The 56,804-nt window shown below is 68.2% G+C and carries 54 protein-coding genes (1 of these 54 cut by a window edge); 16 read left to right on the top strand and 38 right to left on the bottom strand.

From position 1 onward, the window contains the following. The 10 genes from TX88_RS14415 to TX88_RS14370 all read right to left on the bottom strand — a co-directional run. Positions 1-1,570, bottom strand: partial view of a proline--tRNA ligase gene (locus TX88_RS14415; protein ID WP_044517680.1) — the 5' portion only. It extends 194 nt beyond the left edge of the window; only the first 1,570 of its 1,764 coding nucleotides appear in the window; it begins with the start codon at positions 1,568-1,570; the stop codon falls past the left edge of the window. Between the two features lie 24 nt (positions 1,571-1,594). Next, entirely contained in the window at positions 1,595-2,269 is a 675-nt protein-coding gene (locus tag TX88_RS14410) for a 4a-hydroxytetrahydrobiopterin dehydratase family protein (RefSeq protein WP_044517678.1), read from the bottom strand. A gap of 32 nt (positions 2,270-2,301) precedes the next feature. Next, complete coding sequence (locus TX88_RS14405) at positions 2,302-3,822, bottom strand: MFS transporter (protein ID WP_044517674.1); 1,521 nt, start codon at positions 3,820-3,822, stop codon at positions 2,302-2,304. Positions 3,823-3,855: 33 nt separating this feature from the next. Beyond that, complete coding sequence (cobA, locus tag TX88_RS14400; RefSeq protein ID WP_044517671.1) at positions 3,856-5,076, bottom strand: uroporphyrinogen-III C-methyltransferase; 1,221 nt, start codon at positions 5,074-5,076, stop codon at positions 3,856-3,858. Continuing rightward, a complete protein-coding gene (locus TX88_RS14395) occupies positions 5,073-6,434 on the bottom strand; it encodes a cobyrinic acid a,c-diamide synthase CobB (RefSeq protein WP_044517669.1) in 1,362 nt (453 codons plus the stop codon). The genes cobA and TX88_RS14395 overlap by 4 nt, the downstream gene beginning before the upstream one ends. 99 nt (positions 6,435-6,533) lie before the next feature. After that, a complete protein-coding gene (gene cobO / locus TX88_RS14390) occupies positions 6,534-7,148 on the bottom strand; it encodes a cob(I)yrinic acid a,c-diamide adenosyltransferase (RefSeq protein WP_044517666.1) in 615 nt (204 codons plus the stop codon). A 34-nt stretch (positions 7,149-7,182) separates the two neighbouring features. Further along, complete coding sequence (locus TX88_RS14385) at positions 7,183-9,057, bottom strand: magnesium chelatase subunit D family protein (protein ID WP_044517664.1); 1,875 nt, start codon at positions 9,055-9,057, stop codon at positions 7,183-7,185. A gap of 13 nt (positions 9,058-9,070) precedes the next feature. Beyond that, positions 9,071-9,538 carry a GNAT family N-acetyltransferase gene (locus TX88_RS14380; protein ID WP_044517662.1) on the bottom strand — a complete coding sequence of 156 codons (468 nt, stop codon included), beginning with the start codon at positions 9,536-9,538 and terminating at the stop codon, positions 9,071-9,073. Positions 9,539-9,551: 13 nt separating this feature from the next. After that, positions 9,552-10,991, bottom strand: a complete 1,440-nt coding sequence (gene mqo / locus TX88_RS14375) for a malate dehydrogenase (quinone) (RefSeq protein WP_247613937.1) — start codon at positions 10,989-10,991, stop codon at positions 9,552-9,554. Between the two features lie 127 nt (positions 10,992-11,118). Continuing rightward, on the bottom strand, positions 11,119-11,733 hold the full coding sequence (locus TX88_RS14370) for a TetR/AcrR family transcriptional regulator (RefSeq protein ID WP_044519398.1): 615 nt from the start codon (positions 11,731-11,733) through the stop codon (positions 11,119-11,121). 94 nt (positions 11,734-11,827) lie between these two features. Between TX88_RS14370 and TX88_RS14365 the strand changes: the two genes are divergently transcribed. The 3 genes from TX88_RS14365 to mtr are packed head-to-tail and all read left to right on the top strand — an operon-like array spanning position 11,828 to position 15,244. Beyond that, positions 11,828-12,781: a TIGR03564 family F420-dependent LLM class oxidoreductase gene (locus TX88_RS14365; protein ID WP_162563141.1), complete on the top strand. Its 954-nt coding sequence runs from the start codon at positions 11,828-11,830 to the stop codon at positions 12,779-12,781. A 27-nt stretch (positions 12,782-12,808) separates the two neighbouring features. Then, positions 12,809-13,849 carry an alpha/beta hydrolase gene (locus TX88_RS14360; RefSeq protein ID WP_044517654.1) on the top strand — a complete coding sequence of 347 codons (1,041 nt, stop codon included), beginning with the start codon at positions 12,809-12,811 and terminating at the stop codon, positions 13,847-13,849. Positions 13,850-13,858: 9 nt separating this feature from the next. Then, the gene (gene mtr, locus TX88_RS14355; protein WP_044517652.1) at positions 13,859-15,244 is read left to right on the top strand and encodes a mycothione reductase; all 1,386 of its coding nucleotides are present in this window, start codon (positions 13,859-13,861) and stop codon (positions 15,242-15,244) included. On the opposite strand, the gene nicT is transcribed toward mtr, so the two are convergent. Genes nicT through TX88_RS14320 form a run of 7 tightly spaced genes read right to left on the bottom strand, consistent with a single transcriptional unit; the run spans position 15,241 to position 21,771 of the window. Further along, positions 15,241-16,341 (bottom strand): Nickel transporter NicT, encoded by a 1,101-nt coding sequence (gene nicT, locus TX88_RS14350; RefSeq protein WP_044517649.1) that lies wholly within the window; start codon positions 16,339-16,341, stop codon positions 15,241-15,243. The genes mtr and nicT overlap by 4 nt on opposite strands. A 56-nt stretch (positions 16,342-16,397) precedes the next feature. Further along, entirely contained in the window at positions 16,398-16,727 is a 330-nt protein-coding gene (locus TX88_RS14345) for an ArsR/SmtB family transcription factor (protein ID WP_044517646.1), read from the bottom strand. Positions 16,728-16,736: 9 nt separating this feature from the next. Continuing rightward, a complete protein-coding gene (locus TX88_RS14340) occupies positions 16,737-17,492 on the bottom strand; it encodes a FadR/GntR family transcriptional regulator (RefSeq protein ID WP_044517644.1) in 756 nt (251 codons plus the stop codon). 17 nt (positions 17,493-17,509) lie between these two features. Beyond that, positions 17,510-18,286, bottom strand: a complete 777-nt coding sequence (locus tag TX88_RS14335; RefSeq protein ID WP_209446983.1) for a 3-oxoacyl-ACP reductase — start codon at positions 18,284-18,286, stop codon at positions 17,510-17,512. After that, positions 18,283-19,662: an aldehyde dehydrogenase family protein gene (locus tag TX88_RS14330; RefSeq protein WP_044517640.1), complete on the bottom strand. Its 1,380-nt coding sequence runs from the start codon at positions 19,660-19,662 to the stop codon at positions 18,283-18,285. The genes TX88_RS14335 and TX88_RS14330 overlap by 4 nt, the downstream gene beginning before the upstream one ends. After that, positions 19,659-20,417 (bottom strand): gamma-glutamyl-gamma-aminobutyrate hydrolase family protein, encoded by a 759-nt coding sequence (locus TX88_RS14325; RefSeq protein WP_044517637.1) that lies wholly within the window; start codon positions 20,415-20,417, stop codon positions 19,659-19,661. Before TX88_RS14325 ends, TX88_RS14330 begins: the two co-directional genes overlap by 4 nt. Beyond that, positions 20,404-21,771, bottom strand: coding sequence for a glutamine synthetase family protein (locus TX88_RS14320; protein ID WP_044517635.1), 1,368 nt, complete (start codon positions 21,769-21,771; stop codon positions 20,404-20,406). The genes TX88_RS14325 and TX88_RS14320 overlap by 14 nt, the downstream gene beginning before the upstream one ends. A 188-nt stretch (positions 21,772-21,959) precedes the next feature. On the opposite strand from TX88_RS14320, the gene TX88_RS14315 reads away from it, so the two are divergent. Then, positions 21,960-23,552 carry an amino acid permease gene (locus TX88_RS14315; protein WP_044517634.1) on the top strand — a complete coding sequence of 531 codons (1,593 nt, stop codon included), beginning with the start codon at positions 21,960-21,962 and terminating at the stop codon, positions 23,550-23,552. A 9-nt stretch (positions 23,553-23,561) separates the two neighbouring features. Here the strand turns inward: TX88_RS14315 and TX88_RS14310 are convergent, their stop codons facing one another. Further along, on the bottom strand, positions 23,562-26,885 hold the full coding sequence (locus TX88_RS14310; RefSeq protein WP_049924914.1) for a DEAD/DEAH box helicase: 3,324 nt from the start codon (positions 26,883-26,885) through the stop codon (positions 23,562-23,564). A gap of 97 nt (positions 26,886-26,982) precedes the next feature. Between TX88_RS14310 and TX88_RS14305 the strand changes: the two genes are divergently transcribed. Together TX88_RS14305 and ngg are read left to right on the top strand one after the other, a co-directional pair. Next, the gene (locus TX88_RS14305) at positions 26,983-28,788 is read left to right on the top strand and encodes an N-acetylglutaminylglutamine amidotransferase (RefSeq protein WP_044517632.1); all 1,806 of its coding nucleotides are present in this window, start codon (positions 26,983-26,985) and stop codon (positions 28,786-28,788) included. Further along, positions 28,785-30,572, top strand: coding sequence for an N-acetylglutaminylglutamine synthetase (ngg, locus tag TX88_RS14300; protein WP_044519395.1), 1,788 nt, complete (start codon positions 28,785-28,787; stop codon positions 30,570-30,572). The genes TX88_RS14305 and ngg overlap by 4 nt, the downstream gene beginning before the upstream one ends. Before the next feature lie 75 nt (positions 30,573-30,647). Here the strand turns inward: ngg and TX88_RS14295 are convergent, their stop codons facing one another. From TX88_RS14295 to TX88_RS14275, 5 genes are all read right to left on the bottom strand, one after another. After that, positions 30,648-31,211: an alpha/beta fold hydrolase gene (locus TX88_RS14295; protein WP_044517629.1), complete on the bottom strand. Its 564-nt coding sequence runs from the start codon at positions 31,209-31,211 to the stop codon at positions 30,648-30,650. 63 nt (positions 31,212-31,274) lie between these two features. Beyond that, positions 31,275-31,949, bottom strand: coding sequence for a hypothetical protein (locus tag TX88_RS14290; RefSeq protein ID WP_044517627.1), 675 nt, complete (start codon positions 31,947-31,949; stop codon positions 31,275-31,277). A 9-nt stretch (positions 31,950-31,958) separates the two neighbouring features. Beyond that, positions 31,959-33,464, bottom strand: coding sequence for a cobyric acid synthase (locus TX88_RS14285; RefSeq protein ID WP_084621904.1), 1,506 nt, complete (start codon positions 33,462-33,464; stop codon positions 31,959-31,961). Positions 33,465-33,474: 10 nt separating this feature from the next. After that, positions 33,475-34,332 (bottom strand): type I methionyl aminopeptidase, encoded by an 858-nt coding sequence (map, locus tag TX88_RS14280; RefSeq protein ID WP_044517623.1) that lies wholly within the window; start codon positions 34,330-34,332, stop codon positions 33,475-33,477. 16 nt (positions 34,333-34,348) lie between these two features. Beyond that, positions 34,349-34,933 (bottom strand): TetR family transcriptional regulator, encoded by a 585-nt coding sequence (locus TX88_RS14275; protein ID WP_044517621.1) that lies wholly within the window; start codon positions 34,931-34,933, stop codon positions 34,349-34,351. A gap of 41 nt (positions 34,934-34,974) precedes the next feature. Between TX88_RS14275 and TX88_RS14270 the strand changes: the two genes are divergently transcribed. The 3 genes from TX88_RS14270 to TX88_RS14260 all read left to right on the top strand — a co-directional run bounded on the left by TX88_RS14270 (position 34,975) and on the right by TX88_RS14260 (position 37,668). Then, positions 34,975-36,036: a DUF1214 domain-containing protein gene (locus TX88_RS14270; protein ID WP_044517620.1), complete on the top strand. Its 1,062-nt coding sequence runs from the start codon at positions 34,975-34,977 to the stop codon at positions 36,034-36,036. Then, the gene (locus TX88_RS14265) at positions 36,033-37,217 is read left to right on the top strand and encodes a sulfotransferase family protein (protein ID WP_044517619.1); all 1,185 of its coding nucleotides are present in this window, start codon (positions 36,033-36,035) and stop codon (positions 37,215-37,217) included. The genes TX88_RS14270 and TX88_RS14265 overlap by 4 nt, the downstream gene beginning before the upstream one ends. Before the next feature lie 70 nt (positions 37,218-37,287). Next, on the top strand, positions 37,288-37,668 hold the full coding sequence (locus TX88_RS14260; RefSeq protein WP_044517617.1) for a PaaI family thioesterase: 381 nt from the start codon (positions 37,288-37,290) through the stop codon (positions 37,666-37,668). Between the two features lie 2 nt (positions 37,669-37,670). On the opposite strand, the gene TX88_RS14255 is transcribed toward TX88_RS14260, so the two are convergent. The 3 genes from TX88_RS14255 to TX88_RS14245 form a co-directional block, all read right to left on the bottom strand. Beyond that, positions 37,671-38,258 (bottom strand): DUF1707 SHOCT-like domain-containing protein, encoded by a 588-nt coding sequence (locus tag TX88_RS14255; RefSeq protein ID WP_044517616.1) that lies wholly within the window; start codon positions 38,256-38,258, stop codon positions 37,671-37,673. A 23-nt stretch (positions 38,259-38,281) separates the two neighbouring features. Next, complete coding sequence (locus tag TX88_RS14250) at positions 38,282-40,105, bottom strand: penicillin-binding transpeptidase domain-containing protein (RefSeq protein WP_044517614.1); 1,824 nt, start codon at positions 40,103-40,105, stop codon at positions 38,282-38,284. 96 nt (positions 40,106-40,201) lie between these two features. After that, positions 40,202-40,810, bottom strand: a complete 609-nt coding sequence (locus tag TX88_RS14245) for a TetR/AcrR family transcriptional regulator (protein WP_044517613.1) — start codon at positions 40,808-40,810, stop codon at positions 40,202-40,204. 76 nt (positions 40,811-40,886) lie between these two features. Between TX88_RS14245 and TX88_RS14240 the strand changes: the two genes are divergently transcribed. Beyond that, the gene (locus TX88_RS14240; protein ID WP_044517611.1) at positions 40,887-41,438 is read left to right on the top strand and encodes a peroxiredoxin-like family protein; all 552 of its coding nucleotides are present in this window, start codon (positions 40,887-40,889) and stop codon (positions 41,436-41,438) included. An 18-nt stretch (positions 41,439-41,456) separates the two neighbouring features. On the opposite strand, the gene TX88_RS14235 is transcribed toward TX88_RS14240, so the two are convergent. Genes TX88_RS14235 through sigI form a run of 5 tightly spaced genes read right to left on the bottom strand, consistent with a single transcriptional unit; the run spans position 41,457 to position 46,828 of the window. Further along, the gene (locus tag TX88_RS14235; protein WP_044517610.1) at positions 41,457-42,311 is read right to left on the bottom strand and encodes a GNAT family N-acetyltransferase; all 855 of its coding nucleotides are present in this window, start codon (positions 42,309-42,311) and stop codon (positions 41,457-41,459) included. A 55-nt stretch (positions 42,312-42,366) separates the two neighbouring features. Beyond that, a complete protein-coding gene (ispG, locus tag TX88_RS14230) occupies positions 42,367-43,500 on the bottom strand; it encodes a flavodoxin-dependent (E)-4-hydroxy-3-methylbut-2-enyl-diphosphate synthase (protein ID WP_044519393.1) in 1,134 nt (377 codons plus the stop codon). A gap of 30 nt (positions 43,501-43,530) precedes the next feature. Then, positions 43,531-44,751 (bottom strand): M50 family metallopeptidase, encoded by a 1,221-nt coding sequence (locus tag TX88_RS14225; RefSeq protein WP_044517609.1) that lies wholly within the window; start codon positions 44,749-44,751, stop codon positions 43,531-43,533. Beyond that, positions 44,748-45,920, bottom strand: a complete 1,173-nt coding sequence (gene dxr, locus TX88_RS14220) for a 1-deoxy-D-xylulose-5-phosphate reductoisomerase (RefSeq protein ID WP_044519392.1) — start codon at positions 45,918-45,920, stop codon at positions 44,748-44,750. The genes TX88_RS14225 and dxr overlap by 4 nt, the downstream gene beginning before the upstream one ends. A gap of 53 nt (positions 45,921-45,973) precedes the next feature. Then, positions 45,974-46,828: an RNA polymerase sigma factor SigI gene (gene sigI, locus TX88_RS14215; protein WP_044517607.1), complete on the bottom strand. Its 855-nt coding sequence runs from the start codon at positions 46,826-46,828 to the stop codon at positions 45,974-45,976. Positions 46,829-46,908: 80 nt separating this feature from the next. Here sigI and TX88_RS14210 point away from each other — a divergent pair, with 80 nt between their 5' ends. Next, on the top strand, positions 46,909-47,751 hold the full coding sequence (locus TX88_RS14210; protein WP_044517606.1) for an NmrA family NAD(P)-binding protein: 843 nt from the start codon (positions 46,909-46,911) through the stop codon (positions 47,749-47,751). A gap of 24 nt (positions 47,752-47,775) precedes the next feature. After that, on the top strand, positions 47,776-48,216 hold the full coding sequence (locus tag TX88_RS14205; protein ID WP_044517605.1) for a nitroreductase family deazaflavin-dependent oxidoreductase: 441 nt from the start codon (positions 47,776-47,778) through the stop codon (positions 48,214-48,216). On the opposite strand, the gene TX88_RS14200 is transcribed toward TX88_RS14205, so the two are convergent. Genes TX88_RS14200 through TX88_RS14190 form a run of 3 tightly spaced genes read right to left on the bottom strand, consistent with a single transcriptional unit; the run spans position 48,213 to position 50,443 of the window. After that, positions 48,213-49,019 carry a DUF4097 family beta strand repeat-containing protein gene (locus tag TX88_RS14200; protein WP_044517604.1) on the bottom strand — a complete coding sequence of 269 codons (807 nt, stop codon included), beginning with the start codon at positions 49,017-49,019 and terminating at the stop codon, positions 48,213-48,215. The two genes, TX88_RS14205 and TX88_RS14200, sit on opposite strands and share 4 nt — an antisense overlap. Before the next feature lie 21 nt (positions 49,020-49,040). Beyond that, positions 49,041-49,517, bottom strand: a complete 477-nt coding sequence (locus tag TX88_RS14195; RefSeq protein WP_044517603.1) for a hypothetical protein — start codon at positions 49,515-49,517, stop codon at positions 49,041-49,043. 56 nt (positions 49,518-49,573) lie between these two features. After that, a complete protein-coding gene (locus TX88_RS14190) occupies positions 49,574-50,443 on the bottom strand; it encodes a TIGR03619 family F420-dependent LLM class oxidoreductase (RefSeq protein WP_044517602.1) in 870 nt (289 codons plus the stop codon). A gap of 50 nt (positions 50,444-50,493) precedes the next feature. Between TX88_RS14190 and TX88_RS14185 the strand changes: the two genes are divergently transcribed. Together TX88_RS14185 and TX88_RS14180 are read left to right on the top strand one after the other, a co-directional pair. After that, entirely contained in the window at positions 50,494-51,828 is a 1,335-nt protein-coding gene (locus TX88_RS14185) for a cryptochrome/photolyase family protein (RefSeq protein WP_044517601.1), read from the top strand. A gap of 87 nt (positions 51,829-51,915) precedes the next feature. Next, complete coding sequence (locus TX88_RS14180) at positions 51,916-52,170, top strand: DUF2631 domain-containing protein (RefSeq protein WP_044517600.1); 255 nt, start codon at positions 51,916-51,918, stop codon at positions 52,168-52,170. 22 nt (positions 52,171-52,192) lie between these two features. Here the strand turns inward: TX88_RS14180 and TX88_RS14175 are convergent, their stop codons facing one another. Beyond that, the gene (locus TX88_RS14175) at positions 52,193-53,059 is read right to left on the bottom strand and encodes an acyl-CoA thioesterase (protein WP_044517599.1); all 867 of its coding nucleotides are present in this window, start codon (positions 53,057-53,059) and stop codon (positions 52,193-52,195) included. Next, positions 53,059-53,652, bottom strand: coding sequence for a hypothetical protein (locus TX88_RS14170; RefSeq protein ID WP_209446982.1), 594 nt, complete (start codon positions 53,650-53,652; stop codon positions 53,059-53,061). Before TX88_RS14170 ends, TX88_RS14175 begins: the two co-directional genes overlap by 1 nt. A 209-nt stretch (positions 53,653-53,861) precedes the next feature. Here TX88_RS14170 and TX88_RS14165 point away from each other — a divergent pair, with 209 nt between their 5' ends. Both TX88_RS14165 and TX88_RS14160 read left to right on the top strand, forming a co-directional pair. Next, positions 53,862-54,569 (top strand): DUF427 domain-containing protein, encoded by a 708-nt coding sequence (locus TX88_RS14165; RefSeq protein ID WP_044517598.1) that lies wholly within the window; start codon positions 53,862-53,864, stop codon positions 54,567-54,569. Positions 54,570-54,615: 46 nt separating this feature from the next. Next, positions 54,616-55,089, top strand: a complete 474-nt coding sequence (locus tag TX88_RS14160) for a hypothetical protein (protein ID WP_044517596.1) — start codon at positions 54,616-54,618, stop codon at positions 55,087-55,089. A 34-nt stretch (positions 55,090-55,123) separates the two neighbouring features. Here TX88_RS14160 and TX88_RS14155 read toward each other — a convergent pair whose 3' ends face one another. Continuing rightward, a complete protein-coding gene (locus TX88_RS14155; RefSeq protein WP_084621903.1) occupies positions 55,124-56,362 on the bottom strand; it encodes a MinD/ParA family ATP-binding protein in 1,239 nt (412 codons plus the stop codon). 196 nt (positions 56,363-56,558) lie between these two features. Then, a partial coding sequence (locus tag TX88_RS14150) for an alpha/beta hydrolase fold domain-containing protein (RefSeq protein WP_044517594.1) occupies positions 56,559-56,804 on the bottom strand: 246 nt, incomplete at its 5' end.

Raw genomic sequence — 56,804 nt, 5'->3', positions numbered from 1 at the left:
CGAACAGCACCTCGTGGCCCAGCCGGTCCAGGGCGGCGACCAGTTCGGTGGCGCCGGTCCGGGCGGCGTCGTCCTTGTTCGCCACGACCACGTGCACGTCGAACGGCGCGACGGCCGCCGGCCACCGCAGGCCCAGGTCGTCGTGCTGCTGCTCGGCGATCACCGCGACCATGCGGGACACCCCGATGCCGTAGGACCCCATCGTCAGCCGCACCGGCTTGCCGTCCTCGCCGAGAACGTCGGCGGTGAAGGCATCGGCGTACTTGCGGCCCAGCTGGAAGATGTGGCCGATCTCGATGCCCCGCGCCGAGGTCAGCACGCCGGCACCGTCCGGTGACGGGTCACCGTCGCGGACGTCGGCGGCCTCGATGGTTCCGTCGGCGGTGAAGTCGCGGCCGGCGACCAGGCCGACCACGTGCTTGTTGGGGGCGTCGGCGCCGGTGATCCACGCCGTGCCGTCCACCACGCGCGGATCGACGAGGTAGCGAACCTCGTTGTCCAGCAGCGCCTTCGGTCCGACGTAGCCCTTGACCAGGAACGGGTTCTTGGCGAAGTCGGCTTCGTCGAGCAGCGCGAACTCGGCCGGCTCCAGCGCGGCGCCCAGGCGCTTCTCGTCGACCTCACGGTCACCGGGCACGCCGATGGCCAGCAGCTCCCAGTCACCGCCCGGCTCACGGGTCTTGAGCAGAACGTTCTTCAGGGTGTCGGCGGCGGTCACCTCACGTCCCGAGAACTGTGCCAGGTCAGCCGAATTGGCCCAGTCGACCAGTGTCGCGATGGTCGGCGTGTCCGGGGTGTCGTGTACCTGCGCCTCGGGCTGCCCGTCGATCGGCAGGGGCGCCGGCGCCCGGGTGATCACCGCTTCGACGTTGGCGGCGTACCCGGAATCCAGGCAGCGCACGAACGTGTCCTCACCGACCTCGCTCTCGGCCAGGAACTCCTCCGAGGCACTGCCGCCCATCGCGCCCGAGACCGCCGACACGATCACGTAGCGCACACCCAGGCGGCCGAAGATCTTCTGGTACGCCTCACGGTGGGCGTGGTAGGCGTTCTTGAGGCCGTCGTCGTCCACGTCGAAGGAGTACGAGTCCTTCATCACGAACTCGCGGCCACGCAGAATGCCGGCCCGCGGCCGTGCCTCGTCGCGGTACTTGGTCTGGACCTGGTACAGGATCGCCGGGAAATCCTTGTAGGAGGAGTACTCCCCCTTGACCGTCAGCGTGAAGATCTCCTCGTGCGTCGGCCCGAGCAGATAGTCGTTGCCTCGCCGGTCCTTCAGCCGGAACAGGGTGTCGCCGTACTCGGTCCACCGGCTGGTGGTCTCGTACGGGCCACGCGGCAGCAGTGCGGGCAGCAGGATCTCCTGGCCGCCGATCGCGTTCATCTCTTCCCGCACGATCTTCTCGATCCGGCGCAGCACCCGCAGGCCCAGCGGCAGCCAGCTGTAGATACCGGGGCCGACCGGACGGACGTAGCCGGCCCGGATCAGCAGCTTGTGGCTGGGCACTTCGGCATCAGCGGGGTCGTCGCGCAGGGTTCGCAGGAACAGCTCGGACATGCGGGTGATCACAGGCGACAACCTTAAAGCGTGTCCTCAGTCGCGGCCCTGCCAGGTACAGATGCAGGCCTCGTTGCCCTCCGCGTCGGCCAGCACCCAGAAGGCCGGTGCCCTGCGGTCACTGAGCAACCTGCCGCCGGCGGCCAGCGCCGCGTCGACCCGGGCCGGCGCGGCCTCGTGGGTGACGTCGATGTCAAGATGGATCCGATTGCGTTGGGCGCGCGGTGAGTCCATCTGCTGAAACCAGATGGCCGGGCCGCGGCCGAACGGATCGATGAGCCCGGCATTGAGATCCGATGAGCCCGGATCTGCCGAGGGCTCGTCGATGTAGCCCGTGACGGCCTTCCAGAACGGCCGAACCGCATCGATGTCGAGGGCGTCGATGGCGATCTCCAACGCCTGGATCGCGCCGTGCCCGACGCTCAGCTCGAAACCGTGCTCGGCGAGGGTCTGGGACACCGCACGGGCCAGTTCCAGGTCCCGCCCGGTCACCGCACCCGCGTCGCGCGTGCGCAGGCGCAGCACTGCGCGATCGGATCGGATGTCGATCGAAAGGTGTCGTGGCGCATCGGCGCCGGCCGCACGCACCGCGTGAGCGGCCGCGGCGGCGGCATCAGTCATCGACGGGACCAGTACCTCGGTGTAGACCGCTCCCAGCACCAGGCGCCAGCCCAGCGGGCCGATGGCCTCGGAGATCTCCAGGCGGTTCATCGGCGTCAGCCTAACGCGGGGTCAGGACGAGGTCAGTCGACCTCGATCTCCCCGGCGTCGATGGCCTCCTTGACATCCTGGGCGTGGGCAACCTGTTCGGAGGTGTAGCCGATGAACAACGCCGCGACACCCACCAGGACCGCGACCGCGGCCACCCACAACAACCCGTAGGTGTATCCCGCGTCGAGCGCGGCCAGCTGCGGACCGTTCATGTCCTTGACCGGGCCGGTGATGCCACCCAGATAGAGGGTGCGCGAGGTGATGACGGCCTGGATGATGGCCAGCACCAGCGGGCCGCCCAGGTTCTGCAGCATCAGCGCGATGGCCGAGGCCGGTCCGATCCGGTCGAAGCCGACACCGGCGATCGCCGAGAGCGTCAGCGGCACCACGATCATGCCGATACCGATGCCGCCGACGGTGATGGGCAGCACCAGGTTCGGGAAGTAAGGGATGCCGGCGTGCAGCGTCGAGCCGTACAGCATCGCACCGAGCACCAGGATGCCGCCCGCGATGACCACGATGCGCGGCTGGAAGAACCGCACGATCTGCGACGAGGCCCCGAGACCGATGCCCATACCGATCACGAACGGGATGAAGCCGACACCGGCGTGCAGGGCGCTGTAGCCGAGGATGTCCTGGACGTAGAGCCCGATCAGCACGGTCAGGGTGAACAGCACGCCGCCGGCCAGGAAGATCGCCGCGAAGGTGGCGACCCGGTTGCGCTCATGGAACAGGTCGAACGGAACCACGGGGTTCTCGGCGCTGCGCTCGGCGATCAGGAAGGCGATGCCGCAGACCGCCGCGACGGCGCCGGAGCCCAGCGTCACCGGGGCCAGCCAGCCGCTCTCCGGGCCCTGGGTGAAGGCGAACACCGCCGCGGTGCAGGCCAGGGTGGCCAGCAGGGCGCCCGCGGCGTCGAGCTTCATCCGCTCCCGGTTGGTCTCGCGCAACGCGGTGCGGGCCAGGTAGAGCATCACCAGGCCGATCGGCACGTTCACCAGGAACGCGAACCGCCAGGAGAACTCGGTGAGGGCACCACCGACCACCAGACCCATCACGGAGCCGATGGCAGTCATGGCGCCGAACACCGCGGTGGCCGCGTTGCGGGCCGGTCCCTTGGGGAAGGTGGTCGCCACCAGCGCGAGCCCCGTGGGCGAGGCGATCGCCGCGCCGACACCCTGCAGCAGCCGGGCGATCACCAGGGTCGCCTCGTTCCAGGCGATGCCGCACAGGATCGAGGCGATGATGAACAACGCGACACCGACGATGAAGGTGCGCTTGCGGCCGATGGTGTCGCCGAGCCGTCCGCCGAGCAGCATCAGACCGCCGAAGGTGAGGACGTAGGCGGTGATGACCCAGCTACGTCCGGCGTCGGAAAGGCCGAGCTCGTCCTGGATCCTCGGCAGGGCGACGATCGCGACCGTGCTGTCCATGGTGGCCAGCAGCTGCATGCCGCCGATCGCGATGACTGCAGAAAGGAAGCCCCAGGACGGGAACCAGGACGGGAGGCGGGCAGCGAGGCCCTGGCGCTCGGCGTCGTTGAGAGCCGTCATAGCGGGTCACCTTACCGGAATCTTAAGAATCCTTTAACCGGCGAAGGCTGCCACGGGTCCGATCACGATGATCGCCGGAGGTCGAATGCCGTCCGCACGAATCCGCTCGGGCGCGTCGCCGAGCGTGGCCCGCAGGGTGCGCTGCGCGACAGTCGTGCCGTGTTGCACTACCAAAACCGGCGTATCCGCAGGTCGGCCGCCATCCAGCAGCGCCTTGGTGAACAGCTCGATGCGTTCCACGGCCATCAGCAGCACGATCGTGCCGGTCAGCGCCGCCAGCGCATTCCAATTCACTAACGATTCGGGATGACCGGGCGCAACATGGCCGCTGACCACCACGAACTCATGAGTCATGCCGCGGTGGGTGACCGGAACACCGGCCAATGCGGGTACCGATATGGCACTTGTCACACCGGGGACGACGGTGACCGGGATACCGGCCTCGGTGCACGCCAGGACCTCTTCGTAACCGCGCGCGAAGACGAACGGATCGCCACCTTTGAGGCGGACGACGAACTTCCCGGCACGGGCCCGGTCGACCAGCACCTGGTTGATCGCGTCCTGCGCCATCGCCCGCCCGTACGGGATCTTGGCCGCGTCGATCACCTCGACATGGGGTCCGAGTTCGGCCAGCAACTCCTGAGGAGCCAGCCGGTCGGCGACCACGACGTCGGCGCGGGCCAGCAGGCGTCGTCCGCGCACCGTGATCAGCTCGGGATCGCCGGGACCACCACCGACCAGGGCCACCCCCGTGGGCGCCTCCCCCGGCTCCGCACCGGAGTCGGTGGTGAGCAGGCCCTGCTGTAGCGCTTCGTGGATGGCGGTACGGATGGCCGCCGAGCGGCGGTGCTCGCCGCCGGCGAGGACGCCCACCGAGAGGCCGTCGGAATCGAAGGTCGCCGGGGTCACCGCGGATCCTTCGCGAGCCACGTCGGCGCGAACGCAGAAGATGCGCCGCTCGTCGGCTTCGGCGGCGATCGCGGCATTGACCGCGGAGTCGTCGGTGGCCGCGAGCACATACCAGGCACCGTCGAGATCACCGGCGCGGAAGTCGCGCAGCTGCAGGGTGATCCCCGGTTCATCGTGGGACAGTGCCTCCACCGCAGGGCTGGCCGCCCGGGCGATCACGTGTACGTCGGCGCCGTGGGCGATCAGCAGGGGCAGCCGACGTTGCGCGACGGTTCCGCCGCCGACGACGACGACCTTCTTGCCCGACAGGCGCAGGCCGACGAGGTAGGCATTCTCCGAAGTCACCCGCCGAGCTTAGTGGTTGCTGCTGTCGTCACGAAGCGGGTGATGGCCTCGGGGTGCGCCGCGGGGTGGGTGTGCAGGTACCCGGCGTGCACACCGCGCTGCACGGCGCCGTCGCGCCGGGCCGCCTGTCCGGGACCGGCGAACGCCCAGGCGCCTGACTGGTCTTCGGCGAATTCCACTGCGGTTCGGTGGAATTCGTGGCCGGTGACACGATCACCGGCCGCGTGGATGCAGGAGTCGACAACCGCGACCGCATCGCGGTAACCCAGCGTGAGGCGCTCGGTGAACCGCGCCGAGCCGGCCAGGACGCCGCACATCGGCACTCCGTCGAGATCGTCGACCAGGTAGGTCAGGCCCGCGCATTCGGCGTGCACCGGGGCGCCGCGGGTGGCCAGATCCCTGATCTGCTGGCGGACAAGATTGTTGGCCGACAGTTCGGCCGTGAACTGTTCGGGGAACCCGCCGGGCAGCACCAGCGCGTCGGCACCGGCGGGCAGGGGTTCGGACAGCGGGTCGAACTCGGCGACCTGCGCGCCGGCCCCGCGCAACAGTTCGGCGTGCTCGGCATAGCTGAAGCTGAAGGCCTTACCCGCGGCCAGGGCCACCGTGACATTGGTCACCGACTCGGCGACGGGGCTCCACGGCTCGGCCGTGACGTGGGCCGCGGATGCGGCGACGACGGCCGCCAGATCCACGTGCCGCGCCACCAGGGCGGTCATCGCGGCCACCGCGTCGCGCGCCTGCCGGCCGTGCTCGACGGCGGTGATGAGCCCGAGGTGCCTTGACGGGACGGACAATTCGTCGGCCCGCGGAATCGCACCCAGCACCGTCACGCCGGCATGCTCACAAGCCTGACGCAGCACCGCCTCGTGCCGCTCGGAGCCCACCCGGTTGAGGATCACCCCGGCGATCCGCACCGCCGGGTCGAAGGTGAGGAAGCCGTGCAGCAGGGCGGCGATGCTGTGGCTCTGCCCGCGGGCGTCGACCACCAGCACCACCGGGGCCCCCAGCAGACCCGCGACCTGGGCCGCCGAACCCCGAGGGATACCGGTCATCTGCCCTTCGATACGACCGTCGAACAGGCCCATGACGCCCTCGACGACCGCGATGTCCGCACCGGTGCACCCGTGCCGGTACAGCGGGCCGATCAGATCCTCACCGACGAGCACCGGGTCCAGGTTGCGGCCCGGACGGTCCGCGGCCAGGGCGTGGTAGCCGGGGTCGATGAAGTCCGGCCCGACCTTGAACGGCGCCACCGTGTGACCCGCCTGGCGCAGCGCACCGACCAAACCTGTTGCCACCGTGGTCTTCCCGCTGCCCGATGCCGGTGCGGCGATCACCACCGCCGGGGTGGTCACCTCAGCACCGCGAGCGACCGTGTCTGTACGTCGACACGCCGCATTTCGTGTACCGGAGCGGTCGCTCGGCGCAGGCGAGCCCTGCACAGGCGAGCACGCCTACCATTCGATGCCCTTCTGACCCTTGCGGCCGGCATCCATCGGATGCTTGATCTTGGTCATCTCGGTCACCAGATCCGCGGCATCGATCAGGGCCTGCGGAGCGTCGCGTCCCGTGATCACCACGTGCTGAGTGCCCGGACGGCCGGCCAGCACCTCGACCACCTCGTCCACGGAGACCCAGCCCCACTTGAGCGGATAGGTGAACTCATCGAGCACGTAGAAGTCGTGGCGCTCTTCGGCCAGCCGGCGTTTGATCTCGGCCCAGCCGTCCGCGGCGGCCGCCGCGTGGTCGACGTCGCTGCCGTGCTTGCGGGTCCAGGACCAGCCCGAGCCCATCTTGTGCCATTCGACCGGCCCGCCGGCACCGTGTTCGTCGTGCAGCCGGCCGAGCTGACCGAACACGGCCTCCTCCCCGACCTTCCACTTCGCGCTCTTGACGAACTGGAACACCGCGACCGAGAAGCCCTGGTTCCATGCCCGCAACGCCATCCCGAAGGCCGCGGTCGACTTGCCCTTTCCCGGCCCGGTGTGCACCGCGAGCAGCGGCGCGTTGCGGCGGGCCTTGGTGGTCAAGCCGTCCTGGGGAACGGTCAGCGGCTGTCCCTGTGGCATGGGCGGTCCTTCCTGCGCAGAGTCGTGAGCCGCGCTAGGCGGCGGTCTGGTGCTGGACGAGCCGGGTCAGTTCGGCCGCGCGCAACTGCTCGAGCCGTACCGCCGGCGACCCCAACTGCTCGGCCAGCTGCCCGGCCAATCCCAGTCGCACGAACGATGTTTCGCAATCGACGACCACGGCGGCCGCCCCCTCGGCCACCAACGCGGCCGCGGCCTGCCTGGTGCGGCCCAACGGATCGGGGCCCCCGGTGGCGCGGCCGTCGGTGAGCACCACCACCAGGCTGCGCCGGGCGCGGTCGCGGGCCTTCTCGCGGATGACGAGATCGCGGGCGGCCAGCAGGCCCTGCGCCAGCGGCGTTTTGCCCCCGGTGTCGAAGCGGGCCAGCCGGCGGCCGGCGATGTGCACCGAGGTGGTGGGCGGGAGCAGAACGCGGGCGTCCTGCTGGCGGAACGTGATCACCGCGACCTTGTCCCGACGCTGGTAGGCGTCACGCAGCAGCGACATCGTCGCACCGGTGACGGCTGACATGCGGTCACGGGCGGCCATGGACCCGGAGGCGTCGACGACGAAGATCACCAGATTGCCTTCGCGGCCTTCACGTACCGCGCGCCGGACGTCTTCGGGACGGGGGCGCGGCACGCCCGCACCCTGTTGGCGGCCCGCGGTGGCGAGCAGGGTGGCGAAGATGTGCAGGCCGTACCCGGCGCCGGGTTCCGCGGTGGCCGCGATCGGGGTGCCCGTGCGGTTGCGGGCCCGCGAACGGCGGCCGGGCGCACCCTCACCGACCCCGGGCACCACCAGTGCCCTGGTCCGGAACACCGCCGACGGCGGGGCGCTCTGACGTGTAGAAGACTGTTTCGAATTGCCCTGCGGCACGCCACTTTCGGAACCGGCATCGGCGCCGCCCCCGGGCGGGTCGAAGTCGGGATCGAAGTCCGGATCAGACGGACCGGCGTCCTGCCCAGACTGCTCGGCGGACTCCCCCGCCTGCTGCATGGCCTCCTCGAGACGCTCGGGATCCAGACCCGGATCGTCGAAAGGATCGCGACGGCGCCGGTGTGGCAGTGCCAGTTCGGCAGCCACCCGGATGTCCTCCTCGGCGACCGTGGTGGCACCGCGCCAGGCCGCATGGGCGACGGCGGTGCGCGCGACCACCAGGTCGGCGCGCATCCCGTCGACGTCGAATGCCGCGCACAGCGCGGCGATACGGCGCAGTTCGGAGTCAGGCAGTACCACCGAGCCGATTGCGGCTCGGGCCGCGGTAATACGCTCGGCCAACTCGGCGTCGGCGGCGGCGTAGCGCTCGACGAAGGCCCGCGGGTCGGCCTCGAATGCCATCCTGGCGCGGATCACCTCGACGCGTACGTCGACGTCGCGCGAGGCGGCCACGTCCACGGTCAGCCCGAATCGGTCCAGCAGCTGCGGACGCAACTCGCCTTCCTCGGGGTTCATGGTGCCGATCAGCACGAAGCGGGACTCGTGCGAATGCGAAATCCCTTCGCGCTCAACATGTACCCGCCCCATGGCAGCGGCATCGAGCAGAACGTCGACCAGATGGTCGTGCAGCAGGTTGACCTCGTCGACGTAGAGCACGCCGCCGTGGGCGCGGGCCAGCAGGCCCGGTGAGAAGGCGTGCTCGCCGTCCCGGAGCACCTTCTGCAGGTCCAGCGAACCGACCACCCGGTCCTCGGTCGCCCCGATCGGCAGTTCGACCAGCCGGGCTTCGTCGTCGACGGCGGACAGCACCGCGGCCAGGCCGCGTACCGCCGTGGATTTCGCCGTCCCCTTCTCGCCGCGGATCAGCACGCCGCCGATCTCGGGGTGAACCGCGCACAGCAGCAGGGCCAGCCGCAGCCGGTCCTGCCCCACAAGGGCGCTGAAGGGGTAGGTGTGGGTCTCCACCGTCATCGGACCGCCGTCATCAGCTGGGCTCGCTCTCACGTCCGGCACGCACCATCGGTACATGGGGGATTCCGTCGTCAAGGAATTCGTCTCCGTCACGGACGAATCCGTGCCGGCCGTACATGTCGACCAGGTAGGTCTGGGCGTTGATGTGACACGGGTAGTCGCCGACCTCGGCCAGCGCCGCCTGCATGAGCCTGGCGGTGTGCCCGCGGCCCCGATCGGTGCGTTTGGTGCACACCCGGCCGATCCGGAACGCCTTCTCGCCGCCGGGATGCTCCTCCATCAGACGCAGCGTCGAAATGACTTCTCCGTCAGGGCTTTCCAGCCAGAAGTGGCGTGTCTCGGCGAGCAGGTCCCGGCCGTCGAGCTCCGGGTAGGGCGTGGCCTGCTCCACCACGAACACCTCGACGCGCAGCTTGAGCAGCTCGTAAAGCGTTGGTACATCGAGATCTTTGGCCCAGCTGCGGCGTAGTGCGACCGTCATCCGCCCGCCCCGCTCACACGGTCACAGGGTCGTCCAGCTTGAGCGTCTTGGTCCCCCACGCCCAGACTTCCTCGAACAGGCCGGGCTCGTTGGACAACTTGGTGCCCAGCGACGGCACCATCTCTTTGAGCTTGGGCAGCCAGCTCTGGTAGCGATCGGTGAAGCAGCGCTCCAGCACGTCGAGCATGGCCGGCACCGCGGTGGACGCGCCGGGCGAGGCGCCCAGCAGACCGGCGATGCTGCCGTCGGCCGCCGTGAGCACGGTGGTGCCGAATTCCAGCACACCGCCCGCGCCCTTGCGCCTGATCACCTGCACACGCTGGCCCGCGATGTCCAGCTCCCAATCGGAATCGACTGCGCTGGGCGCGAATTCCCGCAACGTATCGACCCGCGCGGCCTCACTGAGCAACAGCTGGCCGACCAGGTAGTTGACCAGACCCATCTCCGTGAGTCCGACACCCAGCATCGACATGATGTTGTTGGGCTTGACCGACAGCGGCAGGTCGGTGAACTTGCCCTGCTTGAGGAACTTCGGCGTCCAGCCGGCGAACGGGCCGAACAGCAGCCACGACTTGCCGTTGATCACGCGAGTGTCCAGGTGCGGCACCGACATCGGCGGTGCGCCCAGCGGCGGCAGCCCGTACACCTTGGCCTGGTGGCCTGCGGTCAGCGCCTGGTTGTTGGTCCGCAGGAACGCGCCGCCGACCGGGAACCCGCCGAAGCCCTTGGCCTCCGGGATGCCCGACTTCTGCAGCAACGGCAGCGCACCGCCGCCGGCGCCGACGAACACGAACTTGGCGTTGAACTTGCGCTTGAGGCCGGTGCGCCGGTTGGTCACCTTGAGCGTCCAGCTGCCGTCCGACTCCTTGCGGAGGTTGCGCACCTCGTGGCCGAACAGGGTGTCCATCCCGCGCTGCGCGGTGAAGCCGATCAGCTGGCGCGAGAGCGCGCCGAAGTCGACGTCGGTGCCGTGCTGCGACCAGTTCAGCCCGACCGGGTCGGAGAAATCCCGCTTGGCGGCCATGAACGGCAGCCGGCGGGCGAATTCGTCCTTGTCGTCGATGAATTCCATCGAGGCGAACAGCGGATTGCCCACCAGCGCCTCGTGACGGCGCTTGAGGTAGTCGACGTTGCCCGCGCCATGCACGAAACTCACGTGCGGGATCGGGTTGAGGAAGCCGCGGACGTCGGGCAGTACGCCGTTCTCGGCGGCGTAGGCCCAGAACTGCCGCGACACCTGGAACTGCTCGTTGACGTTGATGGCCTTGGTGGTGTCGATGGAACCATCGGACAGCTCGGGGGTGTAGTTCAGCTCACACAGCGCCGAGTGGCCGGTGCCCGCGTTGTTCCACGGATCACTGCTCTCCGCGGCGGCACCGTCGAGCCGCTCGATCATGGTGATGGACCAGTCCGGCTCCAGCAGCCGGATCAGAGCGCCGAGGGTTGCGCTCATGATGCCGGCCCCAACCAGCACGACGTCTGTCTTCACGGTCGTACCCACGTTTGCCTCAGACACCCTGATCGCTCGTCCTTCGTATTGCGCGGCCCGTCGACGTCGACGGCTTTCTGTTATTCCAAGGTTATCGCGCGGCGAATCCCAGTTGGCCAGGCATGGTAGTGCTATCCGTCACCCGCAGCCCGTCGACGAGCAGCCGGACCAGCCGGATGCGCTGGTTCTCGTCCCGATCGGCAAGCTGTCCGACCCAGGCGATCCCGGCGGCCAGGTCCAGGATGTCGTCGACGTCGGCATCGGACCGGATCGCTCCGCATGCCACCGCCCGGGCGATCAGCTGCGCCCCGGCCTGACGCGCGGCCCGGCAACCCTGCACCTCCTCACCGTCGGGTGCGACATCGACCAGGGTGCGGGCCAGCCCGTCGTAGACGTTGCCCTGCGTGATGTAGGCGTCGAGCCACTCCGTCAGGGCGGCAACGGGATCGGCGGCGTCCAGAAGTGATTCCCCATGGTCTCGCAGGGCCCACAATCCGTCGTCGATGACCGCGCGCACCAACTGATCGCGGGTCGGAAAATGCCGGTACAGCGTGCCCGGGCCCACCCCTGCCGCGCGGGCCACGTCGTCGAGCGACGCCGAGACACCGTGCCGGGCGAATGCCTCGGCGGCGGCGGTCAGCAGCGCCTGCCGGTTGCGGGCGGCATCGGCACGCAACGGGCGCGGGCTGGGGTTCGGGCCCGTCATGGTCACTGCTCCTCTCAACTCGCCTCGACAAACGGAGACCGTCTCCATATATTTACCGGAGAGAGTCTCCGCATCCTATCTCCGGGAGCAGCGCATGCGTCTTTCTGTCATGTCCATCCCTGATCCGGGCCCCGCCCCGGACGCTCCGCACGGCCTCGACGCGGCAATCGAACCCGTGATCGCCGCCGATCGATCCGGCTTTCACCGGGCATGGATGCCGCAGCTGCCGCCGATGGCCGGGATGGCGTCGTGGGACGTGCTCACCGCCCTGGCCGTCGCGGCCGGCCGCACCAGCCGCATCGGGCTGGGCACCGGAGTCGTCGTCGCCTACACGCAGCATCCGCTGGCACTGGCCCGTCAGGCACTGACCACGAACGCCGCCGCAGGCGGCCGCTTGACCCTCGGCATCGGCGTCAGCCACCCGTTCATGGTCGAGGCGTTGGGTTACTCCTACGAGCGGCCCGCGGCATTCCTGCGCGAGTATCTGGAGGTACTCATCCCGGCGCTGGCCGGCGAGCCCGTCGAGCACCACGGACCCCGGATCACCACCACCGGGCAGGTGACCATTCCGGGCGCGCCGGCACCGCCGGTCGTCACCGCAGCGCTCGGGCCGCAGATGCTCGACCTGGCCGGTGAACTCACCGATGGCACGATCACCAGCTGGGCCGGGCTGAAAGCCTTGGAGGATCACATCATTCCGCGGCTGAGCCGAGCCGCGGCCCGAGCGGGCCGGCCCGCACCCCAGGTGATCGCCGGACTGCCCGTGGTACTCACCGACGACCCCCGCTCCGCTCGCGATGCGCTGGCGGCCGCCTTCGAGATCGCCGGGCAGGCGCCGGCCTATCGCGCAGTGCTGGACAAGGAAGGCGCGGCAGGCATCGGTGAGGTCTGCGTCGTGGGCGACGAGGCCGCGGTGGAAAAACAGCTGCGCCGGTTCGCCGACATCGGGGTCACCGAATTCGTCGCCTCGCCCAAGGAGGTTCCGCCGTCCGACGGTGCCGCGACGGTGGCGAAGACCACCGAATTCCTGGCTTCGTTGCGGCTCTGACTTTCGGCGCGCGGTTAGGGTGGAACCGTGACGTCACGGGAGCCCGCCTGGGAGCCGGATGTATTGCCGGGGTTCTGGCAGCAGACCATCGATGCAGGACCCGATCCCGACGGCGAAGGCGACCTGGTGGCCACACTGGTACGCCGGGGTCCGGGCGGTACGGCACCGGACAGGCAGGGCGGATCTGGCCACGCCGTGCTGGCCTTGCACGGCTACACCGACTACTTCTTCCACACCGAACTCGCCGATCGATTCGCCGATCGCGGGTTCTCGTTCTACGCGCTGGACCTGCCCAAGTGCGGACGCTCCCGCCACGGCGGCCAGACCCCGCACTTCACCACCGATCTGGCGCGCTACGACACCGAACTCGAGAGGGCCCTGGCGGCCATCGCCGCCGACACCGGCAACGCCACGGTGTGCCTGTACGGGCATTCGGCGGGCGGGCTGATCCTGACCCTGTTCGCCGACCGGCTGCGCCGAAGCGGTCGGCTGGCCGCCCATCACGTCGGCGGGCTGGTGCTCAACAGCCCGTTCTTCGATCTGCACGGACCGGCGATCCTGCGCACCGCCCCCACGTCGGCCGCCCTGATCGCCCTGGCCCGGCTGCGCAAGCTGTCGGTGATCCGTAAACCCACGGAGGGCGGCTACGGCACCACGCTGCACCGCGACTACGGCGGCGAGTTCGAGTACAACCTGGAGTGGAAACCGTTGGGAGGCTTCCCCGTCACGCTCGGGTGGATCAACGCCATCCGGCGCGGGCAGGCCCGCTTACACCGCGGCCTGGATGTCGGCGTGCCGAATCTGATCCTCCGATCAGATCGCAGCGTCACCGAATCCGCTGATCCCGCGGCGATGCAGCGCGGCGATGCCGTGCTCGATGTCGGTCAGATCGCGCGGTGGTCCGGCTGCGTGGGCAACCACACCACGGTGGCTCCGATCACCGACGCCAAACACGACGTTTTTCTGTCCGTGGCCGACGCCCGGGCAGCGGCCTACCGCGAGCTCGACCGCTGGCTGGACTACTACCTGAGCCTGCAAACCCGGCCGAGCACAACACCTTCCGGATAGGGAGCGCACATGGAGCATTACGACCTGACGATCATCGGCACCGGCTCGGGCAACAGCATTCTCGACGAGCGCTACGCCGGCAAGAAAGTCGCGATCTGCGAGCAGGGCACGTTCGGCGGCACCTGCCTGAACGTCGGCTGCATCCCGACCAAGATGTTCGTCTACGCCGCGGATGTGGCCGACACGATCCATGCCAGCGCCAAATACGGCATCGATTCCCACATCGACAAGGTGCGCTGGCCCGACATCGTCGCGCGGGTGTTCGGCCGTATCGACCCGATCGCCGCCGGCGGCGAGGACTACCGCCGCAACGACCCCCACATCACGGTGTACGCCAGCCACACCCGGTTCGGACCCAAGACCGCCGATGGCCGCTACACACTGCGCACCGAGGCCGGTGACGAATTCAGCAGCGATCAGGTGGTGATCGCTGCCGGCTCCCGCGCCTACGTCCCGCCTGCCATCCTGGACTGCGGCGTCACCTACTACACCAGCGACGACATCATGCGTATCCCAGAACTGCCCGAACACCTGGTGATCGTCGGCGGCGGGTTCGTCTCCGCCGAGTTCGCCCATGTGTTCTCGGCGTTGGGCGTGCGGGTCACCATCGTGGTGCGTGGTGACTGTGTTCTCAGCCATTGCGACGAGACGATCTGCCAAGAGTTCAGCGCGCTGGCCGCCGAGAAGTGGGACCTGCGGACCCACGAGAACGTGGTCGGCTCCCACCACGAGGGTGACCGGATCGTTCTGGACCTAGACGACGGCAAGACGCTGCCCGCCGACATGCTGCTGGTGGCCACCGGCCGGATCCCCAACGGGGATCTGCTCGATGCCGACTTGGCCGGGGTGGAGGTCGACGAGGACGGTCTGGTCATCGTCGACGAATACCAACGCACCACGGCGCGTGGCGTATTCGCACTCGGCGACGTCTCCTCGGAGTACCAGCTCAAGCACGTGGCCAACCATGAGTCCCGGGTGGTCAAGGAGAACCTGCTGCGCGACTGGGACGACACCGACGCGATGGTGCGCAGCGATCACCGGTTCGTCCCGTCAGCGGTGTTCACCGAACCGCAGATCGCCACGGTCGGGTTGACCGAGGAGCAGGCCCGCGACCAGGGCTACGACTTCGTCACCAAGATTCAGGCCTACGGCGACACCGCGTACGGCTGGGCGATGGAGGACACCACCGGCATCGCCAAGCTGATCGGCGATCGCGCCACCGGCAAGATCCTGGGCGCCCACATCATGGGCTACCAGGCGTCCGCGATCATCCAGCCGTTGATCCAGGCGATGAGCTTCGGGCAGACCGCCGAGCAGGTTGCCCGGGGCCAGTACTGGATTCACCCGGCACTGCCCGAGGTGATCGAGAATGCGCTGCTGGGCCTGACCGACTAGGCCCGCGCAGCCCAGCGCTCCTCGATCCGGCCGAACCGCCAGATCCCCAGGGCCACAACCCAGCTCAATACAAAGAGCCCGACGATCGCGAATCCGACGAACTCCAGGTCGGCCGAACCGATGAATGCCAGCGGACCCGTGGTGATGCCCAGGCGCTCGACCAGCAGACCGGCCAGAACGATGACGCCGATCACCAGCGCCACGATCACCGACAACACGGTGACCGTCAGGTTGTAATAGACCTTGCGGACCGGCTGCAGGAACGCCCAGCCGTAGGCGCGCGACATGAAGATTCCGTCCACGCTGTCAAACAGGCTCATCCCTGCCGCGAAGAGCACCGGCAGCACGAGGATGGCGTACCAGGGCAGGGTGAACGCTGCCGCACCCGCCGCCAGCACCAGCAGTGCCACCTGGGTCGCGGTGTCGAATCCCAGCCCCATCAGGAAGCCGACCGGGTACAGGTGCCACGGCTTGCTCACCCGTCGCATGAACCGGCCGAGCAGACGGGCCAGGAAGCCCCGCTGTTGAAGTTGGCGTTCCAGTTCGGCCTCGTCGAACTGTCCGCCACGCATGGCACGGAAGATCTTGGCGATGCCGACGACGGCGAACAGATTCGTCAGGCCGATCAGGATGAGGAACGTCCCGGCCACCACCGACCCGATCAGGCCGAGGGTCTGCAACATCGGCGAATCCTCGTTCTGCACCGGCCCGGCCAGCGCATGAACACCGAACGCCAGCAGCAGGGCCAGCCCGAACACCACGCTGGAATGCCCCAGCGAGAACCAGAATCCCGCCGAGAGCGATCGCGTGCCCTCACCGACGAGTTTCCGGGTGGTGTTGTCGATGACGGCGATGTGGTCGGCGTCGAATGCATGCCGCACACCCAACAGGTAGGCGGTGACACCGATTCCTACTCCGAACACCCCGGCCGACCCCAGCGTGATGTGTTGCGGTGCGACGCCGAAAATCAGCACGCCCCAACCGAATACATGCAACACCAACACCACCGCCGCGACCACCGCGATCGACGTCCAATCAGCGCGGTCGAATGGCTGCGGCTTCGTCGTAGTCACCTCGGGAGCCGCGCCAGTGGTCATTTATCGAGCCTAAGACGGCACCAGATATCTGTCCAGATGAACAGATGAACACGGTTTCAGCCGTGCCGCGCCCCGATCCAATGCAGCAGGTCGTGCACCGTCTCGTCGTCGAGGCGGTAACTCACGGTGCGGCCGATCCGGGTGGAGGTGACCCAGCCCTGGTCCCGAAGTACCCGCAACGCCTGGGACACCGCGTTCTCCGACCGGCCCAGGGCCGTGGCCAGGTCGCTGACACAGATACCCGGCGCCCGGTGCAGGCCGAGCAGGATCTCCAGCCGGTGCGGGTCGGACAGCAGATCGAAGCGCTGCGCCCACCCTGAGGTGTCGACATCGGCCAGGGCCGACGACGCGCGCTCGACCTGGACCTCTTTACCGTGCTGGTCCACGGTACGAATCTAATCCAGAAAGCCGTGCAGCAAGGCCGACGATCCCCCGACGTGGGCCAGCATGGCCGCCGCGGCCCGCTCGCTGTCACCGGCCAGGATCGCCATGACGATCTCCTCGTGCTGTTCGTCGGAGTGCGCGATGTTGCGCGGCAGCAACGGGATCTGATCCAGCAGGGCATTGAGCCGCATCCGGTTCTCGGCGACCAGCGGGACCAGTGACGGAGACCCCGCCGCCTCCGCGATGGCCAGATGCAACCGCGAATCCAGCCGGCGGTAATCGTCGGGTTCGGCAGCGCGGACGTCGGCCAGCCGCGACCAGAGCCCGTCGCGTTCGGCCGCGCTCAGGGTGCGTCCGGCCGCCATCCGCGCGGCACCGACCTCCAGGATCTCGCGCAGCCGCAAGGCGTCATCGATCTCCTCGCGCGTCGGCCGATGACTGGATGTGGGCAGGGCTGGTAACTCAGCGGCCAGGAACGTACCGCCGTACCGCCCCCGTTTGGACACCAGGTAGCCGGCGTCGGCCAGCGATTTGATCGCCTCCCGGACCGTGTCACGGCTGACCCCCAGGCGGGCGGCCAGCTCACGCTCGGGCGGCAGCGACTCCCCGGGGCCCAGCACCCCCAGCCGGATCGTCTCCAGCAGCCGGCCGACCGTGTCCTCGAAGGCGTTGCCGAGCCGGACCGGCCGCAGCAACGCTCCGGCCGCCGCAGCGGGCTGCGAATCAGGCCCTGCGACGGCGGGCTGCGGATCCGGTTCGGCTGTCATGGTGAGCTACCAGGGTGTCACAGCGGCGTGACGTAGGCCGAGCTGATACCGCCGTCGACCAGGAACGTCGAACCGGTGATGAAGGACGAGTCGTCACTGGCCAGGAACGCCACCGCGGCGGCCAGCTCCTCGGGCTCGGCGAAACGGCCCACCGGGATGTGGACCAGCCGCCGCGCGGCACGCTCGGGATCCTTGGCGAACAACTCCTGCAGCAGCGGGGTGTTCACCGGGCCGGGGCACAGGGCGTTGACGCGGATTCCCTGCCGCGCGTACTGCACCCCGAGCTCGCGGGACATCGCCAGCACTCCGCCCTTGGATGCGGTGTAGGAGATCTGGGAGGTGGCCGAACCCATCACCGCCACGAACGACGCGGTGTTGATGATCGAGCCCTTGCCCGCGGGCACCATGTGGCGCAGCGCTGCCCGGCAGGACAGGTACACCGATTTCAGGTTGACGTCCTGCACCCGCTCCCAGGCCGGCAGCTCGGTGGTCTCGATCAGGTCATCCTCGGGCGGCGAGATCCCGGCGTTGTTGAACGCGATGTCGACCGATCCGAACGTCGCGGCCGCGGTGTCGAAGAGATTGTCGACGGCCGCCTGGTCGGACACGTCGACCGCGACGAACAACCCGTCGAGTTCCTCGGCGGCGGCCTCACCAGTGGCGGGGTCGATATCGCCCACCACGATCGTGGCACCCTCGGCGCGCAGCCGCCGTCCGGTGGCCAGACCGATGCCGCTGGCGGCGCCGGTGATGACGGCAACCTTGCCGGCCAGGCGTTGGGTCAGATCCATCAAAAAGACTCCTCTGCTCGATCTTCTATGGCGAAGAAGACGTTCTTGGTTTCGGTGAAAGACAGTGGCGCGTCAGGTCCCAACTCACGCCCCAGTCCGGACTGCTTGAACCCGCCGAACGGCGTGTTGTAACGCACCGACGAGTGCGAATTGACGCTGAGATTGCCCGATTCCACCGCCCGCGACACCCGAAGTGCGCGCGAGAGATTATCGGTCCAGATCGAACCCGACAAGCCATAGGGGGTGTCGTTGGCCAGCGCGATCGCGTCGGCCTCGTCCTCGAACGGCAGCACCGTCACCACCGGGCCGAAAATCTCGTCGGTCACGGTGCGGTCGGTGCGCTGCGGCGTCAACACCGTTGGCGGGAACCAGAACCCGGGACCGTCCGGGGCGGAACCCCGGAATGCCACCGGGGCATCGTCGGGCACGTAGGACGACACCGACTCCCAGTGCGGACGCGATACCAGCGGCCCCATCTCGGTGCCGCGGACCGTGGGGTCCCCCACCGCGACGCCCTTGACCGCAGGTTCCAGCAGCTCCATGAAACGGTCGTAGACACTGCGCTGCACCAGGATCCGGCTACGAGCGCAGCAGTCCTGCCCCGCGTTGTCGAACACCCCGTAGGGTGCGGTGGCGGCGGCCTTCTCCAGATCGCAGTCGTCGAACACGATGTTGGCGCTCTTGCCACCCAACTCCAGGGTCACCCGCTTGACCTGAGCCGCCGCCCCCGCCATCACCCGCATCCCCACCTCGGTGGATCCGGTGAACACCACCTTGCGCACGCCGGGGTGGGTGACGAACCGCTCCCCCACCACCGAACCCCTGCCCGGCAGCACCTGGAAGAGCCCTGTAGGCAAACCCGATTCGACGGCGAGCTCACCGAGCCGGATCGTGGTCAGCGGGGTCCACTCGGCAGGTTTGAGCACCACCGCGTTGCCGGCCGCCAGCGCAGGGGCGAAGCCCCACGCGGCGATGGTCATCGGGAAGTTCCAGGGCGTGATGATCCCGACGACACCGAGCGGCTCGTTGAACGTGACATCCAGGCCACCGGCCACCGGGATCTGCTTGCCGCTCAATCGTTCCGGCGTGGCCGAGTAGAACTGCAGGACGTCCCGGACGTGCCCGGCCTCCCATTCGGCCTGCCCGATCGGATGCCCGGAGTTGGCCACCTCGAGGGCGGCCAGGTCACCGATGTGGGCGTCGACGACGGCTGCGAATGCGCGTAGCGCGGCGGCCCGCTCGGCCGGGGCCAGCCGGGCCCATGCCCTTTGCGCGACGGCGGCACGCGCCACCGCGTCGTCGACGGCCTCCACGTCCATGAGGTCGACGGTGGTCAACACCTCCTCGGTAGCCGGGTTGACGACCTGGCTGGATGTCATGAGACCCTCTCTGTCGCATAGGTTCTGGCCGCGTTCACCACAGCGGCGAACACGCGTAGGTCATCGAGGCTCTCCTCGGGGTGCCATTGCACGCCCAGCACGAACGCGTCGCCGGGCAGCGCTGGATCACGTTCGACGGCCTCGATCACGCCGTCGGAGTCGCGGGCACTGACCACCAGGCCCTCACCCAGCCGGTCGATGGCCTGATGGTGATAGCACTGCGCGTCGGACGTCTCGCCGATCAGATCGGCCAGTCGGGTGTCGGGCAGCGTGCGCACGGCGGAGGTGCCGAAGACCGCGTTGCCCTTCTGATGATGGGTGTGCCCGATCACGTCGGGCAGGTGCTGGTGCAGGGTGCCGCCCAGCGCCGTGTTGAGCACCTGTGCGCCCCGGCACACGCCGAGCACCGGGATCCCGCGCCGCAGTGCGGCTTCCAGAAGGGCGAACTCCCAGGCATCGCGCTCGGTGGCCGGCTCGTTGGTGGCGGGATGCGATTGCTGTCCGTAGCGCTGCGGATCCACGTCCGGACCGCCGGTGATGACCAGGCCGTCGACCCGGTCGAGCACCCGGTCGGCGATCTCTCGGTCCACCGGCTGCGGCGGCAACAGGAGCGCGATGCCACCGGCACGGGTGATGCCGTCGAAGTAGACCTGCGGCAGGAAGCTGGCCCGCACATCCCAGACCCCGGTCTGCGCCTGCTGCAGATAGGTCGTCAATCCGATGATCGGACGGGTCCCCGATTCAGAGCCGCTCAAAACCGCGCACCCTCTCCCAGTCGGTCACCGCGGAATTGAAGGCGGCCAACTCGATCCGCGCATTGTTCAGGTAGTGCTCGACGACGTCGTCCCCGAACGCGGTGCGCGCCACCTCGGACTTCGCGAACAGCTCGGCCGCCTCGGCCAGGGTGGTCGGCAACCGTTGCGCCCCACTGGCATAAGCGTTTCCCGGCAGTGCGTCGGGCAGTTCCAGCCCGTGATCGATGCCGTACAGACCACCGGCGATCAGCGCCGACACGGCCAGGTACTGATTGACGTCACCGCCGGGCGCCCGGCATTCCACGCGCATTCCTGACCCGTGACCGACCACACGCAGCGCGCAGGTGCGGTTGTCCATGCCCCAGGCGATGGCCGTGGGCGCGAAGCTGCCGTCGGCAAACCGCTTGTAGGAGTTGATGTTGGGCGCGTAGAACAATGTCAGCTCGCGCAGTGTGGCCAGTTGGCCGGCGATGAAGCTGCGGAACACGGGCGACATCCCGTGCGGGCCGGACTCGTCGGCGAAGACCGGTGACCCGTCCTCGCCGCGTAGCGAGATATGGATGTGGCAGCTGTTGCCCTCGCGTTCATCGAATTTCGCCATGAACGTCAGGCTCTTGCCGTGCTGGTCGGCGATCTCCTTGGCACCGTTCTTGTAGATCGTGTGGTTGTCGCAGGTGGCGCGGGCATGGTCGTACCGGAACGCGATCTCCTGCTGACCCAGGTTGCACTCGCCCTTGACGCCCTCGCAGTACAGCCCGGCACCCTCCATGCCCAGACGGATGTCGCGCAGCAACGGCTCCATCCGGGTGGAGGCCATCATGGCGTAGTCGACGTTGTAGTCGCTGGCTGGTGTCAGGTTGCGGTATCCCGAGGCCCAGGCCTCGCGGAATGTGTTGTCGAACACCATGAATTCGAGCTCGGTCCCGACGTACGGCACCAGCTTCCGCTCGGTCAGCCGGTCGATCTGGCGGTTGAGGATGCTGCGCGGAGCCTGCTCGACGGGGCGACCGTCCAGCCACGACAGATCCGCCATCACCAGCGCGGTGCCGGGCAGCCACGGGATCAACCGCAAGGTGCTGAAGTCGGCGGTCATCACCATGTCGCCGTAACCGGTGTCCCAGCTCGACATCGAGTAGCCACCGACGGTGTTCATGTCGACGTCGACCGCGAGCAGGTAGTTACAGCACTCCGCACCGTGGGCGGCGACCTCTTCGACGAACAACCGTCCCGAAACCCGCTTACCGGTCAGCCGGCCCTGCATATCGCAGAAGGCGACGATGACGGTGTCGATCTCACCCGCCGCCACCATTTGCTCCAGATCGGCTCGTGCCAGCATGCCGGGGTTCTGGCTCATTGCGCACCCTCCTGCCCGTGTGGGACTCGGTGGCCAACCTGACGTCCAGCCGACCATTGACTCGCCGATGACGTCACGATCGTGCCCCGAATTAGCATGATTGTCACGTCTAAAAGGTAGGACAGCAGACCAATAAGGCTCTATTGTCCGTGTGCAGACCGCCCACGTCCTGCACACGAGGAGCCGCCATGCCCGAGGGACACGAAGAACTCACCGAACACCTCACCGACGACGAACAACATCTCGCCAAACTCGGTTACGTCCAGGAACTGCAGCGGTCCTGGTCGGGATTCTCCAACTTCGCGATCTCGTTCTCGATCATCTCGATCCTGGCCGGCTGCTTCACCTCATTCGGGCTGGGCTGGAACAACGGCGGTCCGGCCGCCATCGCCTGGGGCTGGCCCATCGTCTCGGTGTTCATCCTGATCATCGGATTCTGTCTGGCCGAACTCGTCTCCGCATACCCCACCTCAGGCGGAATCTATTGGTGGGCATCGAAACTCGGCGGCCCCAAGGCCGGGTTCTACACCGGCTGGCTCAACCTGATCGGCTTGATCGCCATCCTGGCATCGGTGTCCTACGGCAGCGCGACATTCCTGGACCTCACCCTGGGGACGTTCAGCGAATCCTGGCTCGCCGGCTACAGCCTGACCCGGGTGTTCATCATGTTCCTGATCATCCTGGCGGTCTCGGCCGTGATCAACATCTTCTCGTCACACCTGCTGGCCGTCATCAACAACGTCTCGGTGTGGTGGCACGTCGCGGGCGCCACGGCGGTGATCGCCATCCTGTGGCTGCTCCCCGACCAACACGCCACCGTCTCCGACGTTTTCGCCAAGACCATCAACAACTCCGGGATCTTCTCGGGCTCCACGTCCGGATGGGGCTTCCTGCTGTTCGTGCTGCCGATCTCGGCAATCCTGACGCAGTACACGATCACCGGATATGACGCATCGGCCCATCTGTCCGAAGAGACCAAGAGCGCGGCCAATGCCGCCGCGAAGGGCATCTGGCAGTCGATCTTCTACTCGGCGATCGGCGGCTGGATCCTGTTGCTGTCATTCCTGTTCGCCGTCCAGAACTCTGACGAGGTGTCGGCCAACGGTGGAGCGGTAGCGACCATCTTCACCCAGGCACTCGGATCGAAGTGGGCGGGCGTCGTGCTGCTGATCGCCACCGCGGGTCAGCTGTTCTGCACCACCGCCTGCCAGACCAGCGCCTCACGCATGCTGTTCGCGTTCAGCCGGGACCGCGCGGTCCCCGGGCACCAGTTGTGGTCGAAGGTCAGCGCCAGCCGGGTGCCCGCCAACGCCGTCATCGTCACCGCGGTGATCGCGGCGATCATCACGCTGCCCGCCATCGTGCCGGTGAAGATTCCGGTCAACGGCGTGGACGTGCCCTCACCGGTCGCGTTCTATGCCGTCGTCTCCATCGGCGTGGTCGGGCTGTACCTGTGCTTCGCGGTGCCGATCTACTTCCGGTGGAAGGCCGGCGACTCCTTCGAGCAGGGCCGGTGGAACGTCGGCAACAAGTACAAGTGGATGGCGCCGGTGGCGATCGTCGAGATCATCGTCACCTCGATCATCGCGATGTTCCCGACCTCGCTGGGCGGCATGCCGTGGGACCCGAGTTTCCAGTGGAAGTTCGTCAACTACACCCCGCTACTGGTCGGCGGCGTGCTGGTGCTGCTCTTCATCTACTGGCACGTGTCGGTGAAACACTGGTTCACCGGTCCGATCAAGCAGGTGGACGCCGCCCCGGCCGCCGAACTGCCGGGCTGATCACCCGGGTCACCCGAGCAGTTCGCGGATATCGGAGGCGGAGATGGTCGAGCCGAACAGATCCCCGTCATCGACCACCGCGGCGAACAGGGCCCGCTTGCGGTCCTGCAATGCGACCACCTTCTCCTCGATGGTGTTCTCCGCGACCAGGCGATAGACGCTGACCGGCCGGGTCTGCCCGATGCGGTGGGCCCGGTCGACGGCCTGAGCCTCGGCGGCCGGGCTCCACCACGGGTCGCACAGGAAGCAGTAGTCGGCGGTGGTGAGGTTCAGCCCGAATCCGCCCGCCTTCAGGCTGATCAGGAACACCTGTTTGGCCCCGGCACCGAATTCCTCGATGGCCCTGGCCCTTCCGTCGGAGTCGACCGAACCGTCGAGGTAGCTGTAGGCGATACCCGCGGAATCCAGGTGTGCCCGCACGATACCGAGGAATCCGGTGAACTGGCTGAAGACCAGCGCACTGTGGCCCTCGGCGACGAGCTGGTCGAGTTGTTCGACGAGGAAGTCGATCTTGGCCGATCCCACCGGGCGTGCGGAGTCGTCGACCAACCCCGGATGCAGGCTGAGCTGCCGCAGCAGGGTCAGCGACCGGAAGATCTGGAAGCGGTTCTTCTCCCAGTCCCCCAGCAGCCCCAGGACCTTCTGCCGTTCCCGGGCCAGCCGCGTGTCGTAGATCTTGCGATGCTTGGCGCCCAGGCCGATGGTGAGCACCTGTTCGCTCTTGGGTGGCAGCTCGCTGAGGACCTGACTTTTCGTGCGTCGCAACAGCACCGGCTTGATCCGCCTGCGCAACACCGGCAGCAGATCGTCGGCCTGACCCGATTCGATCGGCTTACGGAAATAGGTCTCGAACACCTTCGGCGACGGGAACAGCCCGGGCACCGTGATCGACAGCAGTGACCACAGCTCCATCAGGTTGTTCTCCATCGGGGTGCCCGTGATCGCCAACTTGAACGGCACATCCAGCAGCCGTGCGGCCTGATGGGTCTTGCTGTGGTGGTTCTTCACGAACTGCGCTTCGTCGAGAACCATGCCGGCCCAATGGATTTGCGAGTACGCCTCGACATCCAGGCGCAGCAGCGTGTAGGACGTGACGACGATGTCCGCCTCGGCCACCTGCGCGGCCAGGCCGACGGCTGCCCGCGCATTGGTCGAGGTCACCACGACCGCGTTCAGTCCCGGGGTGAACTTGTGGCACTCGGCCACCCAGTTGCGCGCCACGCTGGTCGGTGCCACCACCAGGAACTTGCCCGCGCCGCCCGCCACGGCACGGGCGATGAGCGCCAGCGTCTGCACGGTCTTTCCCAGGCCCATGTCGTCGGCGAGGACCCCGCCGATCCCGTTGTCCCACAGGAACGAAAGCCAGTCCAGCCCATCGCGCTGATAGTCGCGCAACTCGGCATCGAGCCCCTCGGGCGGGTCGACGGGGACCGGAGGGCGGGCAGCGGCCAGACGCGCCAGGTTGGCCCGCCACCGGGCGAGCTGCGCGTCGACGACACCCAGCGCGAGTAGTTCGTCCCACAGCGTGATGTTCATCGACGCGGCGTTGACCCGGTCCCCGTCGATCTCACCGAGTGCCCGCGCCTCGTCGAGCAGGGCTCTCAACCGGACCAGCTCGGGCGTGTCCAACCGGAAGTACATCCCCGACGGCAGGAGCATGTGCGTTGCACCGGTGCTCAATTCGCGGATGAGCTCGGGCAGGGCGACCGTCTCGCCGTCCACGCTCACCGTCACGTTCAGGCTGAACCAATCCCCCGGCACCGAGGTGTCACCGGAGAACGACAGGACCGGATCGGCGCCGGCGGCCCGGTACCGGTCATCGGCGTCGATCGTCAGGGCCGCGAAACAGTCCAGCTGCGGCAAGGTCTGATCACACAGCACCGCAGCCTCCACCAGGGTGAGATTCACCCCGCCCAGCAGCGTGCGCTGAGACGCCACGGCGACCGCGTCCAGGGCGCTCGGGGCATTGACGATGGCCCGCAACTCGTGGACGGCATCGGTGTCCAGCGTCGCGGTGATCCGGCGGTTGACATGTTGTGCCGCTTGACGTTTCCAGTCCTGCGCGGCCGCTGCGACCGCCTGCAACGCGGGCAGCACCCGCAGCCAGAGCGCCCGTTCGGCGTCAGCGTCGCGATACCCGATCAACCCGACCGAAGACATCGGGTCGAAGTCGTGATGCTGATCGTTGACCTCATACCGCGTACTCCAGAACACCCGCGCGCCGCCGTCGGTCACCTTGACCGTCAGCGCGGGCATCGGGCCCGTGATGGTCGGCGGGACGAACAGGCCGTCGGCGACCTCCATGTCCACACTGCCGGCCAGGCGCGGCAGGATGTCGACCGCGAGTTCGCGGGCCATGTCGGCCGGAATGTGCACCTGCTCGCGGTGGCCCAGCATCTCGGCCATGGTGCGCCCCGGCACCGGGTCGAAGGCGCCGAGTCGCAGCACCGAATCGGCGACCTGGAACATCCCGTGCGGAGCCGGCATCCCGATCAGTGCGACGCCGTCGGGGTCGCTGTCCTGTCCGTCCACGATGAGAGCCACCGACATCACGGCGCCGCCGCCCTCGGCCGCGAAGTCCAACCGGAGGTGGACGTTCTTGACCAACTCGACCGCGCGGATGCCGCTCGCGGTGTCGGACAAGACGGTCACACCCGCGTCCAGCACGTCGTCGAGCCGGGGCCACAGCGTGGCAGGCATTCCGTTGAGCGCCATCCCCTCGCCGCCGTGCGGCTGGGAGTACCGCGCCACCTCCGACAGCAGCGCCCGCACGGCCCGGTACTGGTCCCGGTCGAACTCGCCGGGGTCCGGATAGTCCACGAGACGCCGCCACGTCAGCGCGCGGGTGATCCAGGTGCCCCGTTTGCCCAGGGACAGCGGGCGCAGCATCAGCAAGGTGCCCGGGCGGTAGCGGGTCGGGGCGACGACCGAGAACTCCAGCGCGATCGGTTTGCCGCCGCCTTCGGGAACGGCGACCTCGTCGAGCACCTTGTCGAGCACGTAGCGCCAACGGTCCACCGGTGAGTGGGCCGGATCCGACGGCGCGGCCGCCAGCACCAGGGCCGCCGCATGTTTGCAGAACGACCCCACGGGGCATGAACACAACGCCCACTCGACGACCGCCCGGCTACCCGGCGACAGTCCGACCTCAAGGACGTACAACTGCCCATGCGAACCCACACAGCGCCCGCGCAGCAGGCGCTCGTCGTCATCGAACTCGATGTCACGGATCCGGCCCTCGGCCGCATAGCGCTCACCCCGCACGGTCGACTGCGCGCCGAAATCACGAATCAGCTCGTCACGGGCTATGCCGAAGCCGAATCCAGGCCTCATGGGAGGAGAATAGGGCCACTCTCCGACATGTCATGGTCACACCCCCGACACACCGCGGGTGGCGCGCCGACGACAGATCCTGTGTAGGGTCGAACTGATGTGTGGAGCCGCCGGGGAGGTGCGTCTCGATGGCCGGACACCGGATATTTCAGCGGTGTCGGCCATGGCAGACGCGATGGCACCCAGGGGTCCGGATGCGGCCGGTGTGTGGTCGCAAGGCCGGGTCGCGCTGGGTCACCGCCGCCTGAAAATCATTGACCTGACCGAAGCGGGCGCCCAGCCCATGGTTGATCCCGAACTCGGATTGACCGTTTGCTGGAACGGCTGCATCTACAACTACCAAGAGCTGCGCCGGGAACTGTCCGGGCATGGCTACCGCTTCTTCTCGCACAGCGACACCGAGGTGTTGCTGAAGGCCTATCACCACTGGGGTGACCGGTTCGTCGAGCACCTGATGGGGATGTTCGCGTTCGCGATCGTCGAGCGTGACACCGGCCGGGTTCTCTTGGGACGCGATCGGCTGGGCATCAAGCCGCTCTACATCACCGAGGACGCCCACCGGATCCGGTTCGCGTCGTCGCTGCCCGCCCTGCTGGCCGCCGGTGGCGTCGACACCCGGATCGACCCGATCGCGCTGCACCACTACCTCACGTTCCATTCGGTGGTGCCGCCCCCGCTGACCATCCTGCAGGGCATCAAGAAGGTGCCGCCCGCGTCGGTGGTCGCGATCGAACCCGACGGCAGCCGGCACACCACGGTCTACTGGTCGCCGGACTTCACCCGGAACGCCGACCGGGCCGACTGGTCGGAAAAGGACTGGGAGGACGCGGTACTGGAGTCACTGCGGCGCGCGGTCGAGCGCCGGCTGGTGGCCGACGTGCCCGTCGGATGTCTGCTGTCCGGCGGCGTCGATTCCAGCCTGATCGTCGGACTGCTCGCCGAGGCCGGTCAGCACGGCCTGTCCACCTTCTCGATCGGTTTCGAGTCGGTGGGCGGGGTGGCCGGCGACGAGTTCAAGTACTCCGACATCATCGCCGAGCACTTCGAAACCGACCATCACCAGATCCGCATCGACACCGACCGCATGCTTCCCGCGCTCGACGGAGCGATCGGCGCGATGAGCGAACCGATGGTCAGCCATGACTGCGTGGCCTTCTATCTGCTCAGCCAGGAAGTGTCCCGGCACGTCAAGGTGGTGCAGTCCGGTCAGGGCGCCGACGAGGTCTTCGCCGGTTATCACTGGTATCCGCCGATGGCCGAACCGGGTGCGGCCGGCCTGGACGGGTCCGTGGCCAGCTACCGGGGAGCGTTCTTCGACCGGGACAGCTCCGGGGTGGGCGCGCTGATCAGCGAGAGCTACCGGGCCGACGGGGATCCCAGCGGCGTGTTCGTGACCGATCACTTCGCCGCCGCGGGCGCGCAGACCGGTGTGGACCGGGCGTTGCGCCTCGATACCACCGTGATGCTGGTCGACGATCCGGTCAAGCGGGTCGACAACATGACCATGGCGTGGGGGCTGGAAGGCCGGGTGCCGTTCCTCGATCACGAACTCGTCGAGTTGGCCGCCACCTGCCCGCCGGGCCTGAAGACCGCGCACGGGGGCAAAGGTGTGCTCAAACAGGCTGCGCGCCGGGTGATCCCGGCAGCGGTGATCGATCGCCCGAAGGGATACTTCCCGGTCCCGGCCCTGACGCACCTCGAGGGGCCGTACCTGGACATGGTCCGCGACGCGCTGTATGCGCCGGAAGCCAAGGAGCGCGGCCTGTTTCGCCCCGAGGCCGTCGACCGGCTGCTCGCCGACCCGAACGGCAGGCTGACCCCGCTGCGGGGCAATGAGTTGTGGCAGATCGCGCTGCTCGAGCTGTGGTTGCAGCGACACGGGGTGACGGGGGCCGCGGCGTGACCGCCACTGACCATGACGCGTCGGAGGCCTCGTTGGGTTCCGACCACACCGAGGCGATCACCCTCGGCCTGCACGATGCCACGCCGCAGCATCTGGTCGATGCCATGGCAGAGGATGTGGTGCTCGAATTGGGCTGGGGCCGGTTGATTTTCGGTCAGACCTTCGCCGATCCCGGCCAACTCGCCGAGGTGCTGCAGCAGGAAGGTCCGGGCCGGCGCGACATCTGTATCTACGCCCGCGAATCGCACGTACTGATCGCCCGGTCCCCCGCCGAGCTGTTCATCGACCCGAGTCATACCTACCGGTTGCGGTTCACCGACGAGCTCACCGCGGCCGAACCCGTCGGGTTCAGCGTGCGCACCCTGCAGACCCCGATGGACGCCGACGCGATGAACCGCGTGTACGTCCGGTGCGGCATGGTGCCCGCCCCCGTGGATGTCATCTGGCACAACCACACCTTGACCCCGGCCGTGATCTACCTGGTCGCGGTGCGCGATGACGACGGTTCCGTGGTGGGCACGGTCACCGGCGTCGACCACAAGCGGTTGTTCACCGACCCCGAGGACGGGTCGAGCCTGTGGAGCCTGGCGGTGGACCCGGCCGCCGGACTACCCGGGGTCGGCGACGCCTTGACCCGCACCCTGGCCGGCATCTTCCGCGAGCGCGGCCGCGCGTACCTGGATCTTTCAGTGGCCCATGACAATTCCGCCGCGATCGCACTGTACGAGAAGCTGGGTTTCCACCGGGTCCCCGTGCTGGCGGTCAAGCGCAAGAACGCGATCAACGAGCCGCTGTTCACCCATCCTCCGGAGACCGTCGACGATCTGAACCCGTACGCGCGCATCATCGCCGACGAGGCGATGCGCCGCGGGATCCGCGTCGAGGTGCTCGACGCGGGCGCCGGTGAGATGAAGCTGTCGCACGGCGGGCGCAGCATCATCACCCGAGAGTCGCTCTCGGAGTTCACGTCGGCGGTGGCCATGGCCCGCTGCGACGACAAGCGCCAGACCAGGCGGATCGTCTCGGATGCCGGTATCACGGTGCCCAAGGGCCGCCTGGCGACGTTCGACGGCGAGGACCACGATTTTCTGGCCGAGGTCGGCGATGTGGTGGTCAAGCCCACCCGCGGCGAGCAGGGCAAGGGCATCACCGTCGGGGTCGACGGCGGCGAGGAGCTGGACGCGGCGCTGCACCGGGCCCGCGAGCAGTACCCGGAGGTGCTGATCGAGCAGCGGGCCCCCGGCGACGATCTTCGCCTGGTGGTCATCGACGGCAAGGTGGTGGCCTCGGCGATCCGCAGGCCCGCCGAGGTCGTCGGCACCGGAAAGCACACCGTGGGCGAGTTGATCGAGACGCAATCACGCCGCCGGGCGGCCGCCACCGGCGGCGAGTCACGCATCCCGATCGACGACGTCACCGTGGGAACCGTCGCCGAAGCCGGCTGGTCATTCGACGACGTGTTGCCCGAGGGGGTCCGCCTCCGGGTACGGCGGACGGCGAATCTGCATCAGGGCGGCACGATTCACGATGTGACCGCGGAGGTGAACCCCGAGCTGTGCCGGGTCGCCGTGGCCGCAGCCGAGGCGATCGGCATTCCGGTGACAGGGATCGACCTGCTGGTTCCCGATGTGACGGGCCGGGAGTACGTCTTCATCGAGGCCAACGAACGTCCCGGGCTGGCCAATCACGAGCCGCAGCCCACGGCGGCCGCGTTCGTGGATTTCCTGTTCCCGCAGCAGCCGGGTTTGCCGCAAGCCTGGACGCCTTCGGAGGCGGCTGACTGAGCGCCCGCGCGAAGGCAGGCTGCCGACCCGGCAACACTGTGGCGGCTGACTGAGCGCCTCGAGACTGAGCGCCGGTCACCAACTACTGGTACGCAGCACGATCTCGGCCGCGAGCTGCGCGGTCGAGTCTCCGGCGTTGCGCCGTCCCGGCATCTCCACGAGCCGGAAGTCGCCGTAGACGTAGCGCTGGCTGGCCTTGGCGACGGCACGTGCCGCGGGGGTGCTGACGAGCACGGTGGTGTTCATCTCCACCGGAGGGCATTCGTCGTCGCGGACCACGCCCGTGGCGTCGGCGACGCGCGGGTGGCCGCGATCCACCACCACCAGTCCGATGAACTTGTCCAACCGGGTCGCCGCCAGCTCCCAGGCCAGCTCTCCCCCGAGCCGGTCACCGACCAGCAAAGCCCATTTGATGTCGAGTGAATCGAGAATGCCGACGATCGCCTTGGCGGTCAGCCGCGGATCCGGGCCGATGATGACCGTGCGCAGTGAAGCCGTGTGCAACCGCCGGCAGATCGGCTCGTAGGCGGCAGGGCCGTGATGTCCGGCGCTCAGCACCACCACTGTGGACCCCTTGTCGGGCCCCGAGACGTCGACGGGTGTGGTGTATCCGTCGATCGTCGCGACGGTGGTAAGCATTCGGACAAACTACCGTCCAGTAGCCTCGGGCGGGCCGGAATCGGCATTGTCCTGACGTCCGCGTCAGCGAGCGCCCAGCCGCTCGGCCTGCATACCGAAAACATCCAGAAACGTCTGCGGCAATACACCTTTGGCGGCGATCGATGGATCCTGTGTGGGGAACGCGATACCGAAAACCGCCCAGTTGCCGACATTTTCGAAGGCGAAGAAGATGCTCTGCTCGCTGGCACCCAGCCGCATGGTCTGCTGGTAGGCCAACGCCGACGTGCGGGGTCCGGCCAGCTTGGTGGTGGTCATCGGGATGCCGCTGTCCGACGGATCGAAGTAGGTGGAGAACTGTGCACACCGTTCCGCGGTGGCCGCCAGCCGGTCCAGCGGCAGCGGCGAGGTCAGCACGGTCAACACCATGCGCGCCCCGTCGTAGGCCGCGATGATCTGCGCGGCACTGCCCGGGCCCCGCTCGGCGGATTCGGCGATCACCCTGGTCAGCCCGTCACTGCATCCGGCCGGGGTGGACAACATAGGCGGCGGGCCGCTCGATCCGCCCGGGCCCGCGCCGTCATCGGTGACCCGGTCGAACTGCACACCGGGCGGGAGATCGGCGGCTGTCAGCAAAACCTTCTGCAGGGTGGCGCCGGGCCAGGTGGGCGACCCGGTGACCACGGGTGCGCAGCCGGTCACCGCCACCAGGGCGACCAGCCCGAACAAAACTGCCACCGACCGGTGGCGTCGAATCATATGCCCAGGTTACCGAGGTGAACCGAGGAGCGCAGTGCTCATGGTGGGCCGGGGTGGTGCTCCGTGCTGTACCAGGTCCATGACAGCCCCGATGTCGAGGTGCGCGGCCAGCAGGTCGGCCATCAGATCCAGCTGGGCATCGCGCCGGCCCCGCACGTCGATGTCATCGGCAACCACGAATCCGTCACGACCGGCGTCGCCGGCGATCTCGGTGAGCCAGGCCCGGCGCAGATGGTCGTTGTCGAGCAGACCGTGCCAGTGGGTGCCATAGACGGCGCCGTGGCGCAGCCCGACACCGAGCCAGTCATCGGCCGCTGCCCGGGTCACCTGCCCATGGTGAATCTCGTAGCCCCACAAGGGTTCTTCCCAGTGCCGCAGGGTCTTCTCGACAGCGAACTCGATGTCCGCGTCGAGCAGACCCAGGCCTTCGACGCGGACCGCCGCGGCGGCTCCCGCCTCGACGGCGTCATCGATGCGACGGCACAGCATCTGGAACCCGCCACACACACCGAGCACGGGTCGGCCCTGCGCGGCGTGCGTGAGAATGGCCTCGGCCAGGCCGCGTTGGCGTAACCAGGCCAGATCGCTCACCGTGGCCTTGCTGCCGGGGATCACCACGAGGTCGGCACCGGTGAGGTCGGCGGCGTCGGCCACCCACCTCACCGCGACCCCCGGTTCGCAGGCCAGTGCCTCGATGTCGGTGGAGTTGGAGATGCGCGGCAGCCTGACGGCGGCGACGGTGAGCGTCTGCGCCCCGCGAGGCGGTTGCGGTGTGCCCACCATGCCGCCCGGCCGGACCGATACCGAATCCTCTGTGTCGAGCCAGATTCCGTCGTCGAACGGGATCACCCCGTAGGTGGGGCGACCGGTCAGCTCCTGCAGCTGGGCCAATCCGGGTTCCAGCAGGGCCGGGTCGCCGCGGAACTTGTTGACGATGAATCCCGCGATGAGCGCCTGGTCCTCGGGAGCCAGGACGGCCACGGTGCCGTGCAGGTGGGCCAGCAGGCCACCGCGGTCGATGTCACCCACCACGACGACCGGCAGGTCAGCGGCCCGCGCCAGCCCCATGTTGGCCAGGTCGGTCGCACGCAGGTTGATCTCCGCCGGTGAGCCCGCGCCCTCACAGATCACCACGTCGAATTCGGATCTCAGCGAGGCCAATTCGTCGGCGACCACGCCGGCGAGCCGCTCGCGGTGGGTGAAGTAGTCCCCCGCGGCAACGGTTCCGGCCACCTGACCCCGGATCACCAACTGTGACGTGCGGTCCCCGCCGGGCTTGAGCAGGATCGGGTTGAACCGGGTGCTGGGTGCCAGCCCGGCGGCGTGGGCCTGCATCGCCTGGGCCCGGCCGATCTCGCCGCCGTCGACGGTGACCGCCGAGTTGTTCGACATGTTCTGCGCCTTGAACGGCGCCACAGACAGACCCTCTCGGGCCAGCAGCCGGCAGAGGCCGGCCACGACCATCGACTTACCGGCGTCAGAGGTGGTCCCGGCGACCAGCAGCGCCCCGCTCACGGTGCGTTGTTCACGGCAACGTGAGGATCTCGGCGCCGTCCTCGGTGACCACGAGCGTGTGCTCGAACTGAGCGGTCCACTTGCGGTCCTTGGTCACCACGGTCCAGTCGTCGTCCCAGATCTCGTAGTCCAGCGACCCGAGATTGATCATCGGTTCGATGGTGAAGGTCATGCCCGGTTCCAGCACGGTCTCGACCGAGGGCTGGTCGTAATGGAGCACCACCAGCCCGTTGTGGAACGTGGTGCCGATACCGTGGCCGGTGAAATCACGAACGACGTTGTAGCCGAACCGGTTTGCGTAAGCCTCGATGACCCGGCCGACGATCGACAGCGCGCGCCCGGGCTTGACCGCCTTGATGGCCCGCATGGTCGCCTCGTGCGTCCGCTCGACGAGCAGCCGGTGTTCCTCCGAGACGTCTCCGGCCAGGAAGGTGGCGTTGGTGTCGCCGTGGACTCCGTCGATGTAGGCGGTGACGTCGATGTTGACGATGTCGCCGTCCTCCACCACGGTGGAGTCCGGGATGCCGTGGCAGATCACCTCGTTCAGCGAGGTGCAGCAGGATTTGGGAAACCCCTTGTAGCCCAGGGTCGACGGATAGGCGCCGTGATCGATCATGTACTCGTGCGCGATGCGGTCCAGCTCGTCGGTGGTGACGCCGGGCGCCACGGCCTTTCCGGCCTCGGCCAGGGCGGCTGCCGCGATCTGACCGGCGACGCGCATCTTCTCGATCACCTCGGGGGTTTGCACCCAGGGTTCGCTGCCCTCCTGCACGGTGGGCTGCCAGGCGTACTCCGGCCGTGGGATCGACTTGGGAACCATCAGGGTCGGTGAGAGCACGCCGGGGCGCAGGGCGGTACGAACTGGCATGTGGACAGCTTAATCGTCAGCCCACCGACAACGCCTCCAGCGCCGTGCGCACCCGCTGCGGCAGCGATCCGCCGTGTTGCAGCCAATCGTCCAATGCGATGCGCACCGACGCCATCGCCAGTGCGCCGATGAGACGGGGCCGGGGGTCGCCCGGGGCCAGGTCGGCGTATCGGGGAGCCACCAGTTCGGCGATGGCCGTCTCGTAACCGACGTAGATGTGCAGTGTCCAGGCGTTGAGCGCCTCGGACGACCTGGTCAGGATGGCCAGCTCGCGCACCTGGTCACTGATGGTGTCGAAGCCGTCGCCGAGGTCGCGGAACGCGGCCACCACGGCGTCGCGCGCCGACAATCCACTGGGCTGGACGGCCAGTTGTGCGGTGATCACGTCCAGCCAGTGCCGGGTCATCCCGTCGGCGACGGCGTCCTCCTTGGAGGAGAAGTACCGGAAGAAGGTGGCCCGTCCGACCTCGGCCTCGGCGGCGATCCGCTCCACCGTCGTCGCGGCCAGCCCGTCGGCCGCCACGAGCGTCGCGGCGCTCGCGGCGATCCGGTCGCGGGTGGCCTGACGCTTGCGAATGTTGAGGGGAATCCGTTCAGTCATTTCCCATATGAGACTACGTCTCATTTGAGATTGTGTCTCACATGAGCGAAGAACGCGCCCCCAAAACCGCCGAAGCCTGGCAGTTCGTGCAGAAAATGCTCGGCGACATCACCGAGATCGTGAAAGCCGACGCCCGCGATGAACGTGAACTGCTCGACGGACTGCGGGTGGTGTCGCGGGTCACGGCGCTGTGCTCGGAGCTGTCCGTGGAGGCCGACCCGGAACTGCCGTGGTTCTTCGACATGTGCTCCCCCACCAGGATGGTCGGCGGCCCGAATCCCGACGGCCGCTACCTGCTCGCGATGATCCGCGGCGACCGCACCTACCGGATCACCGGAACCCGGGGCTCCAGCGCCTATCTGGGTTTCCAGGTGCTCGCCGGCACCGGCATGACTCCGCGGCGGATGGCCGCCTACCTCAGCGATACCGAGCTGAAGCTCGACGACGACACGTTCACGATCATCGTGTCGGCCGAGCGCCCGGCCGGACTCGACGGCGCGCAATGGCTGCAGATCCCCGCCGACGCCGCCTCGATCGTGGTGCGCGAGTACATCGGTGACGCGGCCGCCGAGTCGCCGGCGACCCTGCAGATCGAGACCCTCGACGCCGGTCCCCCACAAGCGCTGACCGACGCCGAGGTGGCCGAGCAGTTCACCGCGATGGCCTGGACGCTGATGAAGCTGACGACGCTGCACCGCACCATCAAGCCGGAGCTGCTCACCCAACCCAACGAGCTCGTCACCGCCGAGGCCGCTGCGCTGGGGTCCGCCGACACCACACCCGACAACCTCTACATGATCGGCACGTTCGACCTCGCCGACGACCAGACACTGCACCTGGAGTTCACCCCGCCGGACACCCGCTACTGGAACGTGACGCTGGAGAACATCTGGCATGAGTGCATCGAACCGCGGCGTCGGCACAGTTCGGTGACCGACAAGGGCGTCTGTCCCGGCGCTGACGGAAAAGTCCGAATTGCCATCGGCGGCAAGGACTCCGGCGATGGCCACTGGCTGGATACCGGTGGCCGCCGCCGAGGGTTCGTGGTGTTGCGCTGGCTGGACAACCCCGCGGCACCGGACGTGAAGGTGACGGTGCGATGACCAACCGCTTCGACCCCGACACCCTGATCACACAGGCCTGCGAGATCGCGGGCACCGACGATTTCGGCGAACCCTCCGGCTGGCGCGAGCACCTCGCACTACTGGCCGACGGACTGGCAACCGAAGCCCAGCTGAACGACCTGGGCGTCGAGATCGCCGTGATGGACATCGTCGGGCCGCTGGTCAACCGGCTCCGAATCATGCAGTGGCGTAGCGAGAATCCCGCCGTCGCCACCACCCCGGTCACCCGCCCCATCTTCATCGTCGGCCAGCCCCGCACCGGCACCACGATCCTGTTCGATCTGCTCGCGCAGGATCCCGCGTTGCGGCCCCCGCTCACCTGGGAGGTCGACGCTCCGTGGCCGTTGCCGCAGCCCGACACCTACGCCACAGATCCGCGAATCGCCCAGATCCAGGCCAACATCGAGATGTCCGAACAGCTGGTGCCCGGACTGCTCGCGCATCACCCGATGGGTGCGCTGGTCGGGCAGGAGTGCGTGCGCATGTCGGCCGGGCAGTTCTGCAGCATGATCTTCTCGGTGCAGTACCGGTTGCCCACCTACTACCGCTGGCTGCTGCATGACGCCGACCACCGCGACGCCTACCGCTACCACCGGATGTTCCTGCAGCACCTGCAATCCGGCGTGCCGGGAATCGGCGCACCCACCCAGTGGCTCCTCAAGTCGCCCGCACACCTGTGGCAGCTGGAAGCGTTGGTCGCCGAGTACCCGGACGCGCTGATCGTGCAGACCCACCGCGACCCGCTCAACGTCATCTCCTCGATCGCGGCACTCACCACGCACCTGCGTCGACTGGCCTCCGATCACAGCGACATCACCGAGTGCGCCCAGCAATCGCGCGAGGAGATCATCGTCGGGCTGGAGCACTCGATGAAGGCCCGCGACTCCGGGGTACTGGCCCCCGGCCAGATCGTCGACGTCCAGTTCGCCGACTTCATCCGCGATCCGTTCGCCACCATCGGCGGCATCTACGAAGCTCTGGACCGCGAGTTCACCCCCGTGGCCGAGCAGCGCATGCGGGACTTCCTGGCCGCCCACCCCGGGGACAACGGCGGTGCGCGATATTCGTGGAGCAACACCGGCCTGGACGCCGGGGAGGTCCGCGCCCAGGTCACCGGCTATCAGGAACGGTTCGGCGTCCCCACCGAGGCGCTGCGGTGACGCCGCAGGAGAGCGCCCCTCTCAACAAGCGGTAATGGTGTTACCGTACGGAGATGACTGAGGCACGGCGATGACCGAAACCGTTCATGTGCTGCACCTGCTGGACTACCGCGAGGTGGAGTCCACAGCTGACCGGCTGGTGCTGGAGATGGACAACCGGCCCGACCTCGCCAACGTCCGCGGTGCCCTGCAGGGCGGGCTGGTCGCCACCCTGATCGACATCGCGGCGGGCATGCTGGCCGGCAACGCCAGCGGTGTCGGCTATGACGTGACGACCGCCGACCTCAACATCCACTTCCTCGCCCCGATCATGGGCACAGCCCGTGCGGAGGCGAAGATCGTGCGGGCCGGCAAACGCCTCATCGTGACGTCGGTCGATGTCACCGATGTCACCCGTGATCGGCTGGCCGCCCGCGCGACGCTGACGTTCGCGGTGCTCGAGCCACGCTGACGTCAGGTCCGGCGCAGCGTCAGCTTCCAGTTCCGGCGCGGCCCACGGATATCCACCGACCCGCACACCACCTTGCCGGTCAGGATGATGTGCGGGGCGCCGTCGGCAGGCGCATCGCGGCGGTGATCGTCGGCGCTGCCCACGATCACCTCGACGTCGTCGATCGACGCACTGGCCCCTTCGGGCAGCCGGATCTCCACAGACCCGAATTTCATGTCCAGCTCGATGACCACCATCGGCCCGGCGAACCGGGCCCGGGTCAGGTCCAGCTCCACCGAACCCATCCGGCGCACCAATGCCAGCCGGGTCGGAACGGTCCATTCACCCTGGCGCTTCAGCGAACCGAGCACCCCGCGCAACTCGACCCGGTCGGTGGCGGTGGTGACGATCGCTCCCGGTCCGGGCAGGTCCCCCACCAAGGCGTCCAGGTCCGAATGCAGCCGGGCGTGCGACACCAACGCAGAGCGCTCCTCGAACTCGGCGATGTCGATCAGCCCGAGTGCCACGGCATTGTGCAGCCGCCGCAGCGTGCCGTTGCGGTCCGCATCGGAGACGCGCAGGTCCACCGATTGTTCATTGATCCCTGTCATGGCAGGTTCAACGGTACCGCCGTTCAGGCCAGGTAGTCCGTGGGCAGGCTGTCGAACATGGTCTTGCACATCCGCACCGCGTACTCCGAACTGCCGCCGCCGACGATGAGCGCCGCGAATGCCATGTCCCCGCGGTATCCGGCGAACCAGGAGTGCGAGCCACCCATGAACTCGGCCTCGCCGGTCTTCCCGCGCACATCGCCGAGGCCGTTGAGGTCCTTGGCCGTGCCGTTGGTCACCACCAGCCGCATCATCGGCCGCAGTCCGTCGATCATCTTCGGGCTGATCGGGGCGCCCGCGCGGTCGACCATGGTCTGGCGTCCCTCGATGAGTTGGGGCACCGGAGTCTTGCCTGCCGCCACGGTCGCAGCCGCCAACGCCATGCCGAACGGGCTGACCAGCACCTTGCCCTGGCCGAAGCCGTCCTCGGTGCGCTCGGCCAGGTCGACCGTCGGCGGCACCGAACCGGTCAGCGTGGGGATGCCGTCCACCTGGTAGTCGGTGCCGATGCCGTAGCGCGCGGCGGCCTGGGTGAGGCCACGCGGGGGCATCCGGCTGGCGAGTTCCCCGAAGGTGGTGTTGCACGAATTCGCGAAAGCCCGCGACATCGGCACCGTGCCGAGATCGAACGCGTCGTAGTTGGTGACGGTCCGGTGGCCGATGTCGAGCGTGCCGGGGCACCCCAAAAGCGTGTTGGGCGTTGCCATGTCGCGCTCGATGGCGGCCCCCGCGGTGATCATCTTGAAGGTCGAACCGGGCGGGAATTGACCCATGGTTGCCAGCGGTCCGGCGAAATCGGCGGAGGCGTTCTGCGCGACTGCGAGGATCTCTCCGGTGGACGGTTTGATCGCGACGATCATCGCCTGCTTGCCGGTGGTGTTGACCGCGTTCTGCGCGGCGTTCTGCACGGCGCGGTCCAGGCTGATGGTGATCGACGGCGCCGGATCGCCCGCCACCTCGTTGAGCACATCGACGTCGACGCCGTTCTGGTTGACCGTGACCACGCGCCAGCCCGGCTGGCCGCTGAGTTGGTCGGTCACCGATTTCTTGACCTCGTTGACGATCGCCGGAGCGAAAGTCTCGTCGGTGGGCAACATTTCGGGCTGCGGGGTGACGACGACGCCCGGGAGGCGGCCGATGGCCGGAGCGATCCGGTCATTGTCGGATTGACGCAGCGTGATCAGGCTCATCGGCTGTGCGGACGCGCTGGCCTGTTCGGCGAGCCGCTGGGGGTCGCCCAGGGCGGGGTCGAACGGGCGCAGCGCATCGGCCACCGCCCGGGCCGTCGGCATCAGCGAGGCTCCGGCCGCCCTGGCGTCCAGCGCGAAGTGGTAGATGTAGCCGGGCACCAGCACATCGGTGCCGCCCCGCTCGTTGACCGAGGCCCGGCGCGGAGCGTCGGCCCGCAGCGCGAAGGTTTGGTGCTCACCCAGCCGCGGGTGCAGTCCGGTGGCATTCCAGCGCACCTCCCACCGGCCCTCGTCACGGATCATGTTGAGCTGACCGTCATAGGTCCAGGTGCGGTTCTTGGGCAGGTGCCAGGTGTAGCGGTAGGTGACGCTGCCGGTGTCCTCGGCGTACTTCGAGCCCAGGATCTGCGCGTCGAGTCGGGTGGCCTGCAAGCCGTTCCACGCTTCGCTGAGGGCGGTCTTGGCATCCTCGGGCCGATCGGCCAGCGCGGCGGCGGCCGCGGTGTCACCAGTGGCCAGTGCCGCGAAGAACTGCTCGGCAGCGGGCTCGGGCCCGTCAGGGCGTGGGGTGCAGGCGCTCAGCGCCGTTGCCCCGAGGACCGCGATGACCGTCAACAGGCCGGCGGTCCGTGTGACTGATGTTGTTTGAGTTGCCATTGAGGCTGATGTTAGAAACGCGGACGCCGGTTTCGTCGGAGGCGCACCGATACCGAACCGAGACTGTCGTGAGACCGACAAGTTGCCCCGCCGGCTTCACAGGTCCAGAGCACTCAGCAGGATCTCGAGACCGCGCCGGAATTCCTCGTCCGGCCCGATACCGTGCGCCACCGCCGCAGTCTCCGACAACAGCTGATATTCGTCAGCAGCCAGACCGGCCAGCGTCCGAGTTCCCGGACCGGCCAGACTGCCCAGCATCTCGATCTCGATGGCACCGAAGATGTAGGCCAGCACCGCCCGGAACGCATACACCCGGCGTTTGCCGCCATAGCCGGCGGCGGTGAGCACACCCAGCACCATTTCCCCCCAGCGCAACGACGCAGGCGAGCGGTGCCGGTGGGTCAGCAGCAAGGGCACCACCGCGGGATGACGTGCGGCAGCAACGCGCACCCGTTCGGCCAACTCGGTGAGCTGGTGGCGGGCCGAACCCCGCGGCGGTCCGGGATCGATCTCGCCGAGCACGAGGTCCACCACGAGTGCTTCGAGTTCGTCGCGGTCGGCGACGTACCGGTACAGCGACATGGTGCCCAGGCCCAGCCGCCGGGCGACGGCGCGCATCGACAGACCCTCCAGCCCGTCGGCGTCGACGACCCCCAACGCAGCTGCGGCGAGCTGGGTTTGACTGAGTGAACGTGGGCGCGGCATGACGATTGACAGCGTACAACGTACGCCTATAGCCTTCAATCCATAGGCGTACACCGCACGCCAACAAGGAGGAACCGTGCCCCACCCCGATCCGCCCACGACGGTCCCGCCGCACCAGTTCCTCAGTGTCACAGGCGAACACATCCCGGTCCCCGATCCACACGGCCTGGTACACCTGCAATTCAGACGGTTCGCGGGGTGTCCGATCTGCAATCTGCACCTGCGGTCGTTCGTGGCCCGGCACGCGGAGATCAGTGCAGCCGGTATCCGCGAGGTGGTCTTCTTCCACTCCCCCGCAGCCGAATTGGCCGAGCACACATCGGATCTGCCGTTCGCCACGGTCGCCGATCCGCAGAAGGAGATCTACCGGCAGTTCGGAGTCGAATCCGGTCCCCGGGCACTGCTCGATCCCCGCAGCTGGCCGGCGATCATCCGCGGCGGCCTGCTGACGCTGCGCGGGCGGTTCCGGGCCCCGGCAGGCAGACAGGCCGGTGGCCGGCTCGGGCTACCCGCAGATTTCCTCATCGCCCCGGACGGCGTTGTGGTCGCCGCCAAATACGGCGCCCATGCCGACGACCAATGGTCCGTCGATGACCTGCTGCTACGGGCCGCCTCCGCGCGGCGGTGACGCCCGCTCCCGCAGGGCTCAGTCCAGCAACACCGTCGCGAACGTACCGACCTGCTCGAATCCGATGCGGGCGTACGTCGCCCGGGCGACGGTGTTGTAGCTGTTGACGTACAGGCTCGCGATGCGGCCCGACCCCACCACGGCGGTCGCCAGCGCTGCCGTCCCCGTGGTACCCAGCCCGTGGCCGCGCCACTCGGGATGCACCCACACCCCCTGGATCTGGCCGACCGACGGAGACTGCGATCCGACCTCGGCCTTGAACACCACCTCGCCGCGCTCGAACCGGGCCCACGCCCGTCCCGCGGCGATCAGCCCGGCAATCCGGCGGCGGTAACCACGGCCGCCGTCGCCCAGCCGCGGGTCGACACCGACCTCGCCGATGAACATGTCGACGGCCGCGACGAGGTAGGCGTCGAGTTCCTCCATGCGCACCGGGCGGACCGCCGGGTCGATCGCGCACTGCGGCATCGAGTTCAGCGCCATCAACGGTTGCTGCTCGCGGACGTCACGGGCGGTGCCCCACACCGATTCCAGCCGCCGCCACATCGGCATCACCAACTCGGCTCGGCCGACCAGGGAGGAACACCGACGCGCGGTGCTCATCGCCTTATCCGAGAACGCCTTGAGGTCCTCGGCATCCCCGCGCAACGGGATCAGGTTGGGGCCGGCGTAACACAGTGACTCGGTCACGCCGCGCCTGGTCCACAGCTCCCCGCCGATCGCGCCGTGTTCGACGCCGAACTCGGCGACCCGGGCGGCGACCATGCAGGACCCCACCGGGTCCTCCTCGAACACCTGCATGCAGGGGGTGGCGTCGCGCACCACGGAAACCCGTCGCTCGTCGACGAGTCGGAACAGCGGCGGTGCCGACATTGGCGATTTCCTCTGCTCAAGCCAAGGTTGGGTGACCCCGCTCACAGGGTCGCTATCAGCTTACGGTGACCACTGGCGAACCGGAGGCATCATCTGAATCCGCCGCTTCCGCCAGGCGCATGGCCTCTTCGATCAGGGTCTCGACGATCTGCGCCTCGGGGACGGTCTTGATGACCTCACCCTTCACGAAGATCTGGCCCTTGCCGTTGCCGGAGGCAACCCCGAGATCCGCCTCGCGGGCCTCACCCGGACCGTTGACCACGCAGCCCATCACCGCCACCCGCAGCGGGACATCGAGACCGTCCAGGCCCGCACTCACCGCGTTGGCCAACGTGTACACATCGACCTGTGCCCGACCGCAGGACGGGCAGGACACGATCTCCAGGCCACGCGGCCGCAGGTTCAGCGACTCCAGGATCTGATTGCCGACCTTGACCTCTTCGGCCGGCGGGGCCGACAGCGACACCCGGATGGTGTCGCCGATGCCCTGCGACAGCAGCGCGCCGAACGCCACCGCGGACTTGATGGTGCCCTGGAACGCCGGTCCGGCTTCTGTGACGCCGAGGTGCAGCGGGTAGTCGCACTGGGCGGCCAGCTGCCGGTAGGCCTCGACCATGATCACCGGGTCGTTGTGCTTGACGCTGATCTTGATGTCGCCGTAGCCGTGCTCCTCGAACAGCGACGCCTCCCACAGCGCGGATTCGACCAGCGCCTCCGGGGTGGCCTTGCCGTACTTCTGCATCAACCGCGGATCCAGCGAACCCGCGTTGACGCCGATGCGGATCGGGATGCCCGCGTCGCCTGCGGCCTTGGCGACCTCCTTGACCCGGCCGTCGAACTCCTTGATGTTGCCCGGGTTGACGCGCACGGCCGCGCAGCCGGCGTCGATCGCCGCGAAGATGTACTTGGGCTGGAAGTGGATGTCGGCGATGACCGGGATCTGGCTGTGCCGGGCGATCTCGGCGAGCGCGTCGGCGTCCTCCTGCCGGGGGCAGGCCACCCGGACGATGTCGCAGCCCGAGGCGGTCAGCTCGGCGATCTGCTGCAGCGTCGAGTTCACGTCGTGAGTCTTGGTGGTGCACATGGACTGCACCGCGATCGGGTGCTCACTGCCGATGCCCACACCGCCGACATCGAGCTGACGGGTCTTGCGCCGCGGCGCCAGAGTTGGCGCGGGCGGCGCCGGCATGCCCAGACCGATGGACGTCACAAGGTTCTCCTACTGGAAGATGCTGAGGGGGTTGACCAGGTCTGCCGTGACGGTCAGCAACGTATAGCCGAGCACGACCACCAACACCACGTAGGTGGCCGGCATGAGCTTGAGGTAGTTGACCGGGCCTGCGGCGACTTTGCCGCGGGCCGCACGGATCATGTTGCGGATCTTCTCGTACGTCGCCACCGCGATGTGGCCGCCGTCGAACGGAAGCAGTGGCACCAGGTTGATCGCGCCGAGCACGAAGTTCAACTGCGCCAGGAAGAACCAGAACGCCACCCACAACCCGGCCTCGACGGTCTCGCCGCCGATGATGCTGGCGCCGACGACGCTGATCGGCGTTTCCTTGTCCCGCTCACCGCCGCCGATGGCCTGCACCAGGGCGCCGATCTTGGTGGGGATCTTGGCCAGCGACTTGCCCAGCTCGACGACCATGTCGCCGGTGAACGAGATCGTGGCCGGCACGGCGGCGATCGGGTTGTACGGGGTGGGCGGGGCAACCTTGACCGCGCTGACGCCGATCGCGCCGACCGTGGCGGGCGTCTTGGCGTCCGCGCTGGTGAATCGCTTGGTCTGGGTGACGTCGACGACGGTCGTGATGGTCTGGCCGTCACGCTTGAGTTCGATGGTCACCGGGCCGTCGAGCTTGCGCACCGCGGCGGCCATCTGGCTGAAATCGGTGACCTTGGTGTCGCCGACCTTGACGATCTCGTCGCCGGATCGGATGCCGGCAAGCGCCGCGGGGCCGGGCCCCGTGCACTCATCCATCTTGTCGAGGCTCAATTGTGCTGCAACACAACCGGTTTCGCCGACGATGGCGGTGGTGGGCTGGGTGATGTTGGGCAGACCCCACATGATCGCGATGGCGTACAACAGCACCAGGCCGATGACGAAGTTCATTGCGGGCCCGGCGAACAGCACCGCGACGCGCTTCCACACCTTCTGCTTGTACATGGCGTACGGCCGGTCTTCCGGCGCGATCTCATCGACCGAGGTCATGCCCGCGATATCGCAGAACCCGCCCAGCGGGATGGCCTTGATGCCGTACTCGGTTTCGCCCAGCTCGTTGGGGCGCCGCGTCGACCACAGCGTCGGGCCGAAGCCGACGAAGTAGCGGCGCACCTTCATCCCCGTGGCGCGCGCCACCCACATGTGCCCGCATTCGTGCAGTGCCACCGATACCAGGATGGCCAGCGCGAAGAGCGCGATGCCGATAACGAACATCATTTGGTGACGAGCCCTTTTCTCATGGATTTCTCCCCGAAGCGCATGCCGATGCCCTCTCGTGCCTTTTCTCTGGCCCACCGCTGCGCGTCGAGTACTTCTTCCACGGTAGCGGGTTCGGCCGCCCACTGGTCGGCAGCGTGCAACACGTCACCGACGGTTTGCACGATCGCCGGGAACGGGATCCGACCCTGAAGGAACGCTTCTGCCGACTCCTCGTTGGCCGCGTTGTACACCGCGGTCAGGCAGCCGCCGCGGGTCCCGGCCTGCCGGGCCAGATCCACCGCGGGGAACACCTCGTTGTCCAGGGGCAGGAATTCCCAGGTGGAAGCAGTGGTGAAGTCGCAGGGCAGCGCCGCTCCGGGAACCCGCGCCGGCCAGCCCAGCGCCAGCGCGATCGGCAGTTTCATGTCCGGCGGGCTGGCCTGGGCCAGTGTCGAACCGTCGGTGAAGGTGGCCATCGAGTGCACGATCGACTGCGGATGCACCACGACCTCGATGCGGTCGTAGTCGATGCCGAACAGCAGATGGGTCTCGATCAGCTCCAGGCCCTTGTTGACCAGGGTCGCCGAGTTCAGCGTGTTCATCGGGCCCATCGACCAGGTCGGGTGCTTGCCGGCCTGCTCCGGGGTGACCGATTCCAGGTCGGCGGCCGACCATCCCAGGAACGGGCCGCCCGAGGCGGTGAGGACGATCTTGGCGACCTCGTCGGCGGTGCCCCCGCGCAGGCACTGGGCCATCGCGGAATGCTCGGAGTCGACGGGAACGATCTGGCCCGGCGCGGCGGCCTTGAGCACCAGCGGCCCACCTGCGACCAGCGACTCCTTGTTGGCCAGGGCCAGGCGCGCGCCGGTGGCCAGGGCAGCCAGCGTCGGCGCCAGCCCCAACGCCCCGACCAGTGCGTTGAGCACCACATCGGCCTCGGTGTTCTCGACCAGCCGGGTGGCCGCGTCGGGCCCGGCGTAGGTCACGTCGCCGACCTTGTCGGCGGCCCGCTGGTCGGCGACCGCGATGTTGCCGACGCCGGTCGCGGCGCGCTGGGCGGCGAGCAGGTCGGGGTTACCGCCACCGGCAGCCAGACCGACGACCTCGAACCGGTCGGGGTTGGCCGCGATGACCTCGAGCGCCTGGGTGCCGATCGATCCGGTGCTTCCGAGTATCAGCACACGCATTCTGTCGCTCACCGGTCCATTGTGCCGCGTGCCGGGCCCGATGGCGCCGACGGTCACCGCATCCGGGCCGACGGGTCGGCGGTGGCCTCGATCTTGAGCACCAGGCCGTCGCGGATGGTCAGGGTGACGACCGCGAACAGCCTGCGGCGGTCGTATGCCAGGAGCACCGGCGCCCCGGCCGCCCCGCACACCAGGGTCGCGCCCGGTCCCAGGTAGCGCAGCAAGTTCGTCGTGACGGCGTCGGGGCCGTGGTTGATCTGTGGGGGCGGCGCCGGATCGGCGAGAACCGTACCGACGCCCCACACGGTCGGGTCGAGCACCGAGGTCAGCGCCTGCACGTCGCCGGTGGCGCATGCGGAGATGAACTTCTCCATCACCTGGCGGTGTTCGACGACGGCGACATCGACGGGCCGGTGCGCGGCGGTGGTGAACTTCGCCCTGGCCCGGCGCGCCAGCTGCCGGCAGGTTCCCACTGGCCTGCCGACCGTCTCGGCGATTTCGTCGAACGGCACCGCGAAGACATCGTGCAGCACGAATGCCACGCGCTCCCCGGGGCTGAGACGGTTCAGCACCTCGAACAAGGCGGCGCGGACCTCGTCGTCGAGCGTGACCCGGTCGGCAGGGTCCGCGTCCGCCGACGCCGTCGATTCCAGGACGACGCCCGGATCGGGACGCTCGAGCCGGGAACGGGCGGATCGAACGTGATCGAGGCAGAGCCGTCCGGCCACCACCGTGAGCCAGGCGCGTACGTCGTCGAGGTGCTCACGATCGGTACGGGCCAGCCGCAGGAATGCCTCCTGGGCGACATCTTCGGCGTCGCCGATGTCGCCCACCATCTGGTAGGCGAGATTGACCAGGTACGGGTGGTGTTCCCGCCAGGCAGCCTCGAGACCCGCTGATCCGTTCATGTGCTTACGACGAATCAGGGGCCCGGAAAGTTACCGGCGGCGGCTGTAACTTTTCCGGCGACCGCCCCGTCCTTGATGGCATGAACACAATTCTCGTCACGGGCGCAACCGGCAATGTCGGCCGCCCGCTTGTCACCGAACTCGTCCGTGCCGGTGCCCATGTGCGCGCCCTCACCCGCAGCCCCGAAACCGCCGGATTTCCGCCCGGTGTCGAACTGGTCCGATCCGCCGCCGACGGCGTGGCGGGCGCCTCGGCGGTCTTCCTCAACTCCCGTGCGTTGGGGCAGGAATTGGCCCCGACGGTCGAATTGGCCCGGGCCGGGGGCGTGAAACGTCTGGTCGCGTTGTCGGCGATCAACGCCGATGACGACGACGCACGGCAACCGTCGCGCGTGCGCGGGGACCGCAACCGCGAAGTCGAGCAGCTGGCCGTGGCCTCCGGCCTGGAGTGGGTCAGCCTGCGCCCCACGGTGTTCGCGTCCAATTTCGCGGGCATGTGGTCGGCGCAGATCCGGGCCGGCGATGTGGTGAGCGGCCCGTACGCCGGCGCATCCACCGCGGTGATCGTCGATGCCGACACCTCCGCCGTGGCCGCCGTGGCGCTGCTGACCGACGACCTTGTGGGACAACGCATCCCGCTGACCGGACCGCAGGCGCTGACCAACACCGAACTGGTGGACACGATCGGGCGGGTGCTTGGGCGGCCGCTGCACTACCGCGAGGTGCCCACCGCCGCGGTGCGCCGGCGGTTCGTCGACCTGGGCTTTCCGGCGGCGTTCGCGGACGCGTACATGGGTCTGCTGGCCGACACCGTCGAACGGCCGGCGCTGGTGACCCACGAGGTCGACAAGATTCTCGGACGCCCCGCGACCACGTTCGCCGACTGGGTCGACGCACATCGTGGGTTGTTCGCCAATAGTTGAGGAGGACAAGACATGTCAGAAAACATGACCGAGCCGCAACCACCACGCTGGCTCAAGCCGATGAACAAGGTGATGATGGCGGTGCAGCGCCTCGGACTCCCGACCGGGCCGGCCATGGTGCTCACCGTCCCGGGACGCAAGACGGGCAAGCTCCGCAGCACTCCGATGACGCCGTTCGACCACAACGGTGGCCTGTACACGGTGGCGGGCTATCCCGGCTCGGACTGGGCGGCCAATGCACGTGCGGCCGGCACCGGCACCCTCACCAGGGGCCGGCGGTCCCGACAGGTCCGGATCGTCGAAATGACGCCGGACCAGTCGCGTCCGGTGCTGCGCGCGTTCGCGGTCAAGGTGCCGGTCGGAGTCGGCTTCGCCAAGCGCAGCGGTCTCGTGATCGACGGCACGCCCGATGAATTCGAGAAGCTGGCCGGGCGTCTGACCGTGTTCCGGTTCGATCCCGTCTAGGAGGTCGCCGACGCGACAGCGCGTCGGATCGAGATGTCTCCCGAGCCGGTGCGGGCGTGCACCATGAACGTCTCGTCGCCGTCCACCGGCCCGTCGGAGGCTTCCAAGCCGTTGTCGACGGTGCCGGAGTGGGTCTTGAGCTCGAGCCGCGCCGCGGTGCCCTCGGGAATACCGACTTCGACTTCACCGCTGCCGGTTTGCGCGCTCAGGGCACCGCTGACCCCGACACCGACGGTGACGGAACCCGATGCGGTCTGATGCTTGAGGTGCCCACGCAGTGTCCCGACGGCCAGACTGCCGCTGGCGGCCTGGAACTTGACGTCTCCGTCGATGCGGTCGATCGATGCATCACCGGAAGCCGTCGCGATGCGTGCGTTGCCCGCGACATCGCCGATCGAGACATCGCCGGATGCGCTGTCCGCCTTGATGTTCCCGGTGACGGTCGCCACCCGTACCGCACCGCTGGCAGAGGCACAGCGGCAGTCCGAGTAGACGCCGTCCGCGTCGATGTCGGCCGATGCCGAGGACAGGTTCAGCCGGGACCCTGTCGGCAGGGCGATGTCGACGCGGACCGCTCCCCCGCGCCCCAACGACAAGACCTTTCTGCCCGCGGTCACCACGAGGGTGCCGTTGTGAAAATCGACGCGGGCCTGTTCGGCCGCGCGCACATCGGAGGCCCGTTCGGGATCCCGCGGCGCGATGTCGACCACGGTGTCGTCACGGTCTGTGGCCGCCAGGTGCACCGCACCGGCGACGACCTCGACGACGGCCGTGATGGGTTCGGCGGTGTGGAACGTGGGCATCGGATTCTCCTTCGGTCAGGTTCAGCGGACCCAGCCGCTGAAGGTCTTGTCGCCGCCACGGCTCGGACGACCGGCCCCACCGAGGGCCGCCGCAGCGGAACGTACGAGCCAGGTGTTCACCGACACGCCGTCACGACGGGCGGCGCCCTCCACCCCGGCGCGCAGGCTCTCCGGGAGTCGCAGGGACACCCGCCAGGTTCCGCCGCCGTCATCGTCGGGGACGTCCACTGACGGCGCTGTCGCGGGAACATCGGCCTCGGCGGGCTCGACGGTGAACTCGGGGTCACGGCCGTTGAGCCGGACGTGCACGGATCCGGGCGCGAGTTCACGCGTGATCTGCTCGGCTGCCTCGGACAGCGCTTCCAGCAGCGCGAGCCGCAACGCCGATTCCAGCGGCGCGGTCAGCCGCTGGGCCAACGCTTCAGCCTCGGCACCTCCCGCTGCCGCGGCGACGCCGAGTTCGTGTCGGACGGTCTCGACATACGGCTGCAGATCCATGCTGTCATGGTGACATCACTTTGATGTCACCGCAAGCGTCATTTTGATGCGCGGTGCTAGCCCACCTTTGCGATGAAGGTCTCCGCGAAGCGCTCGATGGGACCGCGGAATCGGTCGGCGCCGGTGGCACCGTTGGGCGCCGTCAGCCAGGGCGCGCACATCACCGCGGTGATGCCGAGATCCTCGGCCCGCTTGTACAGATCCGGCGAGGGCGGATCGAGCAGGGCCAGGATGATGTCGAACGGCTCGCGTTGCCGCCCGTACTCCCGGCGCAGTTCGGCCAGCCGGGTGGCGTAGGGGGTCGCCTGTTCCAGGGTGTAGGCGTAGCCGATCCAGCCGTCACAGGAGCGGGCCGCGCGTCGCAGCGCCGCCTCGGATTCACCGCCACACAGGATCGGCACCGGCTCGGGCGGGTGAGGCTCGATCATCAGCTCGGGGACCGAGTAGTAGCGCCCCTCGTACGACACCCAGCCGCCGCGCCAGATCTCGCGCAGCGCCGGGATCATCTCGTCGAGCCGCTTACCGCGGGTGTCGAAATCCTGGCCCATGAGCTCGAACTCCTCCCGCATCCAGCCGACACCGACACCGAGGGACACCCGCCCACCCGAGATCACCGCGGCCGTTGCCACCTGCTTGGCGACCTCGAGCAGAGGACGCGCGGGTGCCACGTACACAGCGTTGGAGAAACGCAGCCGATGCGTGAGCGCCGCCATCGCCCCGATCAGTACCCAGGAGTCCGGCCAGCTGGTCTCGGGTGCCCACGGGGGCTTCCCGGTCGGCGAATCCGGATACGGCGACGACAGTTCGCGCGGGTAGATCATGTGGTCCGAGCACACCATGCCGTGGTAGCCGGCCTCGTCGAGTAACGGCGCCACCGTCAGCGCGTCGGCGACATCCATGAAGGCCGTACCGCTCCAGAACTGCATCTACCAAACCCCTCCGTGTTTTCCGGTGTGTTCATAGGCAGCATGGACACATGCCCACCCTGCTCTGGTTTCGGCGAGACCTGCGTTGCTTCGACCATCCCGCCCTGCTGGAGGCAGCACAACGGGACGGCGAGGTACTCGCCTGCTATGTGCTCGATCCGCGATTGGAAGCATCCTCGGGTGCGCGTCGCCTGCAATATCTGTATCGGGCGTTGCGCGAGCTGTCCGACAACCTCGACGGAAATCTGCTGGTGACCCGCGGCCGACCCGAGCAGCGGATTCCGGCGCTGGCCCGGGCGGTCAGCGCCACCTCGGTGCACATCTCGCAGGACTACACGCCGTTCGGGCGGCGTCGCGATGACGCGGTTGAGGCGGCGCTCGGCGAGACCGCCCTGTGCGCAACGGGATCGGGCTACCTGGTGTCGCCCGGCCGGATAACCAAACCGGATGGCGCGCCGTACCGGGTGTTCACGCCGTTCTTCCGCGCCTGGCGCCGGCACGGCTGGCGCACTCCTGCGGATACCGGACCCGAATCGGCGCGCTGGATGGACCCCGCCGATACACCGGCGGGCATCTGCGATCGCATCGAAATTCCTGCTGTGACAGAGACTCTGACGTTCGATGTGGGTGAGCGCGCGGCGAGGTCGCAGTGGCGGGAATTCGTGGAGCAGGGATTGCCCGACTACCCGGCCCATCGCGACCGCCCCGACCTCGACTCCACCAGTCGGATGTCGGCACACCTCAAGTTCGGCACCATCCACCCTCGGACCATGGCGGCTGACCTCGACTCCGGCGATGACGTCTATCTGCGGGAGATGGCCTTCCGAGATTTCTACGCGGCGGTGCTGCACCACTGGCCCGACAGTGCGTGGCAGAACTGGAACCGCGATTTCGACGCGATCGAAACCGATGACGACGATGCGGCCGTGCGGGCGTTCGAGGCCTGGAAGGACGGCCGGACCGGATTCCCGATCGTCGATGCCGGGATGCGACAACTGGCTGCCACCGGGTTCATGCACAACCGGGTGCGCATGATCGTGGCTTCGTTCCTGGTCAAGGACCTGCATCTGCCCTGGCAATGGGGTGCGCGCTGGTTTCTCGAGCAGTTGGTGGACGGCGATGTGGCCAACAACCAGCACGGGTGGCAGTGGGCAGCCGGTTGCGGCACCGACGCCGCGCCGTACTTCCGCGTTTTCAATCCGGCCCTGCAGGGGGCGAAGTTCGACCCGGACGGCGATTACATCCGACGCTGGGTCCCGGAGTTGGCCGATGTCGTCGACGTGCACAAACTGGGTACCGACCGGCCGGCGTCGTACCCGGAACCGATCGCCGACCACGCCGAGGAGCGACTGGAGGCGCTGCGGAGGTACCGACACCTGGGTTGACCCCCCACGGCCGGCATACGACACAGCGTCGTATGCCAGAATGTCCGCAAGCCAAGCCAGAAGCCAGTTCGATCCGGAGGAGCAAAAGTGGTCAGCACCGAGGTGGAGCGCAGCAACGGCGTCGACGTCGAGGACGTGCCCTCGGCAGCGTGGGGCTGGTCGGATCTGAACATCAAGGTGATCCACATCGGCGGCATTCTGTCCGCGATCTTCCTGCTGGTCATGATGCACGGCAACCACATCGGACACGTCGAGAACTGGTTCCTCATCACGTTCGCGGCGCTCATCTTCCTGGCCGTGGCCCGGAACATCTGGATGCGTCGCCGCGGCTGGATTCGCTAGCCGCACATCGCGCATGCCGGCCCTACAACCGGGCCGGCACATCGATCGAGGTATCCACCGGTCGCATCGGGCGGATCAGCCCTTCCTGGGCGAATGACGCCAGCAGTTCACCGTCCTCGGTATGAACCTGACCGCGGACATATGACATCCCCTGTCCGGCCGCGGTGCTCTCATGGCTGTAGAGCAGCCAGCCGTCCCACTCCACGGCCTCGTGGAAACTCACCGACGTCGACATCAACGCTGTCGACACCGTGGCGTGCGCCTGCGCCGTGCCCACCCCCGGATGTGGTCGCATCGTGGTCGAGATACCGAGTTGCCCGGTGAAATACGCCAACAACGCCTTGGCGAGGTCGTCGCGTTCGGGAATCGGGTCATAGCGCAGCCACGCATAGAGTTCGGGCGGTCCCACCTCGTCGGGACTGTTGACATCGACTACGTCGACCAGCCGCAACTCATGGCCGAGCATGGCCCGCCCGGCCGGATGGGCGTCGTCCGGCGTCTCGACGTCGGGTCGCAACGCATGGTGGCTGACCACATCGTCGGTGGGCACATCGGCCAGCACGGTCACGGTAGCGCACAGCCGTGACTCCTGACCGACGGCGACCACCGCGGTCGCCGTCGAGCGCCCCTCGTGCACCACACTGACGGCCAGCTCAACCGTGGAGTCGATCTCGACCGGCCGGGTGAAGACCGCGTGCGCGGACCGAATCGTCTTGTCCGGGAATCGCTTTGCCGTCGCGACGATGGCCTGGCCCAGCGCCTGCGCACCCTTGGCCACCCGCCTGCCGTCGGTTCCGGCCGGCCCTGTCACGCCGACGAATCGATCCGGACCGGCGGGTGTCACGTCGAACACCTCGAGCAGGCCCGCGACCGATGCCCGCGCCGGCATCAACACACCGGAACCAGGTCCGCGTCGAGCAGACCCGCGGACCGCCCGCACCGGAACAGGGTCTCCACCGTGTCTGCCGACGCCGGGTCCATCCCGGCCACCGCCAACGCGTGAGCCTTGAACGCCAGCGCGGCCGCGCTCGGCCGGTACCGCGCCGGCTGGATCTGCAGGCCGAGACCGTCTGGGCCCCGCGATCCGAAAAAGACCACATCGCCACCCGGATTGCGCATGGTGAGCCCGTGGTCACCGGGCTCGAAGCGGGAGGTACCGATGGCCGTCATCACCACCGCGTCCGCCTCCGCCGATCGCCACAGCCCGCTCAGGCCAACGGCTTTGAGCCCGAGGATGCCCAGCGCACGCTCATCTCCGACCTCGTCGGCGGCGACGCTGACCCGCCAGCCCGCCATCGCCCGGTCGAACAGCCATCCGCCGATGCCCGACACCACGTCGGCGACATCGTCCGCCACCACGTTCAGCTCATACTGCAGAGCCTTCTCGGGACGGATCCGCGGCCGGGCGAACGGGACCGCGAGCGCATCGCCGCCGCCGCGCACCTCGGACAACTGTGCGGACATTCCTGACTGTGGGGACATAGGGCATCCAATCCGGGTCCAAGGGGCTGATCGGCCGGCACTCTCGACGGGGGTGTTGCGGTGTGGCCCGCCTCACCCAACAGCGTGACATTTACAAGAGAATCTGTAAAGCTTCTATCTTGACGCATCAGTCGGCCGGACGATCGGCACCGATGCGTCCCGCAGACGCGCCCGGGCCCCGGCCCATCAGCCAAATTGGAGGTGTTGCAATGAGTCTCGTCGCAGGGCGGGGTCCGTTGAGTACACAACCGGCCGGTTGGTTCACGCCCCCGCTGGCCGATGGCACGGTCTACATCGAGCCCCACCCGCGCCGCATCCAGGCCTTCCGAGGCGATTCCGCACTGCTCGACACCGAGCACGCCCTGATGGTGCACCGCGCCGGTCACCCGCTCAGCTATGCGTTCCGCAGCGATGAGGTCGGCGACCTTCCGCACGAGCCGGTGGTCGAGGCACCGGGCTATGTCGCGGTGCCCTGGGATGCCGTCGACGCGTGGTTCGAAGAGGGACGCAAGCTGGTGCACTACCCGCCCAACCCCTACCACCGGGTCGACTGCCGGCCGACCCGCCGCGGCCTGCGGGTGACGGCCGGCGACGCGGTCCTGGTCGACACCGCCGAGACCGTCATCGTGTTCGAGACGGCCCTGGAACCGCGGCTCTATGTGGATCCCGCCCGGGTCCGCACCGATCTGCTACGACCCAGCCCGACCACGTCGTACTGCAACTACAAGGGCACGGCCGCCTACTGGTCGGCGGTCGCCGGAGACACCGTGATCGCCGACGTGGCCTGGAGCTACCCCGACACCCCACCGGAATCCCTGCCCATCCAGGGGTTCCTCAGCTTCGACGCGACCCGCGTCGACGTGCTCGCCGAACTCCCCTCGTCCGGGACGTCGGCCACGTGCGGCTGCGAACTCTGACCTGCAATCGCACGACAACCTGCACCACCGAGGAAGGCAACCGACATTGGGCATCGTGACCACCAGCTCCGAGACGACGTTCACCCAATCCGCCGAGGAGGTCTACGACTTCGTCACCAATCCGGCGAACTGGGTGAAGACGTATCCGGGCAGCGCGCACATCGGCGGACTACCGGAGCGGCTGCCGCTGCAGGTCGGTGACACCTGGACCGAGGCCGGACCGGACGGCGCACAGATCTACACCTGGCATCTGGCGATCGCCATGCGACCGCGCATGTGGGTGTTCAACTCGGTGGGCCGGCTCGGCCACGACAGTGACGGGAACGGCGGCATGGAAGGCCGCATCACCGTGCAGTACCAGTTCACCCGCCCGGGCAACGACATCACCCTGTTCAGCCGCACGATGACCATCGAGGCCTACAAGGATTCCCCGCTGCCGGACGCGCTGTTCCGGGTGGTCAATCCGGCCAACATCGACAAGTATCACGCCGCGGTGGGTCGGGAGCTGGCGCTGCGCTGAGCCGCGAATCAAGCGGCCGCGGCTGAGCCGCGAATCAAGCCAGCGCGGCGCCGCCCTCGAAATCGTCGGACAGCGCCGCCGCCAACTCCAGCGTGCGGCGCCGGAACGCCGGTCGCAACAGATCGAAATGGATCTCGGTGCCCGCGGCGATGTGCTTGTCCCACGGCAACACGAACACCCGGCCCGGGGCCACATGCTTCTGGAACTGGTGCACCAGGTCGCCGGTGTTCACGTTGGGTTTGCGCGGGCCGACGTGGTTGACCACGACGCAGGAGCGGTTCAGCAGATCCTGGTAGCCGTTGTGCCGCAGCCAGTCCATGGTCACCGCGGCCTGCCGGGCACCGTCGATCGAGGCACTCGCCACGATCACCGCACCGGAAACCGTCGCCAGCACGCCGCGGCCCGCGGGGGCGAACATGTCCGCCGCGCAATCGGCCAGGACCAGGTTGTAGTGCTTCGAGACCGTGGCGGTCGCGGCGTTCCAGTCAGCGTCGTTGAAGGCCCGGCTGGCGCCGCTGTACTCATCGCTGGACAGCACCTCGAGCTTGGACTCGTTCATGCTGGTGAAGGCCCGGACATCGTTGTACCGCGACAGGTCCTTGGCGGCCAGGAGGTCGCTCACCGTCGCCGCGGACTGCCGTCCCACCCGGTCGGCCAGATTGCCGCTGGCCGGGTCGGCGTCGACGGCGAGGATCCGGTCGCCGCGCACCGCGCTGAGCACCGATCCGAGCGCCACGGTGACGGCGGTCTTGCCGACGCCGCCCTTCAGGCCGAACACCCCGATCTGGTGGGACTCTCGGGCCGTGCGGCGCACCCGGGCATACAGGTCCAGTTCGTAGAGTTCGTCGCGGGACAACCCGAGGTTGAGGCGGGTGGTGACGTAGACCGCCCGTCGCCAGCCGCGTCGTGGCTGCATCTTGACCGAGGAGCGGACGCCGACGCGGGAGAGGTTGTCGATGGCGCGCGGTTCGCCGGGGGCGGCCGCCGGGATCGGTTGTTCCAGGATCCAGCTGCCCGCCGAGGACGACCCGCTGATCGGGCGGCCCGGGACCACAGGGAGCTTGGTGGTGATCTCCGCTTCGCGGGGAGCGGCGAAATTCGAGGTCAGAACGATCGGTGGCGTCGATACCCTGGCGTCGCCGTGCCGGGACCGCCCGGTCGGCAGCGCCGCGACGGGGCCGCCCAAGAGGGCGTCAAGCCCGCCGTACGCCAGCGGGTCCCTGGCGTGTTTGGCATCTCCGGAGTACATAAGCCGGTCGTCGTCGGCCGACATAAATACCTCTCAATCGCTCACTCGCTCCCGACGCGACCAGGTTGCCCTCGGGTGCGCCGCCGCACCGCCGAGGCCATCGTCGCACCGGCCGTACCGATTGTCCGCGCGAGTTTCACTTGCAACAGACCTGCATTATTGCCCACAACGTCGATCACAACCACCGCCGAGCGGCCGCCCGGATGCCCCAGCTACCAGCTCAACCATGCAGTGCCCGGCGCAGCGCGGCGCCCTGTAGCGCGAATAGCTGTTGGCTGACCTCACACTCCGGAAGCAGCGAATCGAAGCCGTGGCACGTCCCGGGAAAGAGATGCAGTTCCGTGGCAACGCCCTCGGCCAACAGCCGACGCGCATAGTCGAGCGCTTCGTCGCGCAGCGGATCGAGCTCCGAGCAGGTGATCAGCGCCGGCGCGACACCGGCCAACGAGGCGGCCCGGGCGGGCAC

The sequence above is a fragment of the Mycolicibacterium septicum DSM 44393 genome (assembly GCF_000455325.1).
Lineage (GTDB): Bacteria > Actinomycetota > Actinomycetes > Mycobacteriales > Mycobacteriaceae > Mycobacterium > Mycobacterium septicum.
The sequence above is the reverse complement of the archived record's forward strand: the minus strand, read 5'-3'. Positions and strand labels throughout refer to the sequence as shown.

Bases quoted from the DNA above. Each gene is read 5' to 3' on its own strand.
- TX88_RS14410 (WP_044517678.1), bottom strand. From the start codon at position 2,269: ATGAACCGCCTGGAGATCTCCGAGGCCATCGGCCCGCTGGGCTGGCGC.
- TX88_RS14405 (WP_044517674.1), bottom strand. From the start codon at position 3,822: ATGACGGCTCTCAACGACGCCGAGCGCCAGGGCCTCGCTGCCCGCCTC.
- cobO (WP_044517666.1), bottom strand. From the start codon at position 7,148: ATGCCACAGGGACAGCCGCTGACCGTTCCCCAGGACGGCTTGACCACC.
- TX88_RS14385 (WP_044517664.1), bottom strand. From the start codon at position 9,057: ATGACGGTGGAGACCCACACCTACCCCTTCAGCGCCCTTGTGGGGCAG.
- TX88_RS14380 (WP_044517662.1), bottom strand. From the start codon at position 9,538: ATGACGGTCGCACTACGCCGCAGCTGGGCCAAAGATCTCGATGTACCA.
- mqo (WP_247613937.1), bottom strand. From the start codon at position 10,991: ATGAGCGCAACCCTCGGCGCTCTGATCCGGCTGCTGGAGCCGGACTGG.
- TX88_RS14370 (WP_044519398.1), bottom strand. From the start codon at position 11,733: ATGACGGGCCCGAACCCCAGCCCGCGCCCGTTGCGTGCCGATGCCGCC.
- TX88_RS14365 (WP_162563141.1), top strand. From the start codon at position 11,828: ATGCGTCTTTCTGTCATGTCCATCCCTGATCCGGGCCCCGCCCCGGAC.
- mtr (WP_044517652.1), top strand. From the start codon at position 13,859: ATGGAGCATTACGACCTGACGATCATCGGCACCGGCTCGGGCAACAGC.
- nicT (WP_044517649.1), bottom strand. From the start codon at position 16,341: ATGACCACTGGCGCGGCTCCCGAGGTGACTACGACGAAGCCGCAGCCA.
- TX88_RS14340 (WP_044517644.1), bottom strand. From the start codon at position 17,492: ATGACAGCCGAACCGGATCCGCAGCCCGCCGTCGCAGGGCCTGATTCG.
- TX88_RS14330 (WP_044517640.1), bottom strand. From the start codon at position 19,662: ATGACATCCAGCCAGGTCGTCAACCCGGCTACCGAGGAGGTGTTGACC.
- TX88_RS14320 (WP_044517635.1), bottom strand. From the start codon at position 21,771: ATGAGCCAGAACCCCGGCATGCTGGCACGAGCCGATCTGGAGCAAATG.
- TX88_RS14315 (WP_044517634.1), top strand. From the start codon at position 21,960: ATGCCCGAGGGACACGAAGAACTCACCGAACACCTCACCGACGACGAA.
- TX88_RS14310 (WP_049924914.1), bottom strand. From the start codon at position 26,885: ATGAGGCCTGGATTCGGCTTCGGCATAGCCCGTGACGAGCTGATTCGT.
- TX88_RS14305 (WP_044517632.1), top strand. From the start codon at position 26,983: ATGTGTGGAGCCGCCGGGGAGGTGCGTCTCGATGGCCGGACACCGGAT.
- TX88_RS14295 (WP_044517629.1), bottom strand. From the start codon at position 31,211: ATGCTTACCACCGTCGCGACGATCGACGGATACACCACACCCGTCGAC.
- TX88_RS14290 (WP_044517627.1), bottom strand. From the start codon at position 31,949: ATGATTCGACGCCACCGGTCGGTGGCAGTTTTGTTCGGGCTGGTCGCC.
- map (WP_044517623.1), bottom strand. From the start codon at position 34,332: ATGCCAGTTCGTACCGCCCTGCGCCCCGGCGTGCTCTCACCGACCCTG.
- TX88_RS14275 (WP_044517621.1), bottom strand. From the start codon at position 34,933: ATGACTGAACGGATTCCCCTCAACATTCGCAAGCGTCAGGCCACCCGC.
- TX88_RS14270 (WP_044517620.1), top strand. From the start codon at position 34,975: ATGAGCGAAGAACGCGCCCCCAAAACCGCCGAAGCCTGGCAGTTCGTG.
- TX88_RS14265 (WP_044517619.1), top strand. From the start codon at position 36,033: ATGACCAACCGCTTCGACCCCGACACCCTGATCACACAGGCCTGCGAG.
- TX88_RS14260 (WP_044517617.1), top strand. From the start codon at position 37,288: ATGACCGAAACCGTTCATGTGCTGCACCTGCTGGACTACCGCGAGGTG.
- TX88_RS14255 (WP_044517616.1), bottom strand. From the start codon at position 38,258: ATGACAGGGATCAATGAACAATCGGTGGACCTGCGCGTCTCCGATGCG.
- TX88_RS14250 (WP_044517614.1), bottom strand. From the start codon at position 40,105: ATGGCAACTCAAACAACATCAGTCACACGGACCGCCGGCCTGTTGACG.
- TX88_RS14245 (WP_044517613.1), bottom strand. From the start codon at position 40,810: ATGCCGCGCCCACGTTCACTCAGTCAAACCCAGCTCGCCGCAGCTGCG.
- TX88_RS14235 (WP_044517610.1), bottom strand. From the start codon at position 42,311: ATGTCGGCACCGCCGCTGTTCCGACTCGTCGACGAGCGACGGGTTTCC.
- ispG (WP_044519393.1), bottom strand. From the start codon at position 43,500: ATGCCGGCGCCGCCCGCGCCAACTCTGGCGCCGCGGCGCAAGACCCGT.
- TX88_RS14225 (WP_044517609.1), bottom strand. From the start codon at position 44,751: ATGATGTTCGTTATCGGCATCGCGCTCTTCGCGCTGGCCATCCTGGTA.
- dxr (WP_044519392.1), bottom strand. From the start codon at position 45,920: ATGCGTGTGCTGATACTCGGAAGCACCGGATCGATCGGCACCCAGGCG.
- sigI (WP_044517607.1), bottom strand. From the start codon at position 46,828: ATGAACGGATCAGCGGGTCTCGAGGCTGCCTGGCGGGAACACCACCCG.
- TX88_RS14210 (WP_044517606.1), top strand. From the start codon at position 46,909: ATGAACACAATTCTCGTCACGGGCGCAACCGGCAATGTCGGCCGCCCG.
- TX88_RS14205 (WP_044517605.1), top strand. From the start codon at position 47,776: ATGACCGAGCCGCAACCACCACGCTGGCTCAAGCCGATGAACAAGGTG.
- TX88_RS14200 (WP_044517604.1), bottom strand. From the start codon at position 49,019: ATGCCCACGTTCCACACCGCCGAACCCATCACGGCCGTCGTCGAGGTC.
- TX88_RS14195 (WP_044517603.1), bottom strand. From the start codon at position 49,517: ATGGATCTGCAGCCGTATGTCGAGACCGTCCGACACGAACTCGGCGTC.
- TX88_RS14190 (WP_044517602.1), bottom strand. From the start codon at position 50,443: ATGCAGTTCTGGAGCGGTACGGCCTTCATGGATGTCGCCGACGCGCTG.
- TX88_RS14185 (WP_044517601.1), top strand. From the start codon at position 50,494: ATGCCCACCCTGCTCTGGTTTCGGCGAGACCTGCGTTGCTTCGACCAT.
- TX88_RS14175 (WP_044517599.1), bottom strand. From the start codon at position 53,059: ATGCCGGCGCGGGCATCGGTCGCGGGCCTGCTCGAGGTGTTCGACGTG.
- TX88_RS14170 (WP_209446982.1), bottom strand. From the start codon at position 53,652: ATGTCCCCACAGTCAGGAATGTCCGCACAGTTGTCCGAGGTGCGCGGC.
- TX88_RS14165 (WP_044517598.1), top strand. From the start codon at position 53,862: ATGAGTCTCGTCGCAGGGCGGGGTCCGTTGAGTACACAACCGGCCGGT.
- TX88_RS14155 (WP_084621903.1), bottom strand. From the start codon at position 56,362: ATGTCGGCCGACGACGACCGGCTTATGTACTCCGGAGATGCCAAACAC.